Genomic DNA, 57,671 nt, shown 5'->3' with positions numbered 1-57,671 from the left:
GACTACGGTCACCGTGGCCGTCGAGGTCACCGAGGTCGACGCCCTGACCATCACCAGCCCGGCTGACGGCGCCGTCCTCTACACCTCGACCGGTCAGCCGGTCGGCCTGGTCGTCGAGGGTACCGGCGAGGTCGGTGCGAGCGTCACCGTCTCGGTGTCCGGCCAGCCGGACCGCGTGACGACCGTCGACGCCGACGGCACGTGGGGCGTCACCTACTCCGCGCTCGGAGCCGGGGCGTACAGCTTCGTGGCGACCCAGCTGGTCGGCGACCAGCTGAGCTCGCAGACCGTGGACGTCGACGTCGTCGAGGTCGACCCGGTCGCCATCACCGCCCCGCTCGACGGTGACGTCGTCACCGTCCTGCCCGGCGGCTCCACCGACCTCGAGGTGACCGGTACCGGCGAGATCGGCGCAGAGGTCGTCGTCTCGGTCACCGGGCAGGACGACCAGACCGTGACGGTCGGGCCGGACGGCACCTGGACCGCGACCTTCCTCGGGCTCCCCGAGGGCGCCTACGAGGTGGCAGCCGCCCAGCTCGTCGGCGACCTGCCGACCGTGGCCCTGGTGACCGTCACCGTCGAGGCCGAGGCCGTCGACGCGGTGACCATCACGGCACCGCTCGACGAGGCCGTGCTGAACGTCGCCGCCGGCGAGACCACGGACCTCGTGGTCACCGGCTCCGGCGACGTCGGCGCCGAGGTGGTCGTCTCCGTCACGGGCGAGGTCGACCAGACCGTGACCGTCGAGGCTGACGGCACGTGGACGGCGACCTTCCCCGGTATCGGGGAGGGGACCTACACGGTCGGGGCGACCCAGACGGTCGGCGACGACGTCACGGACGCGGCCGTCACGGTCGTGGTCGACGGTGTCGACGCCGCCACCATCACGGCACCCGTCGACGGTGCGGTGCTCACCGCACCTGCCGGAGGGACGGCCGACCTGACCGTCACCGGTGCAGGTGACCCCGGCGCCGAGGTGGTCGTCTCCGTCACGGGCGAGGTCGACCAGACCGTGACCGTCGAGCCTGACGGCACGTGGACGGCGACCTTCCCCGGACTCGCGGAGGGCGCCTACACGATCGACGTGACGCAGACCGTCGGCGGCGTGACGAGCTCCGACTCCGTCACCGTCGAGGTCGACGGGGTCGAGTCCGCGACGATCACGGCGCCGCTGGACGGCGAGGTCGTCTCCGTACCGGCAGGCGAGACCACGGACCTGGAGGTCACCGGGACCGGTGACCCCGGCGCCGAGGTGGTCGTCTCGGTCACGGGCGAGGAGGACCAGACCGTGACCGTCGAGCCCGACGGCACGTGGTCGGCGACCTTCCCCGGGATCGGCGAGGGCGAGTTCGACGTCACGGTCACCCAGACCGTCGGCGACCAGACCACCACCGAGACCGTCACCGTCGTGCTCGACGGGGTCGACGCGGTCACCGTGACCGCGCCCGTCGACGGCAGCCTGGTCGGCGTGCCGACCGGCGAGACCGTCGACCTCGACGTCACCGGCACCGGTGACATCGGTGCTGAGGTCGTCGTGACCATCGACGGCGAGGGCGACCAGACCGCCACGGTCGGTCCCGACGGCACCTGGACCGTGACCTTCCCCGGTCTCGCGGCAGGGACCTACGAGGCGACCGCGACCCAGACGGTCGGCGGCGTGACGAGCGTCGAGACCGTGACGGTCGAGGTCGTGGACGTCGACGAGCTCACCGTGGTCGAGCCGGTCGACGGTGACGTCATCGGCGTCGCCGTCGGCGGGACGACGGACCTCGAGGTCACCGGCACCGGTGACGTCGGCGCGGACGTCGTCGTCACCGTCACCGGTCAGGACGACCAGACCGTGACCGTCGGCCCCGACGGCACGTGGACCGCGAGCTACACGGGTCTCGGCGAGGGCACCTACGCCATCACCGCGACGCAGACCGTCGCGGGCCTCGTGAGCACGGTCGAGCTGACCGTCGAGGTCGACGGCGTCGACCAGGTCGCCATCACGGCACCGACGGACGGCACGGTCTACTCCGTCCCGCTCGACGGCAGCACCGACCTGGTGGTCGAGGGCACCGGAGACGTCGGCGCGGACATCATCGCGTCGATCCCCGGCCAGCCGGACCAGGAGACGACCGTCGGACCTGACGGCACCTGGACGGTCACCTTCCCCGGCCTCGAGGTCGGCACCTACGAGGTGACCGCGTCGCAGCTCGTCGCCGGCCAGCTGAGCACCGCCGAGGTCTCGGTCGAGGTCGAGGTGGGCACCATCGAGCAGGTGACGATCACCGCGCCCGTCACGGGCGACGTCATCACCGTCCCCGAGGGCGACACGACTGATCTCGTGGTCTCCGGGACCGGCGAGGTCGGCGGCGAGGTCGTCGTGAGCATCCCTGGCCAGGACGACCAGGTCGCGACCGTCGAGCCTGACGGCACGTGGACCGTGACCTTCCCCGGTCTCGGAGAGGGCACGTACACGGCGACCGCGACCCACACCGCAGAGGGCCAGACCAACACGGCGGTCGTCACGGTCGAGATCGACGGGGTGGTGCCGGTGACGGTCACCGACCCCGCTGACGGCGACGTGCTGACCGTCCCGGTCGGCGGGACCACGACGCTCGTGGTCACGGGCACCGGCGACCCGGGGGCCGACGTGCTCGTCGAGGTCTCGGGCCAGCCCGACCAGACGGTCGAGGTCGGACCCGACGGCACCTGGACGGCGACCTTCCCAGGTCTGCCGGCCGACAGCTACGACATCACGGTGACCCAGACGGTCGGCGACCAGACCACCGTCGTGGAGCTCACGGTCGAGGTCGACGCCGTCGAGGCGGTCACGCTCGACGAGCCGGCCGACGGCGACACCCTGGCGGTCCCGGCCGGCGAGACCACAGACCTGGTGGCCTCCGGCACGGGCGACCCGGGCGCAGAGGTCGAGGTCACCGTGACCGGCCAGCCGGCCCAGACGGTGACCGTCGAGCCCGACGGCACCTGGACCGCGACCTTCCCGGGTCTCGGCGAGGGCACCTACACGGTGACGGTCTCGCAGACCGTCGGCGACCAGACCACCTCGGAGTCCGTCACGGTCGAGGTCGACGGCGTCGACCTGGTGACCGTCACGGCACCGGCCGGCGGGAGCTCGCTCCCGGTGGTCGAGGGCGGGACGCGGGACCTCGTGGTCTCGGGCACCGGTGACGCCGGGGCCGAGGTCGTGGTGTCCGTCGAGGGCGAGGACGACCAGACGGTGACCGTCCAGCCGGACGGCACGTGGACGGCGACCTTCCCCGGCATCGGGGCAGGCACCTACGAGATCACGGCGTCCCAGACCGTGAACGGCCTGGACAGCTCCGCGACCCTCACGGTGACGGTCGACGAGTTCGAGGCCGTCGTGGTCCTCACGCCGGCCGACGGCGACGTCGTCGGTGTCCCCGAGGGCGAGACCCTCGACCTCGACGTGACCGGCACCGGTGACCCCGGCGCCGAGATCGTCGTGAGCATCCCGGGCCAGCCGGACCAGACGACGACCGTCGAGCCCGACGGCACCTGGACCGTGACCTTCCCGGGCCTGCCCGCGGAGACCTACGAGGTCACGGTCACCCAGACCGTGGGCGACCAGACCACCACGGAGACCATCACCGTCGAGATCGACGGCGTGGTCCAGGTGGCCGTCACGGCACCGACCGACGGGAGCGACCTCCCGGTCGTCGCGGACGGCACGCGGGACCTCGTGGTCTCGGGTTCCGGTGACATCGGGGCCGAGGTCGTCGTGTCCGTCGACGGTCAGACCGACCAGACGGTGACCGTCCAGCCGGACGGCACCTGGACGGCGACCTTCCCCGGCATCGGAGAGGGCACCTACGAGATCACGGCCACGCAGACCGTGAACGGGCAGACCAGCACCCAGACGGTGACGGTGACCGTCACGGAGGAGGTCGACGTCCTCGAGGCGGTCGCGATCCTCACGCCGGAAGACGGCGACACCATCGTCGTCCCGGCCGGCGAGACCGTCGACCTCGACGTGACCGGCTCGGGTGAGCCCGGGGCCGACGTCGCGGTGACCGTCGAGGGCCAGGGCGACCAGACGGTGACCGTCCAGCCGGACGGCACGTGGACGGCGACCTTCCCCGGTATCGGAGAGGGCACCTACGAGATCACGGCCACGCAGACCGTGGGCGGCCAGACCACGACCGACACGATCACCGTGGTCGTCGACGAGGTCGCGCCGGTCGCGATCGTCACGCCGGCCGACGGCGACGTGTTCCGGGCGCTCACCAGCGACGGGGTCGACCTGGTCGTCACCGGCACCGGTGACGTCGGTGCCGACGTCGTGGCCTCGCTGTCCGGTGCTGAGGACCAGACCGGCACGGTCGGGCCGGACGGCACCTGGACGGTGACCTTCCCCGGGCTCCCCGAGGGCACGCACGAGGTGGTCGCCAGCCAGCTCGTCGGTGACCAGAGCACCTCGGACACGGTGACGGTCGAGGTCGACACGGTCGACGACGTCGTCATCACCAGCCCGGCCGACGGTGAGGTCTTCGACCTCCCCGACGGCTCGGACACCGTCGACCTGCCGGTCGTCGGTGACGGCGAGGTCGGCGCAGACGTCCTCGTGTCCGTCGAGGGTCAGGACGACCAGACGGTGACCGTCCAGCCGGACGGCACCTGGACGGCTGACTTCCCCGGTCTGGGCATCGGCACCTACGACGTGACCGCCACCCAGACGGTCGACGAGCTCACGAGCACCGACGAGGTCGCGGTCGAGGTCGCCCTGGAGATCCAGGAGATCAGCCCGGTGATCATCACCTCGCCGGCTGACGGCACCGTCCTGCGGGTCCCGCCGGGCGAGGTCACCGACCTCGTCATCGAGGGCGAGGGCTTCGCGGGGGCCGACATCGAGGTCACCGCGACCGGCCAGGAGGACCTGGCGACGACGGTCGCCGAGGACGGCACGTGGACGGCTACCTTCGCCGACGTCCCGACGGGCACCTACGCGATCACCGCGTGGCAGATGGCCGACGGCACCGTCACGAACGACTCGATCGTGCTGGTGGTCGACGACGCGGAGATCGTGGACGTGGACATCACCTCGCCGCTCGACGGTGACGTGCTGGCAGCCCCCGAGGGCGGCACGACGCAGCTCGTCGTCGTCGGCACCGGGGAGCCCACCGCGGACGTCGTCGTGACCGTCCCGGGTCAGGAGCCCGTCCCCACCGTCGTCTCCGACGACGGCTCGTGGACGGTCACCTTCCCCGAGATCGGGGCGGGTGCGTACACGGTGCTGGCGACCCAGACCATCTGGGACGAGACGAGCACCGACCTGGTGAACGTCCTCGTCGAGTCCGAGGTCAGCGGCGTCGGCGCACCGTTCGCGACGGTGAAGTTCCCGCTGCTGGTCCGTGGCACCGGGATGGTGCAGGAGGTCTACGGCACCGACTTCGTCCCGGGCGAGACGGTCTCCGGCGAGGTCCGGTCGACCCCGCTGCCGCTGGCACCGGCCGTAGCCGACGCCGAGGGGAACGTCACGCTGACCTTCCTCGTCGACGAGGACTTCGAGGTCGGGACGCACCAGGTGTTCCTCACGGGCAGCGAGTCCGGGCCGCTCGGACCGGACCAGCTCGCGACGGGCTTCGTGGTCATCGACGCGACAGACGGCGTGATCGTCGGTCCTGACGGGTCGGTCATCACCCTGCCGGGTGGCTGGATGCCTGGTGGTTCCGGTGGCTCTGGCGCCTGGGGCGGCAACGGGAGCGGGTCGGGCCCGCTGGCCCGGACCGGTGCTGACGACCTCGCGGTCGGCCTGCTCTCCGGGACGCTCCTGCTCCTCGTGGGCGGAGGGATGCTCGCGGTGCGGCGCCGTCGTACCGGCGCCTGACCGGGAGCGGGCGCGCCCCCTCGCCGCCCGCACCCCGGCACCGGTCGGCGGAGCTCCTGCTCCGCGCTGAGAGGACTGCCCTCGCACCAGACGGTGCGGGGGCAGTCCTCGTGCTACCGGGTCACCGTGCTGCCGGCGTCGTGGGCGCCGAGGCGGTCACCGCGCGGAGAGGGCCGGCGACCACGGCGTAGCCGAGGCCGACGACCACCGCGCCGCCGACGAGGTTGCCGAGACCGACCACGGTCATGTTCCGGGCGAACTGGCCCCAGGTGGCCTCGGGGTCGCCGCCCAGGAGGCCCAGGCCGTAGGTGGTCATGTTGGCGACCACGTGCTCGAAGCCCGAGGTGATGAAGGCGAGCAGGCACCAGAAGATGACGAACATCTTGGCGCCCTCGGAGGTGAGCCTCGCGCAGGACCAGATGGCCAGGCACACGAGGACGTTGCAGAGCACGGCGCGGAAGAACAGCTCGGTGCTGGTCTCGTGGGCCTTGGCGGCGAGCATGGACGCGATCATCTTCCCGCCGGGGGTCTCGGGGCCGAGGACCCCGGAGAGGTGCACCAGGGACGCGAAGGCGAAGGCACCGAGGATGTTCGCGGCGAAGCTGAACGCCAGGGTGCCGGCGCCCTGACCCCACCGGATCGAGCGCCCGACGGCCCCCTGGGTCAGCGTCATCATGTTCGACGTGGCGAGCTCGCCCCCCGCGATCACCACGAGCGTCAGCGCGATGCCGAACACCAGGCCGGACACCAGCTTGGTCGCGGCGGACCCCTGGTCGAGGAACGGCCCCGCCGCGGAGACCATGAGGACCACGGCGACGCCGATGTACGCGCCGCCCATCATCCCCTGGACGGTGTAGGCGAGGGGGCGTCGCGTCGCCGCGACCTTGGTCTGCGCGACAGCGCGCTGGTACGCGAGGGTCTCCGGGATGGTCAGCACACGACAAGGGTCTCCCCGTACGACGGCGGATTCGTGGGACCAATGGCCTCGGTGGTGCCGGGACGGGACACCGTCGTCCGCCGCGGCCGAGGAATGCGACGTCGCGGCGTCGCGTTGCCACCTCACATGACCTCACCGCTGCTCTTCGAGCCCCTCACGCTGCGCTCCGTCACCTTCCCCAACCGGGTCTGGCTCGCACCCATGTGCCAGTACTCCGCGGTCGACGGGGTGCCGGGGGACTGGCACCTGGTGAACCTCGGGGCGCGCGCCCAGGGCGGCTTCGGGCTCGTGGTCGCCGAGGCCAGCGCAGTCGTCCCCGAGGGGCGCATCACCCCGCAGGACACCGGGATCTGGTCGCAGGAGCAGACCGAGGCGTGGGGACGCGTCGTAGACTTCGTGCACTCCCAGGGCGCGCGGGCCGGCATCCAGCTCGCGCACGCCGGCCGCAAGGCCTCGACCTTCCGCCCGTGGAGCGAGCAGCGCGGCTCCGTGCCCACGGACGACGGCGGCTGGGAGACCGTCGGGCCCTCCGACGAGGCGTTCCCCGGCTACTCCGCCCCGCGCGAGATGACCGTCGCCGAGATCCAGGCCGTCCCGGGTGCCTTCGCCGACGCAGCGGTGCGGGCCCACGAGGCAGGCTTCGACGTGGTGGAGATCCACGCCGCGCACGGGTACCTGCTGCACCAGTTCCTGTCGCCGCTGTCCAACCGGCGCACCGACGGCTACGGCGGGTCCCTCGAGGCGCGCTCGCGGCTCCTCGTCGAGGTGACGGACGCCGTCCGGGCCGAGTGGCCCGCCGACAAGCCGCTGTTCGTCCGCGTCTCCGCCACTGACTGGCTCCCCGACGGCCTCTCGGTCGACGACGTCGCGCAGGTGTCCAAGGTGCTCGGCGAGCACGGCGTCGACCTCGTCGACGTCTCGACCGGTGGCAACGCGCCCGCCCAGATCCCGGTCGGCCCGGGCTACCAGGTGCCCGCCGCGCGCGACGTCCGGGGCGTGGCCGGGATCCCGGTGAGCGCCGTCGGCCTCATCACCGAGCCCGCCCAGGCCGAGCAGGTCCTCGCAGACGGCTCGGCCGACGCCGTGATGCTCGGCCGCGAGGCCCTGCGCGACCCCCACTGGCCGCTGCGCGCCGCGCACGAGCTCGGTGTGCCCGTCGAGGACGCGCGGTGGCAGCCGCAGTACGTGCGGGGGGCGTGGGTCTGACGAGAGGCTGTCAGACGGACGCGGCGTGTGCCGCGTCCGCCTCGGCCTCAGCACGCGCGGTGGCCTCGACTGCTGCGGCGACGAGCGTCGTGACCTCGGGGTTGAACACGCTGGGGACGATGTAGGTGGGGTTGAGCTCGTCTTCGTGGATCACGGAGGCGAGCGCCTTCGCGGCGGCGAGGAGCAGGGACTCGGTGACCTTGCTGGAGCGCGCGTCGATGAGTCCGCGGAATACCCCGGGGAAGGCGAGCACGTTGTTGATCTGGTTCGCGAAGTCGCTGCGGCCGGTGCCAACGATGGTCGCGTGCTTCGCAGCCTCGTCCGGGTCGACCTCGGGGGCGGGGTTGGCCATCGCGAAGACGATGGACCCCTCGGCCATGGTCGCGACGTCGTCGCCCGAGATGACGTTCGGGGCAGAGACGCCGATGAACACGTCCGCGCCGGCGAGGGCCTCCTTGAGGGTCCCGGTGAAGCCGCGGGGGTTGGTGTTCTCCGCGGTCCAGCGGAGCGAGTCGGCGAGTCCCGGGCGCGCGGTGTGGATGACGCCGTCGATGTCGGCCACGACCACGTCGCGGGCCCCGGCGGCCAGGAGCAGCTTGAGGACGGCCGTGCCGGCGGCCCCGGCCCCGGACAGCACGATCTTGACGTCGGGCAGGTTCTTGCCGACCACGATCAGGGCGTTGGTGAGCGCGGCGAGGGCGACGATCGCGGTGCCGTGCTGGTCGTCGTGGAACACCGGGATGTCGAGCTCGGCGCGCAGGCGGCGCTCGATCTCGAAGCAGCGCGGTGCCGAGATGTCCTCGAGGTTGATGCCGGCGAACACTGGGGCGATGGCCTTGACGGCCGCGACGATCTCGTCGACGTCGGTCGTGTCGAGGGCGATCGGGAACGCGTCGATGTCGGCGAAGCGCTTGAACAGTGCCGCCTTGCCCTCCATGACGGGGAGGGAGGCGAGGGGGCCGATGTCGCCGAGGCCGAGAACCGCGGTGCCGTCGGTCACGACGGCGATGGTGTTGCGCTTGATGGTGAGGCGGCGGGCGTCCTCGGGGTTCTTGGCGATGGCCTGGCAGACGCGCGCGACGCCCGGGGTGTAGATCATCGAGAGGTCGTCGCGGTTGCGGATCGGGACCTTGGACTCGATGCGCAGCTTGCCGCCGAGGTGCAGCAGGAACGTGCGGTCGCTGACGGGGCCGACCTTGACCCCGGGGAGCGCACGGAGCCCGTCGACGATCTCGGTGGCGTGCGTGTCGCCGCGGGTGGCGCAGGTGACGTCCACGGAGATGTGGTCGGAGTGCGACGCGGTGACGTCGAGCCCGGTGACGATCCCGCCGGTGTGCTCGATGGCTGTGGTCAGCTCGCTCACCGCCGTGGGGCGGGCCTCGACCTCGAGGCGGACGGTGATGGACGAGGAGACGCTGGGCGCGGAGGTCATCCGGCAACCCTAGTGACAGTCTGTCCGGGATGTCGCGCTGGAGCGGCGATGAGACGGAGGCGTCCATTGGTCGGAGGGGTGGGAGGGCGCGCTCAGGGGACGGTCCGGCTGTCGAGGTTCCCCGCGAGTTCTGGGCGGCAGCTGACCGGGTCCATCCTGAGGATGCTGCTGTGGTGGACTGGCGGGCCGGAGAGCAGATGAAGCTTCGACTCGTAGGTGAACATCCCCTGGAGATGGTCGGCAAAGTACCGAGGAGCCCATCCGAAGGGCGAGTCCTCGACGAGCTGGTAGTGCGAGGACCTGGTGATGAGTGCGCAGATCCAGTCGGCGAGCTGCACCCCTGAGTTCAGGTTGCTCTCGATGTGCAGCGGCGCCTCGACGATCCGACGCATCTCCTGGCGGTCGCGTCCGTAGATGTGTGCGTACATCTTCGCGACGAGCTCTCTGCGAGTCTTGTCGGTGATCGCGTCCATGAGGATCAGAAGGTCGTCGTCCGACCTGTCGGCATGGGTGCAGAGCCTGTCGATCGTCTGTTTCAGAGCGTCGAGGGCGATCACGTTTGCTTCTCGACCGGTCTGAGCAAGTGTTCCTCTCTGCTTCTCGTCTCCGTAGTAGAAGATCTGGCCGCCGAGGGCCTTCAGCTGCCTGACGAGCCCGGTGAACGCCCGGACCTGTCCCGGGTACTTCTGGATGCTCCCAGTGCTGAAGTACTCCGAGCCCTTGCGTTCCCACTGAGCGGGTGTGGCTGAGGACTCGATCTCAGTGCGGAACAGAGAGGTCTTCACCTTCTTGAACGCTGACCCCAGACGCCTGGCGTTGTTCGCCGGGAGGACGAACCCTGCGTAGCCGAAGACGGGATGGTGCCCGAACTTCTTGTGGCCGTCTTCGATGTACGGGCCGATGTGGCCGAACTCGTCGAGATACGCGATCAGCATCCATCTCCCCTCAACGCAAGAACCCACGCCTGGGCGTGGGTTCTCCGGAGTGGCGCGTGCCCCGTGTCTCAGAGGTCGCTACCGATGTCCAAGATAACCGGTATGGGAGAGTCGCGCAAGCGGGGTCTCCGCGCAGGGGCCAAAGATCCGCCCGGTGCACGCACCGACGGCGCCCCTCTCACGAGGGACGCCGTCGATCAGACGCGGGTGGTCAGGTATCAGGCGTGCACTCTCGTAGCTGCTGCTCCAGGTCCAGCCTGGTCAGCATGTCCTCACGGGGACCGGTCGCGCGTGGGTTCTGTCCACCTGTGCTGTTGTTCTTCCTTTGTACTCCCTGTGCGAGGGCCTGTGAAGGGGGTCGTATACATCCGTGCCGGGCTGTGTCGGGCCCTCAGGCGCCCCGTCGGCGCAGCGCGCGCCAGAGGACGAGGGCGGCACCGGTCCCCACCAGCACCGCGGCTCCCGCGGCGACCGACGCACGGGGGGAGATGGCCCGGCGGAGCGCGACGGGCCGGTTGAAGGTGAGCACGCCCCAGCCCTCCTCGGCGGCGAGGCGACGCAGCGTGCGGTCAGGGTTGACGGCGAAACCGTGCCCGACCGAGTCGAGCATCGGGGCGTCGGTGATCGAGTCGGAGTAGGCGTAGGAACCGTCGAGGTCGTAGCCGTACTCCGCGGCGAGCCGGTAGATCTCCGCGGCCTTGTTGTCCCCGTAGGCGTAGAAGTCGATCCCACCCGTGTACCGACCGTCGACGACCTCCATGCGGGTCGAGACCGCGTGGTCGGCGCCGAGCATCGCGGCGATCGGCTCGACGAGCTCGGCGCCCGAGGCAGACACGACCACCACGTCGCGACCGGCGGCACGGTGCTGCGCGATGAGCTCGACCGCCTCGGAGTACACGTAGGGGTCGATGAGCTCGTGCAGGGTCTCGGCCACGATCGATGAGACCTGCTCGACCGGCCAGCCGGTCACCATGGACGACAGGTGCGCGCGCATCCGCTCGGTCTGGTCCGCGTCGGCGCTGCCCACGAGGAACAGGAAGTGCGCGTAGGCCGCACGCAGCACGGCGCCGCGGGACAGCAGCCCTCCGGCGAGGAACGGCCGGGAGAACGCCGCAGTCGACGACGTCGCGATGATCGTCTTGTCGAGGTCGAAGAACGCCGCGGTGCGCCGACCCGCCGGACGTCGCACAGGACGGTCCGGGGCGGAGGGAGAGGTCACAGGCCGAGCCTAGCGCTCGGCAGGCATCCGTCCCTGGTCTGGTCGGGGCTCGGTCCGGCGCACGGCCAGACGGACGGCCGAGACTCGCCGTCCACAGGCTGCTGGTCCGGCGCGACCGTCCCCGACCGCGACCTCGTCCCTCGCCGTGCGGGCGCTCCTCGACGACCGTGGGCCCATGATCACCGCGAGAGACCTGCCCGACGGACCTCCTGGCACTGCCCGCGCGTGGCCGGGCACGCACGCTGCGTCCGGCCTGCACCTGGCGGCGGGTGTCGACGAGATGACGCGTCGCCGGAGCGACCTCCCGCAGAGCCGTCTCCCACCCGGCGACCGACCACCGGGCGGAGCCGTCGTCGTCGGTGTGGTGGCGGCGCGCGGAGGGGCCGGGGCGTCGACCCTCGCGGCGGCTCTCGCCGCAGCTGCCGTCCGAGCCGGTCGGCGCACGGTCCTCGTCGACGGCCGCCACACGGGAGCAGGGGTCGACGTCCTCCTGGGCATCGAGGAGGAGCCGGGCCTGCGCTGGGCGGACCTCAGCGAGGCGCGGGGCGAGGTCGACCCGGACCGCCTGGTCGACCTGCTGCCGCAGTGGTCCGGTGCGCGTGTGCTGAGCACCGACCGCGTCCGCGCGCTGCCCCGGCCCGACGAGGTCGAACCGGACGTCCTGCGCGCCCTCGCGCAGGCCTGCGACGTCGTGGTCCTCGACCTCCCGGCGGACCGGGTCGTCCTGAAGGCCGGGACCTGCCACGCGGTCGTCGTGGTCGCCCGGTGCGACACGCTGTCGGTCGCGGGAGCCCAGTCGATCGGCGCCCGGCTCGACGGCGACGGCTCACCTGCGACCGGGATCGTGTGCCGCGGACCGGCCGTCGGCCGCCTGCTCCCGCACGACGTCGCGAGTGCCTCCGGGCTCGAGCTCTGGGGCGAGCTCGTGACCGACCGTTCCCTCGAGGCCGCCGTCGAGGCAGGAGCCGGTCCGGTCGTCCGCCTGCCGCCGCGTCGCGGAGACAGGCGTGGCCGGTCCGCGGGAGCCACCTCGCTCGGCGGCGTGGCGGCCACGCTCGACGCCCACCTGCACGCGCTCGCCACCGCCCGGCCCACCGTCCGATGAGCCCCGCCGGCGGCGAGCTGCTGCACGGGGTCCGCGACCGGCTCGCCGGCAGCGGGCCGCACCCCACCCGCGCCCAGGTGGTCGACGCCCTCGAGGCGGGGGACGTCCTGCTCGGCAGCACCGCCCTCGACGAGCTCCTCGGTGTGGTCCGGGCCGAGCTGTTCGGTGCCGGGCCGCTCCAGGCGCTGCTCGACGACCCTGCGGTCACCGACGTGCTCGTCAACGGCCCCACCGAGGTCTGGGTCGACCGCGGCGCCGGGCTGGACCGGGCACCGGTCGACCTCGGCACGGACGACGACGTCCGCGAGCTCGCCGTGCGGCTCGCGGCCGCAGGTGGTCAGCGCCTCGACGACGCGAGCCCGACGGTCGACGCGCGGCTGCCGGACGGCACCCGGCTGCACGCCGTCCTCGCGCCCCTGTGCCCCGCGGGGGCCGTCGTCTCGTTGCGGACGCTGCGCTCCCAGGCCTTCACCCTCGACGAGCTCGCCGCGGCGGGGACGGTCCCACCGGGGTGGGTCGCGGTCCTCGAGGCCCTGGTGGCGGGACGTGCGTCCTACCTGGTCTCGGGTGCGACCGGGACGGGGAAGACCACGCTGCTGGCCTCCCTGCTGTCGCTCGTCCCACCCACGGAGCGCATCGTCACCATCGAGGAGGCCAGGGAGCTCGTCCCGACGCACCCGCACGTCGTGCCCCTCACTGCCCGCCACGCCAACGTCGAGGGCACCGGTGGGGTCGGTCTCGCCGACCTCGTGCGGACCGCGCTACGCATGCGCCCGGACCGCATCGTCCTCGGGGAGTGCCGCGGCGCGGAGGTGCGAGACGTCCTCACGGCGCTCAACACCGGCCACGCCGGGGGCAGCGCGACCATCCACGCCAACACCGCCCGGGACGTCCCTGCCCGTCTCGAGGCCCTCGCCGCGCTCGCCGGGATGTCGTCGTCCGACCTCGTCGCGCAGGCCGTGAGCGCCTTCGACGCCGTGCTGCACCTGCGCCGGGGCCGTCCAGGCCCGTCGGTGACCGCCGCGGGGGAGACGGCCCGGGCACGTCGCTACCTGGAGGAGGTCGCCGTCGTGACCCGCGACCAGGGCGGACGCCTCGAGGTTAGGCCCGCGCTCACCTGGGACGGCGACGGCACCCCCTACCGGCACGCCGGGTGGGAGCACCTCGCCCGCAGGCTCGGGCTGTGACGGCGGGCGGCTGGGCGGCGCTCGCGGAGCCCGTCGCCGCCGGGGCTCTCATGGCGGCTGGGGTGGTGGTCGCCGCAGGGGTGGTGGGACCTCGCCGGGCACGGGAGCTGCGGCAGGTCAGCGCTGCGTCCCGGGTGCGAGGTGCCGTGCTCGGGGTCTCGCGGGGGCCGCTCGGGAGGCTCGTGCGCAGGGCGGGCGGCGGTGACCGCGTCGTCGGGGCGCGGGACGTGCAGGTGGTCATCACCCAGGTCGCAGGTCTGGTGCGCAGCGGGATGCCGCCGGACCGGGCGTGGGCGGGCGTCGGCGTGACGGTCCGGCCGGACGGGATCCCCACGCCTGCCGACCTCCTCCACCTCACCTCCGACGCGTCGCAGGCCCGGGCGGTGGTCGCGGCCTGCCGGCTCGCGCAGCAGGTGGGCGCCCCGATCGCTCCGGTGCTCGACTCGATCGTGGCCACCCTCGTCGCCGCCGCAGAGTCCGCCGCGGAACGGGACACCGCGCTCGCGAGCCCGCGGTCGACGGCCCGGCTGCTCCTGTGGCTCCCGGCAGCCGGAGCCGTCGTCGCCACGGTCCTCGGGGCCGGTCCGGTGCAGCTGCTCCTCGGTGGTGGTCCGGCAGTCCTCGCACCGGTCACCGGGGCACTGCTGCTCGCGGTCGGCCGCTGGTGGACACGTCGCCTCGTCCAGGCGGCCGTCGGCGACCACCCGGCAGGGTGACAGCGGTGCTCGGTGCGGTCGTCACCGGAGGTGCCGTAGGCATCCTCGTCTGGTGCGCGACCGCGCCGTGGCGAGGGCCCCGGACGCCGCGCACCACCCGCCGTCAGCACGTGGGGTCCGTGCCTCCGCCGGGTGCGGACGACCTCGGTGCCGCCGCCGTGGACCCCACGGTCGTGCTCGACCTCCTCGGTGCCGCGCTCGGCGCGGGTGCCGGCGTCCCGAGAGCCCTCGGTGCCGTCGGGAGCTCGGTCGGCGGGCAGGACGGGGAGGCGCTCGAGCGGGCGGGCGCGGCGCTGCTGCTCGGTGCGGGGTGGGGACCGGCCTGGGAGGGCGCACCCGCGAGGCTGCGGCCGGTCTCCGAGGCCCTGAGGCCCGCCTGGGTGCACGGGGCGCCGCCCAGGGACGCGCTGCGGGTCGCGCGCGAGCGCATCGCCCACGACGCCCGCACGAGGGCCAGGACGGCCGCCGCCCGGCTCGGGGTGCGCCTGGTGCTGCCGCTCGGCCTGTGCCTCCTGCCGGCCTTCGTCCTGCTGGGGCTCGTCCCGGTGGTCGTGGCGCTCGGGTCCGGTCTCGTCGGTGGGACCTGACGTCGGTGGGACCTGACCTCGCTGTCCACAGGCGGAGGAGCGGCGGGCACCGCCCACAGCGGGCGTCTGGTCGCGAGCGGTCAGGGGACCGGGCGGTCGAAGGTGGGGGCAGCTCGCAACCGAGCACCACCACCGACCGACCCGAGACGACAGGAGAGCACCATGACGACCATGACCACCCCGGCGGCCGGCACGCAGCCGCGCCCCGCACAGACCAGCGACACCGCACACGGAGGGACAGACGCCGCGAGTACCGGTACCGCGCGGACCTGCACCGCTACGACCCACGGGGTGACGGCCCCCGGGGTGACGACTCACGGCGCCACCACCCGCGGTGTCACTCGCGGCGTCACGGCTCACGGCGCGGCGACGCACAGCACGACGGCCGACTGCACGGAGAGCTGCACCTGCGGTGCTGTCGACCGTGCACCGCGGTCGGCGGGCGGCGGCCTCGCGGCAGCCGGGCGCCGACGTTGGGAGACGGTGGTGGCCCCGGGGAAGGACGCGGGGATGGCGACCGCCGAGTACGCGATCGCGATGATCGCGGCCGTGGGCTTCGCGGGTCTGCTCGTGGCCGTCCTCACGAGCGCGACGGTCCGTGAGCTCCTCACCGGGCTCGTCACCTCCGCTCTCAGCTACGGCTGAGTCGATGGTGCGGCGGCCACGGTCACGACGACGCCTGTCCTCGGGCGGGACCCCGCCCGCTGGGCACCAGGGCCCGGGCGACAGGGGTAAGGCCCGCTGGGTTGGGAGACGCCGGCAGGGCGACAGGGGAGCCTGGCGCAGCGACAGGGGAGCGGTGACGGCGGAGCTCGCCGTGGCGCTGCCCGCCGTCGTCCTCGTCCTCGCAGCCCTCGTCGTGGTCGTGGCCGCTGGCTCCGCGCAGGTGCGGGTGGTCGACGCCGCCCGTGCCGGCGCGAGAGTCGCGTCAGCCGGGGAATCTCCGGCCCGTGTCGACGAGGTGGTGACCCGGGTCGCAGGACCGTCGGCGACAGCGACCGTCGACGAGTCGGGGGTATGGGTCAAGGTGACGGTGCGCGCCTCCGTCACCGGCGGCTGGTTCTCCGGCCCGCTCGGGGTCACGGCGACCGCGACGGCGTGGCTCGAGTCCGCGGTGGGTGCACCGTGATCCGGGAGCCAGGCGCCCCGGGTGGTGGGAGCGCGCAGGGCGCTCGCGGTGACGGATCTGACCGGGCGACCGGATCGCCCGGAGGGACTCGTCCGCCCCGAGAGATGCCGGGGCTCCCAGCAGCCAGCAGTGGGCGCTGGCGCTCGGTGTCGGGGGACCGAGGGGCCGGCACCGTCCTGGTCCTCGGGCTCGTCGGAGGGGTCGCGGCGCTCACCCTCGTCGTGGCTGCCCTCGTCGGGGTGGTGGCCGCGCGTGGGGCCGCGCAGTCCGCTGCCGACCTGTCGGCGCTCGCGGCTGCCGCGGCCGTCCAGCGGGGCGACGGCGACCCCTGTCTGCGGTCGACGCGGGTGGCGGAGCGCAACGGGACGCAGCTGGTGCGCTGCGGGTGCGACCCGGACCGCTCCTGCACGGTCGAGGTCCGCCGGGGAACCGGTCTCGGCCAAGACGCGGTGGCTACGGCCCGAGCCGGTCCGGCCTCCGCGCGGTCTGGACGGCGAGCAGCACCTCGGGTCTCGGGACAGCGGCCGACCCGTCACCTACGCAGACGGCGACGGTTCACCCGCCCCCAGAGGTACTGCACCACCCATTGTGTGTCGATCTGTGCCCACGGATCCGTGGACCACCCCCCGCTGGGCAGCAGCGGGGCGCACACTGTTCTCGACGAGCCGCGCGATCCCGCCGGTCACGAGGCGCCACGACACGCGTACGCAGGAGAGGAGGGACCGTGGGCAGAGCAGAAGACCCGACCGTGCCCGCCGCCCTCACCGCGTCGTCGGCTGACCCGGTCCTGCCTCGTGGTCCCGAGCGCGCGGCCTCCGAGGGGATCGCGAAGACAGCCGACCCGCTGCTCGTCGAACGTGTCCGTCAGGGGGACGTCGACGCGTCGCTCGTCCTGTGGAGACGGCACGCCGACCTCGCGCGGGCGCTCGCGGTCCGGCACTCCGCCACCGCCCACGACCACGGAGCGCACGGTGCACGGCTCGAGGGCGCAGACGCCGACGAGGTCGAGGACCTCGTCAACAGGACCTTCGCGCGGATGCTCCGCGAGATCGCGAGCGACCAGGACCCCGTCGCACCGTTCCTCCTCTACCTCTACAGCACGCTCAGGCTCGAGGCCGGGAGCGTGCGGGGGACCGCGCCCGCGGAGCCTGCGGTGCTGCGGGCGTTCCGTCGGCTGCGCGGGTCCTACCAGACCGTGCTCTGGTACTCCCAGGTCGAGCCCGTCGCTCCGGAGACGCTCGGGGTCGTCCTGGGGCGTGATCCTGACGAGCTCGTGCTCGGGCTGAACAACGCGACGAGCCGCCTGCGCTCGGAGTGGATCGCCGAGATCGTCGCCGACCCGACCACACCGGACACCTGTGCCTGGCTCACCCTCCGTGTCGACGCCTACGACGCGACCATGCTCAGCGAGCTCGCCGAGCAGCGGTACATCCGGCACATCAACCGCTGCGAGACCTGCCCCAAGACCGTCGTGGACCTCGACAGGTTCCCCGAGATCCTCGGGACGACCGTACGGGGGCTGATCGCCGGGCTGACGAGCGCCACCTCGGCCGCCCCCGCTCCGGTGCGCGCCGTCGCCCACCCGACGCCTGGTCTCAGGCCGGGCCCCGTACCCGGACGTGCGGCCAGCGCCGCTGCCGGACCGCGGACACGAGCCCGGGGCGGCCACGAACCCCACTAGGATCGGCAGTGCACCGCGACGGTGGCCAGCCGCAGCGGTGCACGGTGCAGGTCGGCGGCGTGCCCGCGTGACCGGTACCGAGCCTTCGTCAGAGACCTTCACCACGCGAGCCCGGCTCCCCGAGCCGGCGAGAGGTTGTCCCGGATGCCACAGCAGGTCGCGATCGAGTCCCTCAGCCACGACGAGCTCGTCGCCGAGCACGAGAAGCTCTCCGCGCGCTACGCGGACCTCGTGTCGACGGGCCTCACCCTCGACCTGACGCGCGGCAAGCCCGCGCCCGAGCAGCTCGACCTCTCGGACGCGCTCCTCAGCCTGCCCGGCGGGCACGACGCAAAGGACGGCCACGGCACCGACTGCCGCAACTACGGCGGCACCGCAGGTCTCCCGGAGCTCCGCGCGATCTTCGCCGAGCTCCTCGGTGTCCCCGCGGCGCAGCTCCTCGCCGGCAACAACGCCAGCCTCGAGATCATGCACGACCTCGTCGTCTTCGGCCTGCTCCACGGCACACCGGACTCGGAGCGCCCCTGGTCGGCCGAGCCGGTTGTGAAGTTCCTCGCCCCGAGCCCCGGCTACGACCGCCATTTCGCGATCACCGAGTCCTTCGGCATCGAGATGATCCCGGTGCCGCTCGGTGCCGACGGCCCGGACATGGACGTGGTCCGCGCGCTCGTCGCCGACGACCCGTCGATCAAGGGCATCTGGACCGTCCCGACGTACGCCAACCCGACCGGTGCGGTGTACTCCGAGGAGGTCACCCGGGCGCTCGTCGAGATGCCGACCGCGGCACCCGACTTCCGGATCTTCTGGGACAACGCCTACGCCGTCCACACCCTCGTCGAGCAGGCGCCGACCCAGCACGACATCGTCGGTCTCGCGGCAGCCGCGGGGAACCCGAACCGTCCCTACGTCTTCGCGTCCACCTCGAAGATCACCTTCGCGGGCGCGGGCGTGAGCTTCTTCGGGTCGTCGGCCGACAACGTCGCCTGGTACCAGGAGCACCTGTCCAAGAAGAGCATCGGTCCCGACAAGGTCAACCAGCTCCGCCACCTGCGGTTCTTCGGGGACGCCCAGGGGGTCCGTGACCACATGGCCAAGCACCGCGAGATCCTCGCCCCGAAGTTCGCCCGCGTCCTCGAGATCCTCGAGGCGCGCCTCGGTGGCACCGGGGTCGCGACCTGGACCACCCCCGAGGGCGGGTACTTCATCAGCCTCGATGTGGTCCCGGGAACGGCTCGACGCGTCGTCCAGCTGGCCAAGGAGGCGGGCATCGCGCTGACGGCTGCCGGCTCGGCCTTCCCGTACGGCAAGGACCCGGACGACACCAACATCCGCCTCGCCCCGAGCTTCCCGTCCCTGGAGGACGTCGCCACGTCGATGGACGGCGTCGCGACCTGCGCGCTGCTCGCCGCCGTCGAGGCACGCCTGCGCTGAGCGCGTCGCACGACGCGAGCAGCGGCACCAGACCCGGCACGAGCAACGGCATCAGACCACGACGAGACCAGGGGACCTAGTCCGCCGGCCTGCGACCCCGTGGTCTCGGCCAGGCGACCTCAGTCTGCGGCTGCGTCGAGAAGCTCGAAGTCGACCCGCCCACCGTGGACGCCGTTGACCTGCAGCTCGATGGCGTGCGTCCCCGGGTGGTACCGGCGTGTGGTGATGACCTTGAAGGAGTGGCTCCGGGCCAGGCGCAGGGTCTCGCCCGGCGCCAGCTCTGCGGTGGTGAGCTTGAAGACCTTGGTGGTCTGCAAGCCGTTCGCCTTGCGGTGGTGCACCACGTAGTCGACCACGACGCGTGCTGCTGCTTGCCCATCGTTGGTGATCGCGGCGCTGAACCCCAGGCGCTCGCCCACCCGCACCTCGTCGGCGTCGATCGCGAGGTCGACGGTGACGTGGGGTGTCGGTGCGAAGCCGAGCAGTGCGAGCGCCTCGGGGTCGCCGCGCTTCACGAGCGTCCGCAGCGCGTGCCGCACGAGCGGGAGCGTCGTCGGTGCCGGGTCGGCGAGCCAGCGGCCCGCGGTCTCGACCGTCACCGCGGGATCCTTGCGGCTGAGGTCGTTGAGGTGGTTCGCGACGGACCGGCGGACGTACTCGCTGTCGTCGCGGTAGAGCGCGTCGAGGATCGGCAGGGTCGCGTGGGCGTCGGCGGTCAGCGCTGGAACCTGCGTCCCCCAGGGCAGGTGGCGGCGGGTGCCCTCGCTCGCGAGCCGACGGACGTGCTCGTCGTCGCTGGTGGTCCACCGCAGGGCGGCCGCGAGCGACCGGTCGAGGTCGTGGGTGAGCAGCGGCCGCACCGCGAACTCCGCGGTGAGCCGACCGGTCAGCGCCGCCTGCAGGTCGAGGGCGGTATCGAGCGCCTCGGCTGTCCCGTCGGCGATGGCCCGTGCACTCACGGCCTCCGTCACCGGCCAGACCATCCACCCGGTGAAGCGGTCGTCGTCGAGGCAACGGTGCACGAGGGACGCGAGGTCGTCGACGGTGCCGGGCACGTTGGCAAGGATCGCGTCTCTGACGAGGAGTGCGCGGTCACGCAGGGCGAGCGGCGCGAGAGCGCCAGCGCCCGCCCTGACGTGCGGCACGGGCGTGCCCGGGGCGGCAGTCTCGAGCACAGCGACGAGCCCGAGCACGGCGTCGGACCCCAGCAGCTCGTCAGCGAAGGGCACAGCATCTCCCGAGGTCGTGGTGCTCACCCGCGGTCCCGCGGCTACGGCCGACCTTAACGGCCCCCGCCGACACGCGGGGCGACTCACCTCACGTGCTCGACCCCGAAGCCGATGTGGGATGTGGACCACCGTCGAGCCGCTCCGCCGGAGCTGCGTGACCCACGACGGGCGCGACACCTGACCTCGGAGGAGACGACCATGACCAGACTCCCGCGCACCCCGGTGACCGCTGCGTCGCGGGCTCGAATCATCGAGTGGTTGGGGTCGCCCGAGATCCGGGCGAAGTTCTTGGCCGACGGCCTGAAGTTCTCGCTGCTGCTGCTCGACCAGTACGAGGCCGGGGTCGATCGGATTCTGGCCGAGCGGGCAGAGCTCGGTGAGCTCTCCTGGCTCGGAGGTCCGGCGCTCGGGCCGCTGGACTGGCCTCGCAACCAGGGCGGAGAGCCGCTCGCACACATCGCGACGATCCTGCTCACCGAAGCCCAGGCGCTGCTCGAGTCGCGTGACTTCGTCGAGAGGGACTGGCCTGAACCTGGCGCGCGGCTCCCCGCCACCGGGTACCTCGAGGTGTTCCACCACCTCGGCACCTACGGGAACCCGGAGGACGACGGTACGGGCGGGTGGCTCGTGCGTCACGTGCCCTCCGACGGCGTGACTTTCGCGCCTCTGGTGGAGGGCCCGGACGACCTGGACCTCCCCCACGAGGTGTGTCAGCCCGTTCTCCTGGGCACAGGATTCAGCGTGCCGCGGGCTATCGACATGGTGCACGCAGACAAGGCCGCCTTCGAGGCGGCAGAGCGGGTCGACGAGGAGACCGACGCGGCGTGGACGGCATGGCGGCGGGGCGTGGAGAAGGTGGGCCCGCCGGTGTTCCCGGCCTCTCGCCTCTACGGGCACAGCGAGGCCGGGACCGCCTACGCCGTCGACGTGCTCCAGCAGGTCAGGCCGCTGAAGGACGAGTCGGACTCGTACGTGCTCCTGCTGAGCATCGAGAGCTGGACCCACTTCGACGGGTGGTTCGGTGACGCGGGGAGCTTTGAGGTCTGGATGCGCGCGAGCGACCTCGAGTCTCAGCGCTTCGAGGACGCCTGGTGCATGATCCGGACCGACTGACGGTCGCTGAGCGTCAGGTCGCAGGTCGGGGACCTGACGCTCAGCACTCCACGTAGTTCACCGCGAGCCCGCCGAGCGACGTCTCCTTGTACTTGGAGTGCATGTCGGCGCCGGTCTGGCGCATGGTCTCGATGACGGCGTCGAGGCTGACGGTGTGGCGGCCGTCGCCGCGCAGGGCCATGCGGGCGGCGTTGATGGCCTTGACCGCGCCGATCGCGTTGCGCTCGATGCAGGGGATCTGGACGAGCCCGCCGATGGGGTCGCAGGTGAGCCCGAGGTTGTGCTCCATGGCGATCTCGGCCGCGTTCTCGACCTGCAGGGCCGTCCCGCCGAGGACCTCTGCGAGCCCGGCGGCAGCCATCGCGCACGCCGACCCGACCTCGCCCTGGCAGCCGACCTCGGCCCCGGCGATCGACGCGTTGGTCTTGATGATGATGCCGATCGCACCGGCGGCGAGCAGGAACCGGACGGTCCCGGCGTCGTCGGCACCGGGCACGAAGGCCCGGTAGTAGCGCAGCACCGCGGGGACGATGCCTGCCGCACCGTTGGTGGGGGCGGTGACCACGCGGTGCCCGGAGGCGTTCTCCTCGTTGACGGCCAGCGCGTAGAGGTTGACCCAGTCCATGGCGCGCAGCGGGTCGTCGTTGGCGCCCTCGGCGAGCAGGGCGCGGTGCAGGGCGTGCGCGCGACGCGGGACCTTGAGGCCACCCGGCAGCGTCCCGGTCGCACCGCAGCCGGCGTCGATGCAGTCGTCCATCGCGTGCCAGATGTCGAGCAGCTCGGTGCCGACCCGCTCCGGGGTGCGGGTGATGCTCTCGTTCGCGAGCATCACCCCGGCGACGCCCAGGCCCGAGGTGGCGCAGACGGCGAGGAGGTCGTCGGCGCAGGTGAAGGGCCAGGGCGCGGCGGGGGAGGAGCCCTCGGTGCCGAGCAGCGTCACGGGTGAGGCGACGGCAGGCGCGTCCGCCAGCACAGCCGTCTCGTCTGCCGGGTCGGTCCCGGTGCTCTTCTGGTCCGCCTCGTCCTCGGGGTCGGGGACCACGAACCCGCCGCCCACCGAGAAGTAGGTGCGGCGCAGCAGGACCGCGCCGTCCGGGGCGAGGGCGCTGATCCGCAGCCCGTTCGGGTGGAAGGGGAGCACGGTCCGGGGGAGGAACTCGACGTCGTGGTCGAGGTCGAAGGGGACCTCGACGCGGTCGAGCAGACGGAGCGCACCGGCGGCGTGGACGTCGTCGAGGATCGCCTCGACCACCGGGGTCGCCACGCTCTGCGGCTCGTGACCGACGAGCCCGAGGAGCACGGCACGGTCGGTGCCGTGGCCACGCCCGGTCGCGCCGAGCGACCCGAACAGCTCCACGTGGACGCGTGCGACCACCGGGGCGGACGTCTCGCGCCCGGAGCTCGCTCCGAGCAGCTCGTCGACGAAGGTCTTGGCAGCACGCATTGGGCCGACGGTGTGCGAGCTCGACGGGCCGATGCCGATGCGGAACATGTCGAAGACGCTCAGCGGCTGGTCCGCGACCATGCGGGACGAACCGGCGACGGTGGCGAGGGGGCTCATGCCGACACCTCGCTCGTGGACATGTCCACCGGGCCTCCGGCGTCCGCCCGGGCTCTGTCCCGATCGGCCTGCGCGGCGAGCAGCCGTGCCCGCAGCTGCGGGTCGCGGGCCGCGTCGACGATGGTCGACGCCAGCGCGACTGCGGCGTCCAGCACCGCGCGGTCACCTGACGGACCCGCGGCCGCGGAGGCGAACTCGGCGGTGTGGATCGGCCCCTGGGCGTCCTCGACCCCGACGACGGGGTGGATGGACGGGACCACCTGCGACACGTTGCCCATGTCGGTCGACCCGCCGCTGCGCGCCGGGGCGGAGCGGTCGAGCGTCCGGCCACGGGCGGACAGGTGCCCGGCGAAGACCTCGACGAGGGCCTCGTCCTGCACGAGGTCGGCGTAGAGCGGCTCGGACTCGTCGACCGACCACGACACCCCGGCGGCGATCGCTGCGCCCTCGAAGCACGCGAGAACACGGCGCTCGAGGTCCTGCAGTGCGTCGAGCGTCGCTTCGCGGACCTCGATCTCGACGACCGCGCGGTCCGCGATGATGTTGGTGACCAGCCCGGCCTCGGTGACGATCGCGTTGAGGCGCGCCCCGTCGCGCACCTGCTGGCGCAGCAGGCCGACGGCGACGAGCGCGATGGTCGCGCCGTCGGCGGCGTTGCGGGCCTGGTCGGGGGCCGCGGCGGCGTGCGCGCCCTGGCCGGTGAAGGTGACGACCAGCCGGTGCACGGCCTGCATGCGCGTCGTGGTGGGCCAGGTGTCGGCGGGGTAGGGGTGCACCATGAGCGAGAAGGTCGCGTCGTCCCAGGCGCCGTCGGCGAGCATGAGCACCTTGCCGCCGCCGTGCTCCTCGGCCGGGGTGCCGAGGACCGTCACGCGGATGCCGAGCTCGTCGGCGACGGCCGCGGCGGCGATGGCCGCCCCGACCCCGGCCGCGGCGATGATGTTGTGCCCGCAGGCGTGGCCCACGCCGGGCAGGGCGTCGTACTCGACGCACACGACGGCGTTCATGTCTCCGCTGCCGTAGGTCGCGCGGATCGCGGTGTCGAGCCCGTGGACGCCCGTCGTCACGTCGAAGCCTGCGTCGGCGAGCCGCTCGGCGACGAGCCCGGCCGCATGGTGCTCGGCGAAGGCCAGCTCGGGGCGTGCGTGGATCGCGTGGGAGAGCGCGAGCAGCTCCTCCGAGCGGACCGCGACGGTCGTCGCCACGGTGTCGTGCAGCGCGGCGGTGGACGGGGCGTCGGTCACGTGGGGCTCCTGGTGGTCGGGTCGGCCGGAGGTGCTGCGGTCCGGTCCCGCGCAGTCGCGAGACCGGGGCCGGTCGCGTGTGGTCGACCGGGCCGACGCCGGCTGCCCCGGGTGAGGGCACGGACGTCTGCCCCCATCATCTCCCGGGGCGGGTCGTGGAGCAGCCTCGGGGCTCGCCCGGCCGGAGGTCGCGTCTCGCGGGAGCCGAGGGTGAGGCGGGTCAGGCCCCGGAGACGGTCCGGAAGACGACCTCGCCGAGGAACAGCACGAGGAGCGCGACGGCAGCCCAGTCGCCGATGCGGAACGCCCCGAAGACCATCCGGGCTCTCCTGCCCCACGTCGCAGGTGCGACCCCTTCTGCCCGGGCCTGCGAGAGGGTCAGCCTCCAGGAGCTCCCGAGGAAGGTCCCGCCTACCAGGAGGAGCAGCGCCCACTGCACCCACAGCGGCCAGGAACTCATCGTCTGCTCCCTCTGGGGCTCGTGAAGGTCGTGGTCGTCGTGCTCTTCATGGTCATGACCCTAGGTCCGTCATGACCCTAGGTCCGGTCGGGCACGGCCCGGCGTCCCGTGCGTGCCGCGAAGGCGTCCAGCGCGTGGAGGACGCCGGTCGCCTGCCAGAGCATCGACCGCCTGCGCCCTCCGACCTCGGCGAGGACACCTGCGGTGACGAGCCGGTCGATCGCCCGAGAGGCGTTCGTGTGGTTGATCCCCACGGCGTCCATGACGACGGCGGTGCTGATCACGGGCTGGCGGAGCAGCAGGTCGACGATGCGCCACACGGACGAGTCGGACCGTGCCGAGATCGTGTCCGCCCACGTCAGACGAAGCTCTCGAAGGTCGGTGACGAGGAGGCGCCCGTTGGCGACGGACGCCGTGGCGGCATCTGCGAGCGTCTCGACGATCGGGTCGACGTCGCCCTCGCGGTAGGCCGTGAGCGCAGCGAAGTACCGATCCGTGTCGGTGAGCAGCCCCGCTGACACCGGGACGGTCACCGCGCGGGTCACTCCTCGCCGTCGCAGCATCGAGTGCACCAGGGCGCGACCCGTCCGCCCGTTGCCGTCCGGGAACGGGTGGATCGTCTCGAACTGCGCGTGGGCGACGGCGGCCTGGGTCAGCGCCGGCAGGTCGTTCCTGGCGGAGAAGCGGACCAGGTCCGTGATCGCCGGGACCACGCGTCCGGCGGCGGGAGCGACGAACGACGCTCCGTGGGGCGAGTATCCGTTCCCGCCGATCCAGACCGCGGAGTCACGCCAGCGGCCGGCGATGTCCGGGGCGCTCGCCCCGAGGAGCGCGCGATGCATGGCGAGGACGGAGTCCGGGGAGATCTCGTCGGCGAGTGCCAGGGCTGCACGCATCGCGTCCGCGTTGCTCACCACGAGCGCGGCGTTCGCCCGGGACTCCTCGTGGATCTCGGCGAGGGCGATCTGCTTCGCGCCCGAGGTGATGTTCTCGATCTGCGAGGAGGAGGCCGACTCCGACCGGAGCAGGACCGCTGCGAACGGGGCGACGTCGTGGCCCGAGTCGGCGTCGAAGGCCCGGATCGCCGATGTGGCGTCCTCCGCCGCCTCGGCGACGGACCGAGAGAGGGAGGGGGTCAGGTCGCCGATCTCCGGGACCACGGCCGCCATGTACGGGTTGCGCAGACGGTCGCGAGCCCTGCGAGAGAGCAGGTCGACGGGGATCGTCGACGTCCACCCGAGCTCCTCGCGACCGATCGGCGGCCACGAGTGGCTGCCTGAGGGGTCGACCGTAGGGAGTGACATGGTTCGACGTTATCACTCCCTAGGGCGCTAAGGAGTGATAAGCGATCGCGCTATCACTCCTTAAGTCACGAAAGAGTGATAGTGCGTCGCCTCGTCACTCCTTGTCGGGCACTCCCAGGCCCGCTCCGCCGCCCACAGCACTCCCCGGCCCTTGCGCCAGCACCGCGTCGAGCAGCCTGACCGCGGCGGCCTTGTCGAGCGGGTTGTTGCCGTTGCCGCACTTAGGGGACTGCACGCAGCCCGGGCACCCGGTGGCGCACGAGCAGGTGGCGATGGCCTCGCGGGTCGCGGCGAGCCACGTCTGGGCGAGGTGGTACCCGCGCTCGGCGAAGCCGGCACCGCCGGGGAACGCGTCGTAGACGAACACGGTGGCCCGCTCGGTGTCGACGTGCATCGCGGTCGAGACGCCGCCGAGGTCCCACCGGTCGCAGGTGGCGAGCAGGGGGAGCAGGCCGATGGACGCGTGCTCGGCGGCGTGCAGCGCGCCCGGCGCCTGGTCCGCGTCGACCTGCGCGGCCTCGAGCAGCTCGGCCGAGACGGTCCACCAGGCGGCGGCCGTGCGCAGGGTCCGCACGGGCAGGTCGAGGGGCTCGGTGCCGAGGACCTCCTGCGAGGGGACCCGCCGGCGCTGGAAGCTCTCCACCTGGTGGTGCACCTCGACGGTCCCGAAGCCCCACTCGACGGCGGGTCGGCCGTCTGCCGAGGTCTCCGAGCCCCAGTCGACGTGGTCGGTCTCCTCGATGACGTCGATCGACGTGATCGACCGCGACCACGTCCCGTACCCGACGTCCTCACGGCCCACGAGGGCTACCGAGTCGACCAGGTTGTAGTCCTCGACCACGAAGGTCTCGCCCTGGTGCACGTACACCGCGCCGGTGTGGACCGAGCCGTCCGCCGCGGCGGCGTCCACCGTGCCGAGCAGCCGTCCGGTCGCCGACTCGACCACGGACACGGGCGTGCCGCCCTCGCCGCGGATGTTGGTGAACCCGGCGGCGTTCTGGTGGTGCGTCCAGAACCAGCCCGAGCTGCGGCGCCGCAGCGTCCCGCGCTCGGTGAGCTGGTCGAGCAGGGTACGGGCGGCGTCGCCCCCGAAGAGCGGGAGGTCCTCGGTGCGCACGGGCAGCTCACCGGCTGCTGCGCAGAGGTGCCCGGCGAGCACGTAGGGGTTGGTCGGGTCGAAGACCGTGGCCTCGATGGGTGTCCGGAAGATCGCGTCGGGGTGGTGCACGAGGAAGGTGTCGAGCGGGTCCTCGCGCGCGACGAAGGCGACGAGCCCGTCAGCCCCGGCACGGCCGGCGCGCCCGGCCTGCTGCCACAGGGAGACCCGGGTTCCCGGCCAGCCGATGATGAGCACCGCGTCGAGCCCGGAGATGTCGACCCCGAGCTCGAGGGCGTTGGTGGTCGCGAGCGCACGGATCTCACCGGAGCGCACCGCTGCCTCGAGCGCGCGGCGCTCCTCGGGCAGGTACCCGCCGCGGTAGGCGGCGACCGTCCCGGGCAGCGACGGGTCCACCGGGCGCAGGTGCTCCTGGGTGGTCGTGGCGACGGACTCGGCGCCACGGCGGGAGCGCGTGAAGGCCAGGGTGCGCGCGCCGTGGACGGTGAGGTCGGCGAGCAGGTCCGCGGCGACGGCCGTCGCCGAGCGGCGCGGCCGGTCCTGGTCGCCCTCGGCGTCGACGGCGTCCGCGTCGTCGACCAGACCCAGGTCGTCGACGAGACCGAGGTCCCCCGGAGCGCCGCCGACGTCCCACGGGTCGTCGACCAGCGCCGCGACCGCCGCGTCACCGTCGGCACGCTCGGCACGCGAGCGCGTGAACGCTGCGGCGTCGTACCGCGGGAGCTCGGGCGGCTCCCACAGGGCGAAGGTCTTGCGTCCCGCCGGGGAGGCGTCCTCGGTGACCGCGACGACCTCGGACGGGTCCACGCCCACCAGCCGACCGGCGCTCACCGCGGGGTCGGCGGTCGTCGCGGAGGCCACGACGAAGGTCGGCCCGACGCGCGGCAGCAGCAGCCCGCTCGCGCTGCGGTGCTGCACCGCGGTGCGGGTGCGCCCGCTGCCGCGCGTCGCCGAGCTCGGCGCGTAGTAGGCGGCGAGGCGCTGGAGGCGCCGCAGGACCAGGGAGACGTGCGCGCCGAACACCCCGCGGAACGCGTGCCCCTCGTCGACGACGACATACCGCAGCGACCGCAGGAAGCGTGCCCACCGGGCATGGTTCGGCAGCATCGAGAAGTGCAGGTAGTCCGGGTTGGTGAGGACCACGTCGGCGTGGTCCTGGATCCACTTCCGCGCGGAGAACGGGGTGTCACCGTCGCAGGTGTCCACCTGGACGTCGCGAGCCTTCGAGGCCGAGAGCAGCCGGGTGACCGACGCGAGCTGGTCGGCGGCGAGCGCCTTGGTCGGGCTGAGGTACAGCACGGACCCGCGGTCGCGCGCGGACTCGATGCGCCCGGGGTCGAAGGCCGCCCCGGCACGGTCGCCGCGCACGGAGGTCAGCGCGGGCAGCCAGAAGGCCAGTGACTTGCCGGACCCCGTCGACGTCGCGACGACGGTGTGCTTCCCGGCCCACGCGGCCTCGGCCGCCTCGACCTGGTGCACCCACGGGCGGTCGACGCCGAGGGCCTTGTACCCGGACACGAGCGACGGGTCGGCCCAGGCCGGCCAGTCGGCCTGTGTGCCCTCGCGCGCCGGGATGTGCTCGACGTGCGTCAGCTGTCCAGAGCGTCGTCCTCCGGCGAGGAGGACGTCGAGGAGTTCGTCGACACGGGCCACCCGAGGATTCTCCCACCTGCGGGCGACCCGCTGGTCGAGAGCCGGATCTAGTAGATCCGCCGCCCTCGCCCGTCGGGCACACCGGACTTTCGGAAGAAGTACGTGTTGAGCTGGTCGCGCCACTCGACGGCTGACCGCAGCTGCTCGGCGAGGCGCTCACCGACGCGTCCCGCGAGGGCTGGGTCGGCGAGCGGCGCGACCTTCTCCCACGCGGTCACCATCTCCTCGACGCGCTCGACCCCCGCGAAGTGCGTGTCGTAGATGTGCTGCACGACGGTGGTACCGGAGTGCAGCCGGTGCGAGTACGGGACGTGGTGGAAGAACAGCAGGAGCTCGTCGGGGCACGTGCTGAGCGACTCGTAGGTCGCCGCGAGCCCTGGCGGGTAGAGACCGGCGTACCCGGTGCCCGTCGCACAGCTCCGGTCCACCCCGACCCCGTCCCGGTCGGCGAAGTGGTAGGTACCCCACGCCGTGTACTCGTACCCGTCGACGTCCGGGCCGTAGTGCTGGCGCGTCGGGCTGACCATGAAGCCGACACCCAGGGGTGCGGTGTACTGCTCGTAGACGTCGAGGGACCCGGACAGCAGGTCGCGGACCGTCGTCCGCAGCTCGTCGGGCGCGTCACCGAAGGTCAGCCCGACCCACTCGTCGAGGATCGCCTCGGCCGTGAGCGTCGGGTCCCAGGCGAGGCGCCCGTAGGCGTAGAGGTTCGCCTGGGCGAAGGGGTGCCCTGTCCAGAACACGTCCTGCCCGACGTTCGACACGGCGGCGAGGCCGCCGCCCGTGATCCCGCGTCGGGCGAGCGTCGCACGGCCGGACGTCACGTCGTGGACCGCGGGTCCGTCGTCTCCCCACGGCCGCGTCTGCATGGCGTCGGTCCACTGCGGTGCCAGGTAGGCGACGTGCTGCTGCTGCCCTGTGTACTCCTGCGTGACCTGCACCTCGACAGCGACCCGGGTCTGGGGCATCACCGTGATGACGGGGGAGAGCGGCTCGCGCACCTGGAAGTCGACCGGCCCGAGCTTCACCTGGAGCACCACGTTCTCGTCGAACCGCCCGTCGAGCGGTGCGAAGTGGTCGTGCGCGGCGCGTGCCCGGTCGGTCGAGCGGTCCCGCCAGTCCTGGTGGTGGTCGTACACGAAGGCCCGCCAGTGCACGACCCCGTCGTGCGGGCCGAGCGCCCGCGCCAGCATGTTCGCGCCGTCGGCGTGGTCCCGGCCGTACGTGAACGGGCCGGGCTGTCCCTCGGAGTCCGCCTTCACCACGAACCCGCCGAAGTCTGGGACCGCCGCGTACACAGCCGCCGCCGTCTGCGCCCACCACGCCTGGACCTCGGGGTCGACGGGGTCGGCTGTCCCGAGACCGCCGAGCACCACGGGCGACGCGAAGCTCACCGACAGGTGCACCCGGATGCCGTAGGGCCGGAAGGCGTCGGCGAGCGCCACGACGTCGTCGAGGTGCGTGGTGAGCAGCTGCGCCTCGCGCCGACCGACGTTGACGTTGTTGAGGGCCACGCGGTTCACGCCGGACGCGGCGAGCAGCCGGGCGTACTGGCGCACCCGCCCGAGGTCGGGTCGGAGCGCCCCGTCGTCGTAGAACAGCGAGCCGCCCGAGTACCCACGCTCGACCTGCCCCATCACGGGGTGCACGGAGACGTTGTCCCAGTGGTCGAGGACCCGCAGGGCGTGCGCGGGCTCGTGCGCCTCGACGCGCAGGGACGCCTGGGCGCCTGATCGATCGCCCTCGGGCCGCACGCCGAGGACTGCCGCCCCCTGACGGACCAGGTGGAACCACGCGTGGAGCAGCCCGTGCCCGGTCGTGGCGAGCATCGTGACGGTCGTGCCGGCGGCGCCGGTGCGGCGGACCTCGACGAACCCCTCGTCCCCGGGAGCCCGCTGGACGAGGTCGACGGCCTCGCGCAGCTGCTCGGGTGCGTCGTCGGGGACGGCGTCCAGCAGCGCGAGGACGAGACGGTCGGGAGACGCGCCACCGGCGGGGCGCGGTGCGGTCTCTCCTCCTCCGAGGGTGGCGGCGTGCGCGACCTCGGTGCGGACGGTGTCGACGAGGGGGCCGTCCCCGAGCACGACGGCGTCGGCCGCGGCCAGGTGCACGAGTGCTGCGTCGGGGAGCCAGGCGGGGTGGGTACCTTCGGTCTGCGGGATCATCTCAGTCCTCCGTCGTCGTCGAGATCACGAGCACCTGCTGCGGCGCGAGGATCACCAGGTCGCCCGCGCGGAGCGCTGTGCCCCCGAGCAGCTCGTCGCCGCTCACCGGGGCCGGCACCTCGACGCTCTCGTCGCGGTGGTTGATGACGAAGGTGACCCGGCTGCCGTCGTCCTGGTGCCGGGTGGTCACCTCGACGTCGGGGACGTCGGCCAGCGGTCCCACGAGCCCGTGCCGGTCGAGCACGCGCCGCAGGACCCAGGCGACTCCCTCGGCGTCGAGGCCCGCGCCGACGTACCAGGCCTGGCCGTCGCCCACCCGGTTGCGGGTCACGGCGGCGGTCCCGGCGTAGAAGTCGCGGGTGTACCGCCCGACCACCTCGGCACCTTGCGGCAGCACGAGCTCGAAGAGCAGCGTCGACGCCACCTCGACCGACCCCCCGACCTCGCCCGACCCGTCGTCGAGCAGCACGGGGTTCACCACGTCGGCCTCCTGCGCGTCCCACTCGTCGACCCGCACGCCGACGAGCGGCGCGAGCGGACCGGGGACGTCGGTGAGGAAGGCGTTGTCGTCCTCGTCGACCCGACCTGACAGGAAGGTGGTGACTACCGTCCCGCCCCGCCGGGCGACGGCGGTGAGCCGCTCGGCGAGGTCGCCCTTGACCATGTGCAGCGCGGGCGCGACCACCACGTCGTACCCGCTGAGGTCCGCGGTCACGGCGACGGCGTCGATGTCGACGTTCGCGTCCCACAGCGCGCGGTGGTACGCCAGGACCACCTGCTGGTAGCGGACCCGGCGCGACGGCCCGTCGGACATCTCGAGCGCCCACCAGGAGTCCCAGTCGAAGAGCACGGCGACCCGGGCGCGGGTGCGGGCACCGAGGGTCAGCGTGCCGACGCGACCGAGGTCGGCGCCGAGCGCGGCGGCCTCCTGGAACACCCGGGTGTCGGAGCGCCCCGAGTGCCCGATCACCGCGCCGTGGTACTTCTCGCTCGCCCCGCGCGAGGCGCGCATCTGGAAGTACAGGACCGCGTCGGCCCCGTGCGCCACGGCCTGCCAGCTCCACGACGCCATGACGCCGGGGGCCTTGAGCGAGTTGACGTCGCGGCTCGCGGTGACGCTCGGCGTCTGCTCCATGAGCCAGAACGGCTGACCGTCCTTGAGGCCCCTCATGAGGTCGTGGGTGAACCCCATCCTGGCCTGGGACCGGGCGTCGGGCGGGTAGTTGTCCCACGACGCGAAGTCCAGGTGCGGCGCCCAGCGGTGGTAGTCGAGGGGCCGGAACATGCCCATGAAGTTGGTGGTCACCGGGACGTCGGGGCTGGACTCGCGGATCGCGGCCTTCTCGTCGAGGAAGCACGCGAGCATCGCGTCCGTGGTGAAGCGTCGGTAGTCGAGCGTGATCCCCTGGAACGCGGTGTGGTCGGGGCCGCGCCAGTGCTCGCTGAGCGCCGAGGGCGGCACGACCTGCTCCCACGCGGTGAAGGTGTGGGACCAGAACGTGGTGCACCACGCGTGGTTGAGGGCCTCGAGGGTGCCGTACCGCTCGCGGAGCCAGTCGCGGAAGCCCGCGGCGCAGTGGTCGCAGTAGCAGGCGCCGCCCTCGCCGCCGTACTCGTTGTTGACGTGCCAGGCGACCACGGCGGGGTTGGAGGCGTACCGGGCGGCCACGCGCCGGGCGAGCTCGGCCGCGAGGCGGCGGTGGACCGGGGACGACGGGCAGGCGTTGTGGCGCTGCCCGTACAGGTGGCGGCGGCCCTCGAAGTCGACGCGGGTCACCTCGGGGAACTCGGTCGCGAGCCAGGGCGGCTGGGCGCCGGTGCCCGTGGCGAGGCAGATCAGCCGGCCCTCGGCGGTCGCGCGGTCGACGATCGCGTCGAGCCGGGAGAAGTCGTAGGTGTCGGCGGACGGCTGGGTGTGCGCCCAGGCGAAGACCCCGAGGGTGACGGTGGTGATGCCGGCGGCGTCGAAGAGACGGTAGTCGTCGTCCCACACGTCGGTGCCCCACTGCTCGGGGTTGTAGTCGCCGCCGTAGGGAAGGTGGTCGGTCTGGGGGAGGGTCATGCGGTGAACTCCTGGGTGACGTCGGTGCGCAGGCGTGCGCTCGAGCTGAGCAGCACGGCGGCGACGAGGGGGGCGAGCAGCACGGGGACCACGTCGGACGTGAGGTAGGTGGTCCCGGCGAGCAGCACGACGAGGGACACGTGCTTGAGGGAGGTGAGCGGGCGGCGGCCCACGAGGTACCCGGCGAGGCGGGCGACGTCCCGGGTGCGGAAGGAGAAGAACGTCGCCACGACGACGGCGTCGAGCCCCCACACGAGGGCCAGCACGCCGACCGTGACGAGCGCACCGCCCCACCAGGCCGGCACGCCGGCGACGTCGAGGTGCACGAGCGTGAAGGAGAGCGCCGAGAGCCCGACGACCAGCGGTGCCCAGAGCCGCAGCACCGGCAGGGCGTCGCGACGGTAGGCGGCGACGTACCGGCGACCGGTGGCGAGGTCGGTGAGCTCTTCGGGCCGCGCGAGGACGGTGAGCGCGGCCGACAGCGCAGGGCCGACGGGCAGCAGCGCGAGGACGAGCACCGGCACGTTGCTCGGGTCGCGCTCGAGGAGCGTGGCGACCGCGAGGGCCGGGACGAGGCTCACGAGCATGAGCACCTCGAGGACCACGAGCCGGTAGCCGAGCACCGCGACGCGGGCGAGCAGGCCGTCGCCGAGGTCGGTGCCGTCGCGGTGCGCTGCGGGCCGCGCCCCGAGGAGCGTCACCGCGCCACCTCGTCCTGGCCCACGATGCGTCGGTCGTCGAGCCAGCCGGGCGTCTCGTCGACGACGGGCGTGAGCTCGACGAAGGCCACGCCGTGGCGACCGAGGACGAGGTCGAGGTCGGCGCGGCCGTCGACCACCGGCAGGCTCGCGTGCCGGCGGAGCGGCTCGGCGAGGGCGCGCAGCGTCTCGACCTGACGCTCGCTCGGGTGGGCCGGGCGGCCCATGTGCTGCCAGGCGGTGAAGGCGTTGCCCTCGGTCTCGTCGACGCTCGACCGGTCGACGAGCACGGTCTGGGGCGCGGGCCGGTGGGGCTCGTGCTCCTCGCCGGCCACCGTCGCGCTGGCGACGGGGACCGACAGACGCAGCTCGTGCCGGGCGGGCGCAGCCGGTCCGTCGGTCCCGTGGACCGGCTGCCACGCGAGGACGGTGACCCGCCCGTCGTCGTGCCGGGTGACGAGGTGGTCCTCGCCGCGGGCGAGCACGTGCTGGCCCATGCGGGCCATGAAGGCGAAGAGGTGGAAGGTCGGCTTCTTCACCTGACGGTGGGTGAGCAGCCCGAACCCTCCGTGGAAGATCGCCGTCGGGATGCCCACCTCCTCGAACACGTCGCTGAAGGTCCAGTAGGAGAAGGAGTCGACGAGGTCGCCGCCGGCCGCGAGGACCGGGGCGAGGTAGGCCGCGTTGTAGGCGGTGTCGTGCACGGGGTTGTCGGGGCGGTACGACGACGAGTACTCGGTGATGTGCACGGGGACGTCGGCGTACGGGGTCCCGGCGAGGTGCGCGCCCGGGGCCGCGAGCTGCTCGAGCAGGTGGTCGGCGTCGCGGAGCGTCTGGTAGACGCCGAAGGGTACGTGCTGCGCCGGGCCGGTGGCGTAGGCGTGCGAGCTGACGAAGTCGAGGGGGAGGTCGTGGGCCTCCACGTGGGCGAGGAACGGCGCCCACCAGTCGTCGGCCCCGGGGGAGATCGCGGGACCGCCGACCTGCAGCCGCGGGTCCACGTCCTTGACGGCGCGGGCGGTGACCCCGTAGAGACGGAAGTACTCCTGCTGGTCTGCGTCGAGCCAGAACGCGTCGAGGTTGGGTTCGTTCCACACCTCGACCGGCCAGGTGCTCACCTCCTCGATGCCGTAGCGGTCCACGAGGTGGCGCAGGGTCGCGCGGACCAGGTCGGCCCAGGCCTCGTACGACGTCGGTGGCGTGATGTTGCCCTTCCACCAGAACACCGTGGCGTCGCCGGAGGCGAGGGCCTCGGGCATGAACCCGAGCTCGAGGAACGGACGGACCCCGACGGCCAGGTATGCGTCGACCACCTGGTCGAGGTAGGTGAAGGAGTACCGGATCCCTGCCCGGCCGTCGACCTCGTAGGGGCGGTAGATGCCCATCCCGTCGCTCAGCAGGCCGTGCCCGCGGATGTGCCGGAACCCGATCTCGCGCTGCACCAGCGCGAGGGAGTCCTGGTAGTCGCGTCGGAGCGCGAGCTCCATGCGGCCGGTGCCGACGCAGGCACGCCAGGAGTCGCCGAGGAGGGCGGTCGAGGTGTCAGGGACGATCGTGCGCACAGGGGGTCTCCCGGAGAGGTCGAGGGGTGCGGCTCAGGTGTGGTGGGTGGGGACGGCGTCGCCGCCGCACCGGGGTGCTCGCCCGGCCGCGGGTGCCGCGGCCGGGCGGGCTGTCAGCCGTTCTCGGCGACGTAGCGCTCGTGGGCGGAGTTCACGAGGTCGATGTACTGCGTCGACCCCTTCGCCTCGATCTCGGCGACGTAGGCGTCCCAGTCGGCGAGGTCGCGCTGACCGAGGACGAACTGCAGGGAGGCCTGCTGCACGGTGTCGCGCAGCGGGGTCTCGAGCAGGGTCGCCTGCTCGCGCTCGAGCTCGTCGAGCGGGAACGGCGGCTGCAGGGGCAGCACCTCCTTGTCGGCCATGCCCTCCTGGAAGGCGACCTCCTCGTCGGAGAACGTCGACCACAGCAGGTCCGTCGTGCCGCCGTACGCGAACACGCCGCCCGAGAACCCGAAGTCCTTCTGCAGGTGCTGCGGGGCACCGGGGTTGAGGCCGATGAAGTCGATCTCGGGGTCGAGCACGCGGGTGCCGTCGGCGTCCCTGGTGTAGGTGGTGCCCTCGACGCCCCACTTGGCGAGCTCCTGGCCCTCGTCGGAGTACCAGAGCCAGTCGATGAGCTGCATCATCGCGACGAAGTTCTCGTCGTCGGCCGCGGCGGCGCTGATCATGATGCCGTTCTCGAGCAGCGAGGTGCCGCTGACCACGTCACCAGCCGGTCCGGCAGGCAGCCGGATCTTGGCGATCTCCGCGTCGGGGAGTGTCGCCGAGAGGGCCGGGCGGTAGTCGTTGACGAGGGTCTGGGCGTTGGTGCTGATCGCGAAGGACCGCCCGTTGGCGAGCTTGGAGATGGCGGTGTCGTCGTCCTGAGTGAAGCTCTCCGGGTCCATGAGGCCGTCCTCGACGAGCCCGTGCAGGTACTCGAGCATGTCGCGGTACTCGTCGGTGGTGCCCGGGAACACGAACTCCTCGGTCTCGGGGTCCCACTGCTGGTTGTTGTAGCCCCAGCCGGCGGAGGTCCCGTAGGTCATGCCGAGCAGGTTGAGCAGGTTGCCGGCGGGGGTCGGGATGCTGAAGCGCTCGGACAGCGGGTAGACGTCCGGGTAGGCCTCCTTCATGGCGGCGAGCATGTCGCGGAACTCGTCCCAGTCCGCTGGCTCCTCGAGCCCGAGCTCGTCCATGATGTCGGTCCGCACCGCGATCGTGTAGTCCTGCCACACGGCCTCGTGCAGCCCGGGGAGCACGTAGTACTTGCCGTCCTCCTGGCGCAGCGTGTCGAGGTTCGGCTCGAGACCCCAGGCCTCGACCTTCGCCTGGTAGTTCGGCATCAGGTCGACGTAGTCGCTCACGGGCAGGATCGCGCCGGAGGCGACGAAGGCGGCCTCCTGGCCCGGGTACGTCTTGGGCAGGATCAGCGGCGCGTCGCCCGCGCCGACCAGCAGGCTGCGCTTCTGCTCGTAGTCGCTCATCGGGACCACGGTCGGCTCGAGGGTGACGCCGGTGCGCTCCTCGAGCTCGGACCACAGCAGCCAGTCGTCCTGGATCGGGTAGTTGGGGTGGTCGCTGTAGAGCACCGAGAACGACAGCGGCTCGGTCGCGGTGAACTGGTCGCCGACGGCGTAGTCGGCCATCGCTCCGGCGTCGTTGCCCTTCGCGGCCTCGGAGTCGCCGTCGGCGGAGCCGCTGCTGCCGCAGGCGGCGAGGGCCACCATGCCCAGGGCGACGGCTGCGGCCGTCGCGCGTCGTGGTCGTGCCGGGAGTGTTCGCGTCATTGCTGGACACCTTTCGGGTTCGCACTGTGTCAGACCTCCCTGGCGGGACGCCTGGTCGCGGACCAGCGGGGCTGGTCGCCTCGAGCGGGCCGGTCGTGCGGTCGTCAGGCCGCCGCCGGTGGACTGCGCTCAGCCCTTGACGGAGCCGAGCATCACGCCTGACACGAAGTACTTCTGGATCATCGGGTACAGGCACAGGATGGGCAGGACGGTGAGGATGATGGTCACGGCCTGGATGTTCGCGGAGACCTGGGCGACGTCGCTGACGCCCGCACCGGTCGAGCTCGCCGAGGTAGCCCCGGCGATGAGGTTGCGCAGGTAGACGGTCACGGGGAACAGCTCGGCCCGGTCCATGTAGAGGAACGCCGCGAACCACGAGTTCCAGAAGCTCACCGCGTAGAACAGCAGCATCGTCGCCAGGACCGCCTTGGAGAGCGGCAGCACGATGCGCAGCAGCGTCCCGTAGGTGTTGAGCCCGTCGATCTGCGCAGCCTCCTCGAGCTCCTCGGGCATGTTCTCGAAGAACGACTTCATGACGAGCAGGTTGAACACCGAGATGGCGTTGGGCAGCACGATCGCCCACAGGGTGTTCTTGAGGCCCATCCCGCTGATGAGGACGTAGTTGGGGATGAGGCCGCCGTTGAAGAACATCGTGAAGACGGCGATGCCGATGAGCAGCCCGCGGCCGCGCAGGTCTCGCTTGGACAGGACGTAGGCGTAGCAGGTGGTGAGCACGATCGCGATGGCCGTCGCCACGACCGTGTAGACGACGGTGTTCTTGTAGTTGGTCCAGAACATCGAGTCGCTCATGACGAGCTGGTACGTGGTGAGGTTGAAGCCCTTGGGCCAGATGTTCACCTGTCCGGACCGGATCGCCGAGTCGGCGCTGAAGGACTGGGCGAGGATGTTGACGAAGGGGTACAGGGTCACCACGACCACGCCGAGCAGGACGACGGTGTTGATCACCTGGAAGGCGCGGTAGCCGCGCGAGTCCTTGAGGCGGCGGGGGCGTGGTGGGACAGGTCCCCGGGGCGGCGCCCCGGTCGCACGTGCGGTCGTGGTCACCACAGGCTTGCTCCAACGGCTCGACGCGAGATCGCGTTCGCGGACAGGATGAGCGTGAGGCCGATGAGCGCCTCGAAGAGGCCGATCGCGGCGGCGTAGCTGAAGTTGTTCGACACGAGGCCGACGCGGTACAGGTACGTCGAGATGACGTCGGCCGTCGGGTAGGTCATGGGGTTGTAGATGAGCAGGATCTTCTCGAAGCCCACCGCCATGAACGCGCCGATGTTGAGGATCAGCAGGGTGACCATGGTCGGGCGGATGCCCGGGAGGGTCACGTGCCAGGTCTGGCGCCACCGGTTGGCCCCGTCGATGCGCGCGGCCTCGTAGAGGCTCGAGTCGACGGTGGTGAGCGCCGCGAGGTAGAGGATCGTGCCCCAGCCGACGGTCTGCCACACCTCGGAGGAGACGTAGATGGTGCGGAACCACTCGGGCTGCTGCAGGAACGCGATCGGGTCGCCGCCGAAGAGACCGAGGATCTGGTTGACGGTCCCCTCGAGCGACAGGATCTGCATGAGCATCCCCGCGACGATGACGATCGACAGGAAGTGCGGCAGGTACGACACCGTCTGGACGAACCGCTTGAAGTACCGCGACCGCACCTCGTTGAGCAGCAGCGCGAGGATGATCGGTAGCGGGAAGCAGATGAGCAGCGACAGCGCACCGAGGACGAGGGTGTTCCCGAAGACGTTCCAGAACGTGGGGTCCTTGAGGAACATCTCGATGTAGCGCAGCCCCACCCACTCGTCGCCGAAGATGCTGCCGCCGGGCCGGAACCTGCGGAAGGCGATGACGTTGCCGAGCATCGGGAGGTAGCGGAACACGAGGAAGAACACCAGGGGCAGGACGGCCAGCGAGTAGAGCTGCCAGTCCTTGCGGATCGCCGCACGCAGCGGGAGCCGGCCCGCAGCACGACCGCGCGGCTTCTTCGGCCGGGAGGGGGGCTCGTGCGCCCCCGACGGCTCGGTCGCGGCGGGTGCCGCAGCCGAGACCGTCTCGTGGGCGGTCACGGCCGGCCCCGTCCTGGCGCGTCGACGCCGACCTCCGTGACGAGCCGGCGGGTGTGGTCGACCGTGCGCTCGTCGCCGACGAGCCGGAGCGGGATCGTGGTGCTCACCTGGTCGCTGGCGCGGGACACGAGCAGGTCGACGTCTCCGGGTTCGACGACCCGGTGGCCGGCGAGCCCGACGAAGGACGTGAGGTCGGCGTGCACCGTGAAGGTGACGCGCCGCGACTCGCCCGGCTCGAGGGCGACCCGTGCGTAGCCGACGAGCCGGACGACGGGCCGCGTCACCTGCGCGACGTGGTCGTGCAGGTACAGCTGGACGACGTCCGCCCCGGCGACGTCGCCGGTGTTCTCGAGCGTCACCTCGACGGTGACCTCGCCGTCGACAGGCCACACCGCGCGGTCGCCCGGCTCCGCGCCGACGACGCCAGCCTCGCCCCAGGAGATCGACGCGTAGCCGAGTCCGTGGCCGAAGGGGAAGGCCGGGGTCGGGTCGACCGAGGAGACGCTCGACCTGCGACCGAGCGGGGCCGAGAGATAGGTGCCGGGCTGCGAACCTGGATCCGACGGGATGCTCACGGGCAGCCGGCCCGAGGGCGAGACCGCCCCGGTGAGGATCTCCGCGAGCGCCACCCCGCCGAGCTGCCCCGGGAAGAAGGCCTGCACGACCGCCGCGGCCTCGTCGGCGAGGTGGCCGAGGGCGTACGGCCGACCGGTGAGGAGCAGCAGGACGACGGGGGTCCCGGTGGCGAGCACTGCCTCGACGAGCTCGGCCTGCACGCCGGGCAGCCGCAGGTCGGTCGCGTCGCAGCCCTCGCCCGAGGTCCCTCGGCCGAAGAGCCCGGCGCGGTCGCCGACGGCGACGACGCACACGTCGGCGTCACGGGCGCGCTCGACCGCCTCCGCGATGCCGCTGCGGTCGGGGTCGCTCACGTCGCAGCCGCGGGCGTAGGTCACGTCGTGGTGCTCGGCGAGGGCGGCGCGGGCCGACGGGATGTCGATCCCGACGGCGTGGTCGGGGTGGTGCACCCCGACGTGAGCGGGGAAGGAGTAGCAGCCGAGCATCGCCATCGGCTGGTCGGCGAGCGGGCCGACGAGCGCGACCCGGGCACCAGGGGTGAGCGGCAGCGTCGAGTCCTGGTTGGTGAGGAGGACGACGGCCTCGCGGGCGAGCCGCAGTGCGACGTCCTGACGCTCGGCGTCGTCGAGGGTGAGGGTGTCGACGTCCTCGGGCAGGGCCTGCCAGCCGGGGTCGAGGAGACCGAGCTCGGCCTTCTGGGTGAGCACCCTGTCGAGCGCGCGGTCGACGAGCGCCTCGGGGACCTCGCCGCGCCGGACGGCCTCGACGAGCGCCGGTCCGTAGGCGTCGACCGTGGGGAGCTCGACGTCGACCCCGGCGCGCAGCGCGAGGTGCGCGGCCTCGGTGGGGCCGGCGGCGACCTTGTGGAGCGTCTCGAGGAACTTCACGCCGAAGTAGTCGGCGACGACGGTCCCGTCGAAACCCCAGGTCTCGCGGAGGAGCGCGGTGAGCAGCCCCTCGTCGGCGGCGGCCGGGACACCGTCGACCTCGGCGTAGGAGTGCATGACCGAGCGGGCCCCGCCGAGGCGCAGCGCCATCTCGAAGGGCGGCAGGATCACGTCTCCGAGCTCGCGCGGGCCCATCGACGCCGGGGCGAGGTTGCGGCCCGAGCGGGAGGCCGAGTACCCGGCGAAGTGCTTGAGGGTCGCGACGACCCCGGCGTCCTCGAGGCCGCGCACGTAGGCCGCGCCGACGGTACCGACGAGGTACGGGTCTTCGCCGATGGTCTCCTCGGTGCGGCCCCAGCGGTAGTCGCGGGTCACGTCGAGGACCGGGGCGAGGCCCTGGTGGACACCGGCTGCTCGCATGGACGTGCCGATCTGCCGGGACATCTCTGCGACGAGCTCCGGGTCGAAGGACGCTCCCCAGGACAGCGGGACAGGATAGGCGGTGGCCTGCCAGGCGGCGAAGCCTGCGAGGCACTCCTCGTGGACCTGCGCGGGGATGCTGAAGCGGCTGGCCGCCATGATCTGCTCCTGCGAGGCGGCGAGCGACCGGGCCCCGGAGACCGGGTCGACCGGGACGGTGCCGAAGGGCCGGGTCAGCTGTCCGAGGCCGTGCTGGACGAGCGTGTCCCACGGCGGGACGTCCTGGGTGAGGTCGGCCTGGTGCGGTGCGACGCCCCCGCCGGAGGCGTCGGCGCCGACCCAGACGCCGACGAGCTGCGCGATCTTCTCCTCGAGGGTCATCACGGCGACCAGCGCCGCAGCCCTCTCGGCCGGTGCGAGCCGGGTGTCCCTCCACGGGGCGTCCAGCTCGGGGGTGCCGGTGGCTGCCCCGGTTGTCTGCGTGGTCATACGACCCCTCGTCGTCGGTCACGTCGTCGTGTCCTCGTGCGGCACCGTCGCCGCACGAACCACGCCATCGTGGTCTCGAAAGTATCGGCCGAAACGGCGATACCTGTTGGGATGTGACAGTAGGGTGAAGTCTCGAGGGTCGTCAAGGGTTCGGAGGAACGGGCTTCCCCGGTGTCGGCGCAGAGCGCTCGGGTGCTATGGTCTCTCGAAAGTTGCGACCGGACGACAGGTGAGAACCGCATGGCAGCACGCACGACCAGGGGCGACGAGCCGAGCGCCCTGAGCGACGCGAGCGCTCTGACCGGCGCCAGCGCGCCTGCGGTCCCCGCCACCATCGCGTCGATCGCCGCCGAGGCCGGGGTGTCGATCCCGACCGTGTCCAAGGTCCTCAACGGACGCCCCGACGTCGCACCCGAGACGCGCTCGCGGATCGAGGAGATGCTCGAGCGGCACCAGTACCGACGGCGCCGTCAGCGGCCGACCTCGGCCGGTCAGCCGCTCATCGACCTCGCCTTCCACGAGCTCGACTCTGCCTGGTCGATCGAGATCATCCGCGGTGTCGAGGACGCCGCCGCGGCCGCAGGGGTCGGTGTCGTGCTGTCCGAGCTCGGCGGCGTGCACAGACCGCCCCAGGAGTGGCTCGACGCGGCTCTCGCCCGCAGGCCTCTCGGCGTGCTGCTCGTGCTGTCCAACCTCGACGCCTCGCAGCGGCACCAGCTCGAGAGCCGGTCGATCCCCTTCGTCGTCGTCGACACCGCGGGCGAGCCGCCCGACGACGTGCCGACCGTCGGGTCGAACAACTGGAACGGCGGGCTCTCCGCCACCCGTCACCTGCTCGCCCTCGGTCACCGGCGCGTCGCCGTGATCTCCGGTCCGGTCGACGTCCTGTGCTCCCGGGCCCGCGTCGACGGGTACCGCAGCGCGCACGACGAGGCGGGCGTCCCGCTCGACCCGAGCCTCACGCGCTACGGCGACTTCTACGTCGACGGCGGCTACGAGCACGGCCTCGCGCTCCTCTCGCGGCCGGACCGTCCGACCGCCGTCTTCGCGGGCTCCGACATGCAGGCCCTCGGGGTGCTGCGTGCCGCCCGCGAGCTCGGCCTGCGCGTCCCGGAAGACCTCTCCGTCGTCGGCTACGACAACCTGCCGCTCACCGAGTGGATCGGCCCCGCGCTGACGACGGTCAACCAGCCGCTCAAGGAGATGGCCGGGACCGCCACGCGCATGCTCATCTCGCTGGCCCGCGGCGAGAGCATCCCGAACCGGCGCATCGACCTGGCGACATCGTTGGTCGTCCGCGAGAGCACGGCGCGCTGGGAGGGGTGAGAGCAGCTGCACGACCCGCCTGGACGACGACGTCCCGGCGGACGACCGACGACGAGGACGGCGCATGGCACTGTTCGACCTGCCCCTGGACCAGCTCGAGACCTACCGCCCGGAGGTCCGCGAGCCCGACGACCTCGACGCCTTCTGGCGGTCGACGCTCGACGAGACGCGGGTGCGGCCCGCGATCGTGGACGCCGTGCGTGTCGACACCGGGCTCACGCTCGTCGACACCTGGGACGTGACCTTCGCGGGGCACGGCGGAGACCCGGTCAAGGGGTGGTTCTCGCGTCCGGCCGGGTCGGACACCGCGATGCTGCCGGCTGTCGTCGAGTACACCGGGTACGGACGGGGACGTGGGTTCCCGCACGAGAGGCTGACCTGGGTCGCGGCCGGGTACGCGCACCTCGTCATGGACACGCGCGGCCAGGGGAGCCAGCACGGCAGCGGGGGAGGGACCCCCGACCCTGTCGGCAGCGGTCCTGCGGCCCCGGGCTTCGTCACGCGAGGGATCGAGGACCCTGCCGGCTACTACTTCACACGGCTCGTCACGGACGCGGTCCGGGCGGTCGACGCTGTCCGCGAGCTGCCGGGGGTCGACCCGACCCGGGTGGTGGCAGCCGGCAACAGCCAGGGCGGCGGGCTCTCGCTCGCCGTCGCCGGGCTGGTCCCCGACCTCGCGGCGCTGCTCACCAGCGTGCCGTTCATGTGCCACGTGGAACGTGCGCTCGGCATCACCGACCAGCACCCCTACGGCGAGGTCGTCACGTATCTGGCGGTCCAGCGGGAGAAGGTCGACCAGGTGATGCGGACGCTGTCCTACGTCGACGGGGTCAACCTCGGCCGTCGGGCGACAGCCCCGGCGCACTTCGCCGTCGCGCTCCGCGACACCATCTGCCCGCCGTCGACGGTCTTCGCGGCGTACAACCACTACGGGAGCGGAGCGGGCCGAGCCGACCGAGCCTCCGACGGGTCGCCGGGCGACCACGTGGGCCCCGTCGCCGGGCTGCCGGCTCCGGACACCGAGATCTGCGTCTACCCGTTCAACCACCACGAGGGCGGAGACGCGCTCCACACCCGACGCCAGCTCGACTGGCTGCGCGAGCGGGTCCCGGCCTGACCGGGACCAGCCCCCGCAGGCTCAGCGCAGGACGGTCTGCTGGATGGTGGTGGTGAGCTGCTGGAGCACGACCACCGTGCTGGCGTCGAAGAACCCGGCGTCGTCGAGCGGGGTCTGACCCGCGGCGACGGCCTGCATAGCCGTGGCGTCCACGCCGGGGAACACCTGGCCGTCGGCGCGTCCTGCGGCCAGCAGCAGGGCCGTACGGCCGAAGGCGGTCGTGACGTCCCCGGACTCCAGGGCGGACTGCACCCGGGAGCGCACGGCGTCGCGGAAGTCGGTGTCGAGTACCGGGAACCTGTACCCGAAGTCCATCTTGAGGAGCGTGTTCTTGACGCTGTCGACCCGGCCCTCGGCGACGAGCTCGGACGCGACGACGTGAGGCAGCGGGCGCAGGGAGTCGGTCACCGCCCACAGCGCCTCGGGGAGGGTGCCGTCGAGCGGCTCGCCGATGTCGAGAGCAGCGCGCTCGTAGCCACGCACCCCGTCCTGGGACTCCTTGCTGGTGCGGGTCACCCGTCCGTCTCCCATGGTGACGAGGCCGTGGGCGGCGAGGTCGAGGAGCACGGCCGCGGGCAGCAGCCCGTCCAGGACCCCGGCGGTGTCGTACCCCTTGACAGGCTCGCTCGCGACGACGACGAGTGCCTCTGCGCTCCCGATGTCGAGTCCACGGATCGATCGCATGCTGGTCCTCCCAGGGTGGTCCGTCCGGTCCTCTCCATCGTTGGTGCCATGGCACGGGGGTGCAACCGGAGGCCATGGGTCCAGGTGCCCATCCGTGGCCAGATCGTTGACCTGGTGCGGCTCGCGGACGGGTCCGGGGAGCCGTCGACGAGTGCGGGCTCACGTTCAGGTTGTGACTTCTCGCGGCTCTTGTAGCGTCTTGCCCACTCGACCCCCCGGAAGCGCGTACGACGACGACGCACCACGACGTGTCGGCGAGCGTGGGGGCAGGTCAGACCGACGAGGAGGCTCCACCCCGTGACCACCGGACCCGACGCAGCGCAGCCCGCCGACGCCCCCGAGGCCGACACCCCCGAGCTCCCCGGGGCAGCCGCCTACGGCGAGTCGATGGCCGACGTCTACGACCACATCTTCCCGCAGTCGCCGGACGCCGAGGCGACCGCCGAGTTCGTCGTGAAGCTCCTCAAGGGGACGGGGTCCGTCCTGGAGATGGCGGTCGGGACGGGTCGGCTGGCCCTGCCGATGGCGCGCCGCGGCCTCGAGGTCGTGGGGGTCGACGCCTCCCCACGGATGCTCGAGGGTCTTGCCGAGAAGGACCCGGACGGGCTCGTGACGCCGGTGCTCGGCGACTTCGTCGACACCGACCTCGGCCGCACCTTCGACGTGTCGATGCTCGCCCTCAACACGCTCTTCATCCTCCCGGACCGGGAGGACCAGATCCGAACCCTCGCGAACCTCCGCAAGCACACCGCGGACGACGGCCGGGTGATCATCGAGGCCTACGACCCGATCCAGTACCACGCGCTCACCGAGCCCAAGGTCGTCACCTACCAGCTGGGCCCCACCGGCCTGATGATCGACACCGTGATGGCCTACCCGGAGAACCAGACGGTCGTCATCGTCCACGCGATCCTCGAGGACGGGGGGATGCGCAAGACCGTCGAGGTCAGCCGGTACGCGTGGCCCTCCGAGATCGACCTCATGGCGCGTCTCGCGGGCCTGCGCCTCGTCGCACGCTGCGGCGACTGGACCGGCGCGCCGTTCAGCGCCACCAGCGGACGTCACATCAGCATCTACCAGCCCGAGAGCCCGGGACGGTGATCGCCGACCGGATCCTGCCGAGCGGGACCCGGGTGGTCGTCGACCGGCTCGCCGCGACGGGCGTGGTGGCGGTGAGCGTCGCCTACCGCGGCGGCATGCGCTCCGACCCGCCGGGAGCGCCGGGGCTGGCGCACCTCGTCGAGCACGTGAGCTTCGGGGCGCTGGCCGAGCACGCCGGGCTGGTCGACGCGACCGGCGGGTCGGCGAGCGCCTTCACGCACAGCGACCACACGGAGTTCTCCACCGTGGTCCCGGCTGCTGCGCTCGCCGACGTGCTCGACCTCGAGGCGCGACGGACGCGCCCGGCCCGCGTGGACGCGGCCGGTCTGGAGCGCCAGGTGCGGGTCCTCGACGAGGAGATCCGCACCCAGATCGACTCGCAGGACTTCGCGGGGCACACGGTCCGCGACCTTCCGCAGCTGCTGCTCGACGACGCACGCCTCGTCGGCGACGGGTACGGCAGCGCCGACGCGCTGGCGCACGTCACCCCCGACGACGTGGCGGCGTTCATGGCGCGCGGCTACCGGCCGTCGGACGCCGTGGTGGTGCTGGCCGGCGACGTCGACCCGGAGGAGGGCGCTGCCCTCGTCGAGAGCACCTGGGGAGACCTCGGTCCAGCACCGTCTGACCCGCCCGCAGCGCCGACGTCCGCGGCCCGCACCGTCGCCCCGCCGTTCGCCGGCCTGCCCACCGCGACGCGTACCGGAGGAGCCTCCGCCCCGGCGGCGGTCCGCGGTGTGGTGCTCTCACCAGCACAAGGCACGGCGAGGAGCCTCGGTGAGCACCTGGCCGAGGTGCTCGCCCTGCAGGCCGTCGCAGAGACACGCGGTCTGCTGTGCCGTGCCGGCATCTTCGAGCCGCTCGCGGCGCTCGACCCCGACCTCGCCTTCCTCGCCCGGTACCTCGGCCCGGGGGAGACCCCGGGGGACGTCGCGGACGAGGTCGACGACGCCCTCGCGGAGGTCGCCGACGGACGCGCGCCCGACGGGCTGGTCCTCTCCCTCGCGCTCCGGTGGCACCGCAGGCTCTCGGCCGCGGCCGCAGAGCCCCTCACCCGCTCGCGCAGCCTCGCCCGGGCGACCGTGCTCGTCGGCGACCCCCACCTGCCTGACACCGTCCTGCGCACGCTCGCGGGCACCGGCCGCGACGACGTCGCCGCGGCGGCCGCCCGCCTCCGTGGCGCCCGCGGCGCCCTCCTGCACGTGACCCCTGCGCTCGTGGGCGGCCGCGCATGAGCGCCGACCTGCTCACCGTCGCCCCGCTCGACCTCGTGTCGGAACGGGCGCCCGGAGGCCAGCTCCTCACCGCCGTCCACGTGCCCGGTGCCCAGACCGTCGAGATCCGCGTGAGCGTCGAGCTGCCCCGCGCCGACGACACCGACTCGGCCCACGCCGAGGTGCTGGGCCGCTGCCTGCTCTCCGCCCACGGGACCGCACGGCGCGCCGGTCTGCTCGGCGCGGAGGTCTCGGCAGGTGCAGACCCGCGCCGTCTCACGGTCGCCGCCTCCTCCAGCGTCGAGGCCTGGCGCACCACCCTCGCGCTCCTCGTCGAGGCGCTCGCCGAGCCGCGCGCGACACCCGACGCGGTGCGCCTGGCGAGCGGCGCGACGGCCCGGGCCGCCCTCCGTGCCCTCTCGAGCCCCGGGATGCTCGCCCGTTCCGCGCTCCACGACCTCCTCTGGGGAGACCGCGCGCCGTCGAGGTTCGACGTCCCGACGCCCGCGGCCCTCGGGCAGGTCTCGGCAGGGTCGGTGACCGACTACGCGCGGCGGCATCTGGCCGGGGCGCACGTCTCGGTCGTGGTCGGCGCCCCGCTCGTGCCGCACGCCGCCTGGGAGGCCGCGGCGGGCGTCCTCGGCGACTGGTCGACCACCGCGACGCGCGCCGAGACTGCCGACCTGCCCCCGCCCGGTCCGCCCGGCAGCACGGTCGTCGAGGGCGCAGCCCCGGGCCGGGCAGGTCTGCGGCTGATGCTGCGCTCGCCCGGACGCGACCACCCGGGCTACGCGGCGGCCCGGCTGTCGGCCGCGGTGCTCGGGGGCGGCCCGGCCTCGCGGCTCTCCCGCAGCCTCCGCGACGAGCTCGGGGTCGTCTACGGGGTCAACCACTCGACCGAGACCGTGGCCCGCGAGGTCTTCGACGTCGTCGACCTCGAGCTGCGGGAGCCCGACGTCGACGCGGCCCTCGGGGCGCTCGCGGAGGCCGTGCGCCTGCCGCCGAGCGACGGGGAGGTCCGCAGGGTCCGGCGTCGCACGCTCGGGGCCCAGCTCGTGGCGCGCAGCTCGCTGGCCGCCACCGTCGCGTCCGTCGCCGACCTCGTGGCGGACGGGCTCGGGCCGACCTGGCTCGACGAGCACGCCGAGGCCGTGGCCGCCGTGCCCACCGAGGACGTGCAGGCCGACGCCGCGGTGAGGCTGCCGCCCGACGCTGGCTGGCGCGCGCTCGTGACGCCGACGGGCACCGCGACCCCGGGGCCTCCCGACGCCCCTGCGAACGTCACCTCCCCGGGCAGCGCCAGCCCGCCGGGGAGCACCGCGCCCACCACGCCCACCTCGACCACCAGCACGGGAGGACCCGCATGAGCGCCACCCCGGACGGGCACGTCATCAGCGTCCGCGACCTGACGATGGCCTACGGCAGCACCCGCGTGCTCGAGGGCATCGACCTCGACGTCGAGGCGGGCGGGGTCACCGCCCTGCTCGGCCCCAACGGCGCCGGCAAGACCACCACGATCGAGATCCTCGAGGGCTTCCGCGGTCGGTCCGGCGGCGAGGTCCGCGTGCTCGGCGAGGACCCCGCCAAGGCCTCCCGGGCGTGGCGGTCGCGCGTCGGGATCGTCATGCAGTCCTGGCAGGACCACGCCCGGTGGCGCGTCGTCGAGCTGGTCCGGTACGCCGCGGCCCACTACGACCACCCCGTGCGCGCCGAGGAGGCCCTCGAGATGATGGGCCTGGGCGACAAGGCCCAGGCCACCATCAACCAGCTCTCGGGAGGCCAGCGCCGCCGGCTCGACGTCGCCCTCGGCATCGTGGGGCGCCCGGAGCTGCTGTTCCTCGACGAGCCCACGGCCGGCTTCGACCCCGCAGCCCGCCGATCCTTCCACGAGGTCCTCGGGACGCTCGTGGACTCCGGGCTCACCGTGCTCCTCACCACCCACGACCTCGCCGAGGCAGAGCGTCTCTCGCGCCGCATCGTCCTCCTGGTCCGCGGGCACCTCGTCGCCGACGGCTCCGCGGCCGACCTGGCGCGGGCGGTCGACGCACCCACGACGGTCCGGTGGCGCGAGGACGGCGAGGTCCGCACGGAGCAGACCGTGGAGCCCGACGCGCTCGTCCACCGGCTGTACGCCACGCACGGCTCGGCGCTGTCCGGCGTCGAGGTCAGACCACCCGACCTCGAGGACGCGTACCTCGAGATCGTCGCGAGGGAGGAAGCATGAGCCGGACCTCGAAGGTCCTCTCGACAGGACTGCTCCGTGCCCGGCTCGAGCTCCGGGTGCTCGTCCGCAACCGGTCGGTCCTGTTCTCGCAGCTGCAGCTCGCCAACGTGGTGATGCTCGTGGTGCTCGGCAAGGTCATCGGCGACGACCCGATCGGCGGCTCCGGGCAGCCGCAGGTGACGCTGTTCGTCGCGGGCTTCGTGGCGCTGGCCGTCTGCCAGGCCACGATCCTGCAGTTCCCCCTCGCGCTCGCCACCGACCGTGAGGACGGGACCCTGCTGCGGGCCCGCGGCATCCCGGACGGCGTCGCGACCTACCTGGTCGGCAGGGTGACGGTCGTCCTGATCACTGTCGTGGTGAACGTCGCGCTCGTCCTGGTCGTGGCGGCGCTCGTGCTCCGCGCCCCGATGCCCTCGACCGTGGGTGCCTGGTTCACCCTGCTGTGGGTGCTCGCGCTCTCCACCTGCGCGGCCACGCTGCTCGGCGCAGCCGTGGGGGCCATGCTCCCCGGTGCGCGGCAGGGGACGGGCTGGGTGCTCCTCCCGCTCATGGGTCTCATGGTGATCTCCGGGACGGTCATCCCCTTCACCCTCATGCCGGGCGTGGTGCAGGCGGTCGCCTCGGTGTTCCCGCTGCGCTGGATGGCGCAAGGGGTCCGGTCGGCGCTCTACGAGCCGGCCTACGCCGCCTACGAGGTGGCCGGGAGCTGGCAGCACGCCGAGACCGCCGGTGTGCTCCTCGTCTGGGTCGTGGTCGGTGCGGTCGTCGCACCGCGCCTCATCGCACGCACCACCCGCAGGGAGACCGGCAGCGCGCTCGAGGAGCGCCGTGACGAGGCCAGCCGCCGGGTCGGGATCTGAGAGAGGACATCATGACGCACACGACGACGCAGGACACGACGACGCAGGACACGACGACACAGGACACGACGACACAGCACCACACCGCGCCGGGGCAGGCCCCAGCACCCGCGGCGCCGGAGGCGCCCTCCGAGCCAGGCGTGTCGGTGCTCTACCCGAGCCAGCCGCTCGACCCGAGGATGGTGGCGCCCTTCGCCGAGGTCGCCCGACGCAGCCCGGCCCCGGCACGCCTGTGGATGGGGCACTCGCTGCTCTTCGACACCCTCGACACCTTCGCGTACCTCGCCGGGGCCGGCTACCGGCAGCCCTTCGGCACCTCCGTCTCGCTCATGGCGTCGAGGCACCCTTTCGACGCCGCCGTGCGGGCGCGGTCCGCAGCGATCGCGTCGGGCGCCCCCTTCGTCGCGGGCTTCGGCACCGGGCTGCCGGGGTTCGTCGAGGCCATGACCGGGCAGGCCTGGGAGAGCCCGCTGACGGCCGCCCGGGAGTACCTCGGGATCGTCGGAGCGCTCCTGCGCGGCGAGCAGGTCCGGACCACCGGCCGCTACCACCAGACGACCGGCGCGCTCGTGCCGCTCCCCGTGCCCGTCCCGCCCGTGCACGTCGGCCTCGGGGTCCTGCGACCTCGCATGGCCGAGGTCGCCGGAGAGGTCGCGGACGTGGCCATCACCTGGATGACCCCGCCGGCGTACCTCGCCGAGACCATCCTCCCCGCCCTCGAGCGGGGCGCCGAGCGGGCCGGGCGGCCGCGGCCGCGCGTCGTCACCGTGGTGCACGCAGCCCGGGACACCCCAGGCAGAGACCTGCCCGAGATGGCCTTCAACGCCGCCCGCGGGCACCTCGCCGCACCGCACTACACCGACATGCTGCGCCGCGCCGGGGTCCCGGTCGACGCGGCAGACCCGCGCGCGGGGGCCCGGGCCCTCGTCGAGGCCGGGGTGTTCGTCACGGGTTCGGCCGAGGACGTCGCGCGGGAGGTCGCCGCCTACCACGCCGCGGGCGTCGACGAGGTCGTGCTCAACCCCGCGGGCGTGCTCTTCACCGAGGGCCCGCAGCCGGCCGTCGACGAGCTCGAGGTCTTCCTCGCCGCCGCGCACGCCGAGGGGACGCGATGAGCGAGACCCCGACCAGCACCCCTGCGCCGCAGCTCGACGCCGTCAACCTGCTGGTGGTCGCGACCGGGTCGATCAGCGTGGCGTTCATGCCGTACTGGGTCAACTGGCTGCGCATCGTGGAACCCGGCGCGAGCACACGGGTCGTGCTCACCCCGACCGCCCGGCGGTTCGTGTCGTCGGAGGCGCTCGCGGCGCTGCTCGGCGCGGCCGTCGAGGTCGACTCCTGGGACGGCGCCCCGGAGGACGGCTCGGGCGCGCAGCACGTGGACCTCGCCCGGTGGGCCGACGCGGTCCTCGTCTACCCCTGCACGTTCTCGTACCTCGCGCGGCTGGCCCTCGGCAGCGGTGACTCCCCGTCGATGCTCGCGCTGCAGTCGACGTCCGCACCGGTCGTCGTCTGCCCGGCGCTGCCGCCGGGCACCGCCGAGGGGTGGGCGTACCCGCGGCACGTGGCAGCCCTCGAGGAGCGCGGCGTGACGGTCGTCCCGCCGGTGCTCGCCCGCAGCGTCACCACCGGCGAGCACGACGCGGCGTCGCCTGCGCCCTTCCCCACGGCGGTCGACGCCCTCGCCCGCGCGCTGCGAGCCGGGCAGGCCGACCGGTGACCGTCGAGACGCTGCGCGAGACGACCACCGGCTACCTCGCCACCACGCTCGCGCGGACCCCCGCAGGGGAGCACGTGCTGGTCCGCCGGGCAGGTGCGGACCGGCCAGACCGGTCGACCTCGGACGCCGCCGCCCTGGGTGACGTCGCCCGGTCGGTGCTCCCTCCCTGCCGCGCGTCTGCCGGGGCCCTCGTCGACGGGGCGTGGCACCACGTCGTCCCCGGTCCCGCCTCGCTCGCACCGCTGCTGTCTGCCGGGATGCGGGACGAGCCCCTGCGTCGTCTGTGCGAGGACCTCGGGACGACGCTCGGCCTGCTGCACGCCGCCGATCCCGTCCCCGGGCTGGACGAGCCCTCAGGGCTGAGCAGGCTCCGTGCCTGGTCGGAGACGGGCGTGGGCGACGCGGGGCGAGCGCTCGAGGCCGTCACCGGCGTCCTGGGCTCGGGCGGGCTCGACGACCTGCTCGCCGACCTCGACGGCGCCGCCCTCGCCGCGCCCACCGTGACGCTCCTCGGCGCACCGGGCAGCCAGACGGTCTACCCGGACCCGGCCGGGGGACCCGCGACAGTGCTCGTCACCGACGAGGTCGCCCTCGGCCCGGCGTCCTGGGACCTCGGGTGGGTCGTCGGCGAGCTCGTCGAGCGCGCCACCGCCTCGACCGGCGAGCCGAGGTCTCTCGGCCGGGCGGCCCGCGGGCTGCTCGGCGCGCACGCCCGCACGGGCGGGGCGGTCGAGCCGCACCACGTCGCCGCTGCCGCTGCCGCCCGGATCCTCGTCCACGTCCACGACTACGCCGCCTACGTCGGGTGGCACGCCTCGCTCGTCGACCGTGCGCGCGCCGCCGGGCGGCTGCGACCCGGCGGGGACCGCGACCTCGTCGACCGCTGGTGCACACCCGACTGACACGTCGACCAGCACCCGCCAGGCCAGCGCCGCACCACCCAGACCTGTACCACCGACGCACGACACAGGAGAGCAGATGAGCGCACACCAGGGGCCCGCCCCCGCCGCAGCACCCACGGCGCAGACCAAGGCGCGGCTCGCCGACCTGCTCCCGATGGTCACCCGCCACCGCGCGCTGCTGGCGACGGCGGTGCTCATCAGCCTCGTCGCCTCCGTCGCGACGCTCGTCCAGCCGCTCGTCGTCGGGCAGGTGATCCAGCGCGTCGCGAGCGGCGAGCTGCTCGGCCCGATGGTGTGGGCGCTCGTCGGTCTCATCGTCGCGTCCGGCCTGCTGACCGGCATCCAGCACTACCTGCTGCGCCGCCTCGGGGCGAACGTCGTCCTCGGGGCCCGCCGCACGCTCGTGCACCGCATGCTGCGGCTGCCCGTCAAGGAGTACGAGACCCGGCCCGTCGGAGACCTCGTCTCGCGGGTCGGTACCGACACCTCGGTGCTCGCCGTCGTGATCTCGCAGGGCCTCGTCGACCTCCTCGGCAGCGCCCTCGTGTTCGTCGGTGCCCTCGTCGCCCTCGTCCTCATCGACCCGCTGCTGCTCCTCGTCTCCGGGGTGGTCATCGGAGGGTCCGTCGTCGCGGTCACCCTGCTGTCCGGTCGCCTGCGCACCGTCACCGTCGAGCAGCAGAAGCACGTGGGACTGCTCGCGGCCTCGGTCAACCGGGCGCTCACGGCGATCCGCACCATCCGGGCCGCGAACGCCACCGGTCGTGAGACCGACCGCATCCACGAGCACGCGGTCGGGGCCTGGCGCGCGAACCTCGACGTCGCCCGCATCGCAGCCCTGGTGGCCCCGGTGTCCGGGATCGCGACCCAGGTCGCCCTCGTGACCGTGCTCGGGCTCGGCGGCGCCCAGGTCGCGGCCGGCCGGCTCACCCTCGTCGACCTGGTGCAGTTCATCATGTTCCTGTTCCTGCTGGTCATGCCCCTCGGGAACGTCTTCACGGCGATCGCCTCGGTGTCGCAGGCTCTCGGAGCCCTCGGACGCATCCAGGAGATCACCTCGCTGCCCCTCGAGCGCGAGGAGCGGGCCGTGCGCGCCGACGACCTCGACGGGTCGGGCAGCACCGAGATCTCCTTCGAGGACGTGAGCTTCTCCTACACGGGCGCCGACGTCGCCGGAGGGGCGGCGTCGACGGCGCAGACCCTCAGCCACGTCACCTTCGACGTGCCGCGCGGGGCCCGCGTCGCCGTCGTCGGCCCGAGCGGGGCCGGGAAGAGCACGGTCCTCGCGCTCCTCGCCCGGTTCTACGACGCCGACGCCGGCACCATCCGTGTCGACGGACGCGACATCCAGACGCTCGACCACGAGACGGTCCGGGCACGGCTCGGCTACGTCGAGCAGGACGCCCCGGTGCTCTCGGGGACGGTGCGCGACAACCTCCTCATCTCGGCGCCCGACGCGACCGACGCCGAGTGCACCGAGGTGCTCGCGGCCGTGAACCTCGCCGGGTTCCTCGAGTCCCGTGCCGACGGCCTCGACACCGTGGTCGGGGAGAGCGGCGTGCTGCTCTCGGGCGGCGAGCGCCAGCGGCTGGCGATCGCCCGCGCGCTGCTGCACGGCCCGCCCGTGCTCCTGCTCGACGAGTCGACGTCCCACCTCGACGGCCTCAACGAGCGCATGATGCGCGACGCGCTCGACACCGCCGCCGAGGGGCGCACCCTCCTCGTCGTCGCGCACCGGCTGTCGACCGTCGTGGACTCCGACCACATCGTCGTCGTCGACGACGGGCGCGTGGTCGGCACCGGCACCCACGAGGAGCTGCTGCGGACCACACCGCTGTACGCGGCGCTCGCCGCCGAGCAGCTGCTCACCCCAGAGACCGACCCAGAGACCCACCCGGAGGAGGTGCTGGTCCCCACGACCGGCACCACCTCGACCGACCGAGGAGCACACTCGTGACCACCCCCGCAGACCCCCGCACGTCCGCCTTCGCCGTCTGGATCGCCCTCGGCCCGCTCATCGGGGTCGTCGTCGGCCTCCTGCTCGACAACATCGGTCTCTGGGCCGGCATCGGGCTGCTCGCCGGCGTCGTGCTCGGCGCCGTCTTCAGCGCCAAGGGTCGAGGCGGCTCGAAGGCACCGAACCGACCGCAGCCGTGAGCCGACGCGCGTCGCGGACCGCCGTCGTCCTGGCGACCTGCGCGGCGGCCGTCGCCGTCGCCGCGGTGACGGTGCTGTCGTTCGGGGCGGACCACCGCGTCCTGCTCGGCAGCTGGCCGGTGTGGGTGGGGGCGGCGCTCGTCGCCGTCCTCAGCCTCGGCGCACGCTCCTACCCCCGGACCGCGATCGTCGCCGCGAGCGCGACCTGCGCCGTGGTGCTCGCCGTGAGCACGCACTCCGGCGGCGTGGTGCCGCTGACCCTCGCCTGCGCGCTCACCGGCGCGCAGGCGTGGCCCTTCGTCACCGCCCCGGCGTGGCGGGTGCCGCTGCTCGCGGCGACCACGGCCGCGACGACCGCGGGGGTGGTCGTGGCGACGGCCGACCGGCCGGTCACGGCGATGCTCGCCGCCGCCACGTGGACGGTCGCCCTGGGTGTGGCCACCTTCTTGTTCACGGTCCCGGTCTCGCGCGCCCGCCAGCGCCAGGCGCTCCTGCGCGAGAGCCTGGACAAGGCCGCCACCGAGATCGCCGTGACCTCGCGCCGTGCTGTGGAGGACGAGCGGGTGCGGATCGCGCGGGACCTGCACGACTCGGCAGGACACCTCGTGACCGCCATCAACATCCACGCGTCGATCGCGCAGAAGACCATCCACCAGGCACCCGAGACCGCGGCCGAGGCGATCAGCACCGTGGAGGAGTACAGCCGGCAGGCGGTCCACGAGATCCAGTCCGTGCTGCGGGTCCTCGACGGGGCCGCGGCGCCCGTGGGGGAGGAGCCGGGGCTCGAGGCGCTCGACGCGCTGGTCGAGGAGGTGGCGGGCCTGGGGCTCGCCGTCCAGGTGAGCGAGGTGGGCGAGGAGGTCCCGGTGTCGCCGGCGGTCTCCGCGGTGGCCTACAGGCTGCTGCGCGAGGGCCTGGTCAACGTCCGCAAGCACTCCGCCGGTCGGGAGGCGAGGGTCGTGCTGCGGTGGCCCGAGCCAGGTATACGGTCCGACGTCATCGAGGTCGAGGTGGTCGACGCCGGCCCGCCGGTCGGTGCCTCGACCGGCAGCGGGATCGGTCTGCGCTCGCTCCGCGAGCGCGTCGCCCTCGAGGGCGGGACGGTGGTCGTGGGCCGGCTGTCGACCGGCGGGTTCCACGTCCGCGCGCGCATCCCGCTCTCGCCCCACCCGCCGGCACCTCCGCAGGGGTCGAGCACCTCAGCAGCACCGAAGGAGACCTCATGGACCTGACCCCCGAGCCGACCGTCGCCAGCTCCCCGGCCGGGCCACCCGGAGCTCCTGACCGGGCCGGCCGGCCGGCGGTGCGCACGCGGGTGCTCGTCGTCGACGACCACGAGGTGGTGCGCCGTGGGCTGATGACCCTCATCGACCTCGAGGAGACGATGGAGACCGTCGGCGAGGCGTCCTGCGGCCAGGACGGCATCGACCTCGCGGTGAGCCTCGCGCCCGACGTCGTCCTCATGGACGTGCAGCTGCCCGACGTCGACGGCATCACGGCTGCCCGGACCATCATCGAGTCGACCTCCTGCAAGGTGGTGATGCTCACCGCGCTCGCGGACGAGGAGGTGGTGTACGGCGGTCTGCGGGCTGGTGTGAGCGGCTTCCTGCTCAAGGTGGCCCCCTCGCACGAGCTCATTGAGGCGGTCTCGTTGGCGGCCCAGGGCAAGGCGCACCTGCACGCCGACGTCACGGGCATCGTCATCGACCGCTTCACCTCTGCTCCTGAGACACGGCTGCGCGACGACCTGGTGGGGGCCCTCACCGACCGCGAGCGGGAGGTGCTCGTCGCGCTCGCCGAGGGGCAGTCCAACACGGAGATCGCCGAGAGCCTGCACCTCAGCGAGACGACGGTGAAGTCGCACGTCTCGCACATCTTCACCAAGACCGGCGCGCGCGACCGCGCCCAGGCTGTGGGGATCGCGTACGAGAGCGGTCTGATCACCCCGGGGATGTGAGCGCGGGCGTCGAGTCCTCCTCCAGGACGACGCGAGAGATCGTCCTCCGGCAGGGTTCGCCCGACGGCGGTCCTCCCTAGTGTTGTCAGTACCAAGGGATCGCAGGACGGACCGGCCGCAGGGCCGACCGTCGCGGCCACGGGGGAACCCTCGGGTCGACGGAGACAGGAGACGACCATGACGCTCGACCAGGACATCATCGCCGGTTACACCGCCTACACGGACGCGGGCGAGCTCGCTGCGGCGCCGGCCGCCGACGCCGCAGGGGTCACCCCGACGACCACCACGCTGACGATCTCGAGCCACCCGTGCATCGCGGCGTCGATCGCCGGTGTCTCCGTGGTCAGCGCGGTCTCGGTCGACAACACCTTCGACCACGGCTGCTGAGCACCTGCAGCACCTGCCGGGCCTGCGACGGTCCGGCACCCCGGTCTGACCTGCACCACGCACACCGACAGGAGAGCGTCGTCTGCCGCAGAGGGCGGCACGGACGCGAGAACCAGAGGAGAGCACCATGGCACTGAACCAGGACATCATCGCCGGCTACACCGCCTACACCGACGCGGGCGAGCTCGCCGCAGCACCGGCTGCCGACGCCGCGGGCGTCAC

Annotated in this window: 46 protein-coding genes and 1 pseudogene (2 of these 47 cut by a window edge); 28 read left to right on the top strand and 19 right to left on the bottom strand. The window is 72.9% G+C overall.

From position 1 onward, the window contains the following. Positions 1-5,854 carry the 3' portion of a choice-of-anchor G family protein gene (locus tag SKED_RS16420; protein WP_012868306.1) on the top strand. The gene continues 3,839 nt to the left of window position 1, outside the view, so the window shows 5,854 of its 9,693 coding nt (coding positions 3,840-9,693); its start codon lies off the left edge, out of view; its stop codon occupies positions 5,852-5,854. A gap of 121 nt (positions 5,855-5,975) precedes the next feature. Here SKED_RS16420 and SKED_RS16415 read toward each other — a convergent pair whose 3' ends face one another. Continuing rightward, complete coding sequence (locus SKED_RS16415; RefSeq protein WP_012868305.1) at positions 5,976-6,791, bottom strand: formate/nitrite transporter family protein; 816 nt, start codon at positions 6,789-6,791, stop codon at positions 5,976-5,978. Between the two features lie 126 nt (positions 6,792-6,917). Here SKED_RS16415 and SKED_RS16410 point away from each other — a divergent pair, with 126 nt between their 5' ends. Next, a complete protein-coding gene (locus SKED_RS16410; RefSeq protein ID WP_012868304.1) occupies positions 6,918-7,997 on the top strand; it encodes an NADH:flavin oxidoreductase/NADH oxidase in 1,080 nt (359 codons plus the stop codon). Between the two features lie 10 nt (positions 7,998-8,007). On the opposite strand, the gene SKED_RS16405 is transcribed toward SKED_RS16410, so the two are convergent. From SKED_RS16405 to SKED_RS16395, 3 genes are all read right to left on the bottom strand, one after another. Further along, complete coding sequence (locus SKED_RS16405; RefSeq protein ID WP_012868303.1) at positions 8,008-9,429, bottom strand: NAD-dependent malic enzyme; 1,422 nt, start codon at positions 9,427-9,429, stop codon at positions 8,008-8,010. A gap of 92 nt (positions 9,430-9,521) precedes the next feature. Then, complete coding sequence (locus SKED_RS16400) at positions 9,522-10,364, bottom strand: DUF3800 domain-containing protein (protein ID WP_012868302.1); 843 nt, start codon at positions 10,362-10,364, stop codon at positions 9,522-9,524. Positions 10,365-10,755: 391 nt separating this feature from the next. Further along, positions 10,756-11,583 carry an HAD family hydrolase gene (locus SKED_RS16395; protein ID WP_217167903.1) on the bottom strand — a complete coding sequence of 276 codons (828 nt, stop codon included), beginning with the start codon at positions 11,581-11,583 and terminating at the stop codon, positions 10,756-10,758. Positions 11,584-11,758: 175 nt separating this feature from the next. Here SKED_RS16395 and ssd point away from each other — a divergent pair, with 175 nt between their 5' ends. The 9 genes and pseudogenes from ssd (at position 11,759) to SKED_RS16355 (ending at position 19,419) form a co-directional block, all read left to right on the top strand. After that, positions 11,759-12,688: a septum site-determining protein Ssd gene (ssd, locus tag SKED_RS16390; protein ID WP_012868300.1), complete on the top strand. Its 930-nt coding sequence runs from the start codon at positions 11,759-11,761 to the stop codon at positions 12,686-12,688. Then, positions 12,685-13,875: a TadA family conjugal transfer-associated ATPase gene (locus SKED_RS16385; protein WP_012868299.1), complete on the top strand. Its 1,191-nt coding sequence runs from the start codon at positions 12,685-12,687 to the stop codon at positions 13,873-13,875. Before ssd ends, SKED_RS16385 begins: the two co-directional genes overlap by 4 nt. Next, on the top strand, positions 13,872-14,591 hold the full coding sequence (locus tag SKED_RS19190; protein WP_012868298.1) for a type II secretion system F family protein: 720 nt from the start codon (positions 13,872-13,874) through the stop codon (positions 14,589-14,591). Before SKED_RS16385 ends, SKED_RS19190 begins: the two co-directional genes overlap by 4 nt. A 119-nt stretch (positions 14,592-14,710) precedes the next feature. After that, the gene (locus SKED_RS16375; RefSeq protein ID WP_245534582.1) at positions 14,711-15,178 is read left to right on the top strand and encodes a type II secretion system F family protein; all 468 of its coding nucleotides are present in this window, start codon (positions 14,711-14,713) and stop codon (positions 15,176-15,178) included. Positions 15,179-15,340: 162 nt separating this feature from the next. Then, the gene (locus SKED_RS20890) at positions 15,341-15,823 is read left to right on the top strand and encodes a DUF4244 domain-containing protein (RefSeq protein WP_012868296.1); all 483 of its coding nucleotides are present in this window, start codon (positions 15,341-15,343) and stop codon (positions 15,821-15,823) included. 154 nt (positions 15,824-15,977) lie between these two features. Continuing rightward, entirely contained in the window at positions 15,978-16,307 is a 330-nt protein-coding gene (locus SKED_RS16365; RefSeq protein ID WP_042438151.1) for a TadE family type IV pilus minor pilin, read from the top strand. Continuing rightward, positions 16,196-16,768 (top strand): annotated as a pseudogene (locus SKED_RS20935) (Rv3654c family TadE-like protein); the annotation flags it as partial. The gene SKED_RS16365 and the pseudogene SKED_RS20935, both read left to right, overlap by 112 nt. 263 nt (positions 16,769-17,031) lie before the next feature. After that, the gene (locus tag SKED_RS20795; protein ID WP_012868294.1) at positions 17,032-17,988 is read left to right on the top strand and encodes an RNA polymerase sigma factor; all 957 of its coding nucleotides are present in this window, start codon (positions 17,032-17,034) and stop codon (positions 17,986-17,988) included. A gap of 144 nt (positions 17,989-18,132) precedes the next feature. Beyond that, positions 18,133-19,419 carry an aspartate aminotransferase type Ic gene (locus SKED_RS16355; RefSeq protein WP_012868293.1) on the top strand — a complete coding sequence of 429 codons (1,287 nt, stop codon included), beginning with the start codon at positions 18,133-18,135 and terminating at the stop codon, positions 19,417-19,419. Positions 19,420-19,538: 119 nt separating this feature from the next. On the opposite strand, the gene SKED_RS16350 is transcribed toward SKED_RS16355, so the two are convergent. Then, positions 19,539-20,675 carry a DNA alkylation repair protein gene (locus SKED_RS16350; RefSeq protein WP_217167901.1) on the bottom strand — a complete coding sequence of 379 codons (1,137 nt, stop codon included), beginning with the start codon at positions 20,673-20,675 and terminating at the stop codon, positions 19,539-19,541. Positions 20,676-20,846: 171 nt separating this feature from the next. Between SKED_RS16350 and SKED_RS16345 the strand changes: the two genes are divergently transcribed. Beyond that, on the top strand, positions 20,847-21,761 hold the full coding sequence (locus SKED_RS16345; protein WP_012868291.1) for a YwqG family protein: 915 nt from the start codon (positions 20,847-20,849) through the stop codon (positions 21,759-21,761). 40 nt (positions 21,762-21,801) lie between these two features. On the opposite strand, the gene SKED_RS16340 is transcribed toward SKED_RS16345, so the two are convergent. The 13 genes from SKED_RS16340 to SKED_RS16285 all read right to left on the bottom strand — a co-directional run bounded on the left by SKED_RS16340 (position 21,802) and on the right by SKED_RS16285 (position 41,800). Beyond that, the gene (locus SKED_RS16340; protein WP_012868290.1) at positions 21,802-23,322 is read right to left on the bottom strand and encodes an L-serine ammonia-lyase; all 1,521 of its coding nucleotides are present in this window, start codon (positions 23,320-23,322) and stop codon (positions 21,802-21,804) included. Then, positions 23,319-24,566 (bottom strand): amidohydrolase, encoded by a 1,248-nt coding sequence (locus SKED_RS16335; protein WP_012868289.1) that lies wholly within the window; start codon positions 24,564-24,566, stop codon positions 23,319-23,321. Before SKED_RS16335 ends, SKED_RS16340 begins: the two co-directional genes overlap by 4 nt. A 220-nt stretch (positions 24,567-24,786) precedes the next feature. Continuing rightward, positions 24,787-25,026: a hypothetical protein gene (locus SKED_RS20120; protein ID WP_143755799.1), complete on the bottom strand. Its 240-nt coding sequence runs from the start codon at positions 25,024-25,026 to the stop codon at positions 24,787-24,789. Between the two features lie 77 nt (positions 25,027-25,103). Next, positions 25,104-26,330, bottom strand: a complete 1,227-nt coding sequence (locus SKED_RS16330) for a Fic family protein (RefSeq protein WP_012868286.1) — start codon at positions 26,328-26,330, stop codon at positions 25,104-25,106. 94 nt (positions 26,331-26,424) lie between these two features. Continuing rightward, complete coding sequence (locus SKED_RS16325) at positions 26,425-29,100, bottom strand: DEAD/DEAH box helicase (RefSeq protein WP_012868285.1); 2,676 nt, start codon at positions 29,098-29,100, stop codon at positions 26,425-26,427. Positions 29,101-29,147: 47 nt separating this feature from the next. After that, on the bottom strand, positions 29,148-31,265 hold the full coding sequence (locus SKED_RS16320; RefSeq protein WP_012868284.1) for an alpha-glucuronidase: 2,118 nt from the start codon (positions 31,263-31,265) through the stop codon (positions 29,148-29,150). 1 nt (position 31,266) lies between these two features. Next, a complete protein-coding gene (locus tag SKED_RS16315; RefSeq protein WP_012868283.1) occupies positions 31,267-33,327 on the bottom strand; it encodes a beta-galactosidase in 2,061 nt (686 codons plus the stop codon). Continuing rightward, positions 33,324-34,028, bottom strand: coding sequence for a hypothetical protein (locus SKED_RS16310; RefSeq protein ID WP_012868282.1), 705 nt, complete (start codon positions 34,026-34,028; stop codon positions 33,324-33,326). The genes SKED_RS16315 and SKED_RS16310 overlap by 4 nt, the downstream gene beginning before the upstream one ends. Next, positions 34,025-35,587, bottom strand: a complete 1,563-nt coding sequence (locus SKED_RS16305; protein WP_012868281.1) for a GH39 family glycosyl hydrolase — start codon at positions 35,585-35,587, stop codon at positions 34,025-34,027. Before SKED_RS16305 ends, SKED_RS16310 begins: the two co-directional genes overlap by 4 nt. Before the next feature lie 113 nt (positions 35,588-35,700). After that, positions 35,701-37,356: an ABC transporter substrate-binding protein gene (locus tag SKED_RS16300; RefSeq protein ID WP_012868280.1), complete on the bottom strand. Its 1,656-nt coding sequence runs from the start codon at positions 37,354-37,356 to the stop codon at positions 35,701-35,703. 129 nt (positions 37,357-37,485) lie between these two features. Next, positions 37,486-38,424, bottom strand: a complete 939-nt coding sequence (locus SKED_RS16295; RefSeq protein ID WP_012868279.1) for a carbohydrate ABC transporter permease — start codon at positions 38,422-38,424, stop codon at positions 37,486-37,488. Continuing rightward, the gene (locus SKED_RS16290; RefSeq protein WP_012868278.1) at positions 38,418-39,428 is read right to left on the bottom strand and encodes an ABC transporter permease; all 1,011 of its coding nucleotides are present in this window, start codon (positions 39,426-39,428) and stop codon (positions 38,418-38,420) included. Before SKED_RS16290 ends, SKED_RS16295 begins: the two co-directional genes overlap by 7 nt. After that, a complete protein-coding gene (locus SKED_RS16285) occupies positions 39,425-41,800 on the bottom strand; it encodes a beta-xylosidase/alpha-l-arabinosidase (RefSeq protein ID WP_012868277.1) in 2,376 nt (791 codons plus the stop codon). The genes SKED_RS16290 and SKED_RS16285 overlap by 4 nt, the downstream gene beginning before the upstream one ends. Positions 41,801-42,040: 240 nt before the next feature. Here SKED_RS16285 and SKED_RS16280 point away from each other — a divergent pair, with 240 nt between their 5' ends. Together SKED_RS16280 and SKED_RS16275 are read left to right on the top strand one after the other, a co-directional pair. Beyond that, the gene (locus SKED_RS16280) at positions 42,041-43,126 is read left to right on the top strand and encodes a LacI family DNA-binding transcriptional regulator (RefSeq protein WP_012868276.1); all 1,086 of its coding nucleotides are present in this window, start codon (positions 42,041-42,043) and stop codon (positions 43,124-43,126) included. A 64-nt stretch (positions 43,127-43,190) separates the two neighbouring features. Then, positions 43,191-44,243, top strand: coding sequence for an acetylxylan esterase (locus tag SKED_RS16275; protein ID WP_012868275.1), 1,053 nt, complete (start codon positions 43,191-43,193; stop codon positions 44,241-44,243). Positions 44,244-44,264: 21 nt separating this feature from the next. Here SKED_RS16275 and SKED_RS16270 read toward each other — a convergent pair whose 3' ends face one another. Next, positions 44,265-44,927, bottom strand: a complete 663-nt coding sequence (locus tag SKED_RS16270; RefSeq protein WP_012868274.1) for a GOLPH3/VPS74 family protein — start codon at positions 44,925-44,927, stop codon at positions 44,265-44,267. A 297-nt stretch (positions 44,928-45,224) separates the two neighbouring features. On the opposite strand from SKED_RS16270, the gene SKED_RS16265 reads away from it, so the two are divergent. From SKED_RS16265 to SKED_RS16200, 14 genes are all read left to right on the top strand, one after another. After that, entirely contained in the window at positions 45,225-46,028 is an 804-nt protein-coding gene (locus SKED_RS16265; RefSeq protein ID WP_012868273.1) for a class I SAM-dependent methyltransferase, read from the top strand. Continuing rightward, positions 46,025-47,263: a M16 family metallopeptidase gene (locus tag SKED_RS16260; RefSeq protein WP_012868272.1), complete on the top strand. Its 1,239-nt coding sequence runs from the start codon at positions 46,025-46,027 to the stop codon at positions 47,261-47,263. Before SKED_RS16265 ends, SKED_RS16260 begins: the two co-directional genes overlap by 4 nt. Further along, entirely contained in the window at positions 47,260-48,609 is a 1,350-nt protein-coding gene (locus SKED_RS16255; protein WP_012868271.1) for a M16 family metallopeptidase, read from the top strand. Before SKED_RS16260 ends, SKED_RS16255 begins: the two co-directional genes overlap by 4 nt. After that, positions 48,606-49,466, top strand: a complete 861-nt coding sequence (locus SKED_RS16250) for an ABC transporter ATP-binding protein (RefSeq protein WP_012868270.1) — start codon at positions 48,606-48,608, stop codon at positions 49,464-49,466. The genes SKED_RS16255 and SKED_RS16250 overlap by 4 nt, the downstream gene beginning before the upstream one ends. After that, positions 49,463-50,326 carry an ABC transporter permease gene (locus tag SKED_RS16245; protein WP_012868269.1) on the top strand — a complete coding sequence of 288 codons (864 nt, stop codon included), beginning with the start codon at positions 49,463-49,465 and terminating at the stop codon, positions 50,324-50,326. The genes SKED_RS16250 and SKED_RS16245 overlap by 4 nt, the downstream gene beginning before the upstream one ends. Before the next feature lie 11 nt (positions 50,327-50,337). Beyond that, positions 50,338-51,441, top strand: a complete 1,104-nt coding sequence (locus SKED_RS16240) for an LLM class flavin-dependent oxidoreductase (protein WP_012868268.1) — start codon at positions 50,338-50,340, stop codon at positions 51,439-51,441. Next, positions 51,438-52,046, top strand: coding sequence for a flavoprotein (locus SKED_RS16235; RefSeq protein WP_012868267.1), 609 nt, complete (start codon positions 51,438-51,440; stop codon positions 52,044-52,046). The genes SKED_RS16240 and SKED_RS16235 overlap by 4 nt, the downstream gene beginning before the upstream one ends. Next, positions 52,043-52,948, top strand: a complete 906-nt coding sequence (locus SKED_RS16230) for a hypothetical protein (protein WP_012868266.1) — start codon at positions 52,043-52,045, stop codon at positions 52,946-52,948. The genes SKED_RS16235 and SKED_RS16230 overlap by 4 nt, the downstream gene beginning before the upstream one ends. 76 nt (positions 52,949-53,024) lie before the next feature. Next, entirely contained in the window at positions 53,025-54,905 is a 1,881-nt protein-coding gene (locus SKED_RS16225; protein WP_012868265.1) for an ABC transporter ATP-binding protein, read from the top strand. After that, positions 54,902-55,105, top strand: coding sequence for a glycine zipper domain-containing protein (locus SKED_RS16220; RefSeq protein WP_012868264.1), 204 nt, complete (start codon positions 54,902-54,904; stop codon positions 55,103-55,105). The genes SKED_RS16225 and SKED_RS16220 overlap by 4 nt, the downstream gene beginning before the upstream one ends. After that, entirely contained in the window at positions 55,102-56,337 is a 1,236-nt protein-coding gene (locus tag SKED_RS19185; RefSeq protein WP_012868263.1) for a sensor histidine kinase, read from the top strand. Before SKED_RS16220 ends, SKED_RS19185 begins: the two co-directional genes overlap by 4 nt. Next, positions 56,328-57,062: a response regulator gene (locus tag SKED_RS16210; protein WP_081448017.1), complete on the top strand. Its 735-nt coding sequence runs from the start codon at positions 56,328-56,330 to the stop codon at positions 57,060-57,062. The genes SKED_RS19185 and SKED_RS16210 overlap by 10 nt, the downstream gene beginning before the upstream one ends. A gap of 177 nt (positions 57,063-57,239) precedes the next feature. Beyond that, positions 57,240-57,449 (top strand): LxmA leader domain family RiPP, encoded by a 210-nt coding sequence (locus tag SKED_RS16205; RefSeq protein ID WP_012868261.1) that lies wholly within the window; start codon positions 57,240-57,242, stop codon positions 57,447-57,449. 127 nt (positions 57,450-57,576) lie between these two features. Then, positions 57,577-57,671 carry the 5' end (the start) of an LxmA leader domain family RiPP gene (locus SKED_RS16200; RefSeq protein WP_012868260.1) on the top strand. The gene runs 115 nt beyond the window's last position, so the window shows 95 of its 210 coding nt (coding positions 1-95); its start codon is at positions 57,577-57,579; the stop codon falls past the right edge of the window.

This window comes from Sanguibacter keddieii DSM 10542, assembly GCF_000024925.1.
In the GTDB taxonomy this organism is placed as follows: Bacteria; Actinomycetota; Actinomycetes; order Actinomycetales; family Cellulomonadaceae; genus Sanguibacter; species Sanguibacter keddieii.
Note: the sequence above shows the minus strand (reverse complement) of the source record. Positions and strands in the feature narration are given on the sequence as shown.

Excerpts from the sequence above, each read along its gene's own strand:
- SKED_RS16410 (WP_012868304.1), top strand. The coding sequence starts at position 6,918 with ATGACCTCACCGCTGCTCTTCGAGCCCCTCACGCTGCGCTCCGTCACC.
- SKED_RS16405 (WP_012868303.1), bottom strand. The coding sequence starts at position 9,429 with ATGACCTCCGCGCCCAGCGTCTCCTCGTCCATCACCGTCCGCCTCGAG.
- SKED_RS16400 (WP_012868302.1), bottom strand. The coding sequence starts at position 10,364 with ATGCTGATCGCGTATCTCGACGAGTTCGGCCACATCGGCCCGTACATC.
- ssd (WP_012868300.1), top strand. The coding sequence starts at position 11,759 with ATGATCACCGCGAGAGACCTGCCCGACGGACCTCCTGGCACTGCCCGC.
- SKED_RS16385 (WP_012868299.1), top strand. The coding sequence starts at position 12,685 with ATGAGCCCCGCCGGCGGCGAGCTGCTGCACGGGGTCCGCGACCGGCTC.
- SKED_RS20890 (WP_012868296.1), top strand. The coding sequence starts at position 15,341 with ATGACGACCATGACCACCCCGGCGGCCGGCACGCAGCCGCGCCCCGCA.
- SKED_RS16355 (WP_012868293.1), top strand. The coding sequence starts at position 18,133 with ATGCCACAGCAGGTCGCGATCGAGTCCCTCAGCCACGACGAGCTCGTC.
- SKED_RS16345 (WP_012868291.1), top strand. The coding sequence starts at position 20,847 with ATGACCAGACTCCCGCGCACCCCGGTGACCGCTGCGTCGCGGGCTCGA.
- SKED_RS16340 (WP_012868290.1), bottom strand. The coding sequence starts at position 23,322 with ATGAGCCCCCTCGCCACCGTCGCCGGTTCGTCCCGCATGGTCGCGGAC.
- SKED_RS20120 (WP_143755799.1), bottom strand. The coding sequence starts at position 25,026 with ATGAGTTCCTGGCCGCTGTGGGTGCAGTGGGCGCTGCTCCTCCTGGTA.
- SKED_RS16330 (WP_012868286.1), bottom strand. The coding sequence starts at position 26,330 with ATGTCACTCCCTACGGTCGACCCCTCAGGCAGCCACTCGTGGCCGCCG.
- SKED_RS16320 (WP_012868284.1), bottom strand. The coding sequence starts at position 31,265 with ATGATCCCGCAGACCGAAGGTACCCACCCCGCCTGGCTCCCCGACGCA.
- SKED_RS16315 (WP_012868283.1), bottom strand. The coding sequence starts at position 33,327 with ATGACCCTCCCCCAGACCGACCACCTTCCCTACGGCGGCGACTACAAC.
- SKED_RS16300 (WP_012868280.1), bottom strand. The coding sequence starts at position 37,356 with ATGACGCGAACACTCCCGGCACGACCACGACGCGCGACGGCCGCAGCC.
- SKED_RS16285 (WP_012868277.1), bottom strand. The coding sequence starts at position 41,800 with ATGACCACGCAGACAACCGGGGCAGCCACCGGCACCCCCGAGCTGGAC.
- SKED_RS16280 (WP_012868276.1), top strand. The coding sequence starts at position 42,041 with ATGGCAGCACGCACGACCAGGGGCGACGAGCCGAGCGCCCTGAGCGAC.
- SKED_RS16275 (WP_012868275.1), top strand. The coding sequence starts at position 43,191 with ATGGCACTGTTCGACCTGCCCCTGGACCAGCTCGAGACCTACCGCCCG.
- SKED_RS16270 (WP_012868274.1), bottom strand. The coding sequence starts at position 44,927 with ATGCGATCGATCCGTGGACTCGACATCGGGAGCGCAGAGGCACTCGTC.
- SKED_RS16255 (WP_012868271.1), top strand. The coding sequence starts at position 47,260 with ATGAGCGCCGACCTGCTCACCGTCGCCCCGCTCGACCTCGTGTCGGAA.
- SKED_RS16250 (WP_012868270.1), top strand. The coding sequence starts at position 48,606 with ATGAGCGCCACCCCGGACGGGCACGTCATCAGCGTCCGCGACCTGACG.
- SKED_RS16245 (WP_012868269.1), top strand. The coding sequence starts at position 49,463 with ATGAGCCGGACCTCGAAGGTCCTCTCGACAGGACTGCTCCGTGCCCGG.
- SKED_RS16240 (WP_012868268.1), top strand. The coding sequence starts at position 50,338 with ATGACGCACACGACGACGCAGGACACGACGACGCAGGACACGACGACA.
- SKED_RS16235 (WP_012868267.1), top strand. The coding sequence starts at position 51,438 with ATGAGCGAGACCCCGACCAGCACCCCTGCGCCGCAGCTCGACGCCGTC.
- SKED_RS16225 (WP_012868265.1), top strand. The coding sequence starts at position 53,025 with ATGAGCGCACACCAGGGGCCCGCCCCCGCCGCAGCACCCACGGCGCAG.
- SKED_RS16210 (WP_081448017.1), top strand. The coding sequence starts at position 56,328 with ATGGACCTGACCCCCGAGCCGACCGTCGCCAGCTCCCCGGCCGGGCCA.
- SKED_RS16205 (WP_012868261.1), top strand. The coding sequence starts at position 57,240 with ATGACGCTCGACCAGGACATCATCGCCGGTTACACCGCCTACACGGAC.